The sequence below is a fragment of the Macromonas nakdongensis genome (genome assembly GCF_002837145.1).
GTDB lineage: Bacteria > Pseudomonadota > Gammaproteobacteria > Burkholderiales > Burkholderiaceae_C > Macromonas_B > Macromonas_B nakdongensis.
In genome coordinates, this window is sequence record NZ_NWMV01000004.1 from 1 (window position 1) to 49,960 (window position 49,960).

A 49,960-nucleotide genomic window follows, 5' to 3' on the forward strand; every position below is an offset into this window, starting at 1 on the left:
TCGGGCTGGAGGTGGCAGCGTCCGCCCGCAGCCTGGGCGCCCAGGTCACGGTGCTGGAGGCACAACCGCGCCTGCTGGCCCGGGTGGCCGGGCAGGCCATGTCCGATTTCGTCGCCGACGCCCACCGCGCCGCCGGCGTCGCCTTGCGCACCGGCGCCACCGTCGCCCGCGTGCACTGCGCAGCCGGCCGCATCGTGCAGGTGGAACTGGCCGACGGCACCGCCTTGCCCGCCGACCTGGTGGTCGCGGGCATTGGCATGCTGCCCAACACCGAAGCCGCCCGCGCCGCCGGGCTGGGCAGCGACCAGGGCATCCCGGTGGACGCCTGCTCGGTCACCGCCGACCCGGACATCGTCGCCGCCGGTGACTGCACGGTCCAGCACGTCGCGCTGTACGACCGCGCGCTGCGGCTGGAGTCGGTGCCCAACGCCTTGGAACAGGCCCGCTCGGCCGCGGCCTGGCTGTGCGGCCAGGCCAAACCCAACCAGACCGTGCCCTGGTTCTGGTCGGACCAGTACGACCTGAAGCTGCAACTCGTCGGGCTGTCCCAGGGGCACGACCGTTGCATCGTGCGCGGCCAGCCGGCACAGCGCCACTTCTGCCTGTTTTACCTGCAGGGCCAGCGCCTGCTGGCGGCCGACGCGGTCAACCGACCGGCCGACTTCATGCTGGTGCGGCGCGCCCTGGCCACCACCGGCGGCCTCGGGCTCGACCTCGACGCGCTGGGCGACGAATCGGTCCCCCTCAAAACCGCCCTCGCACCCCGGCCCTGAATCCCAGGGTTTACCCTAGATCACCGCACGAACCACCCCCACAAGTCCCCACGAATCCTATACTTTAGTCCGACTGGTCGGACCTTTTATATCCCCTCGGAACCGCTGCCACCCAGACCTCAAGGGCAACCATGAAAACACTTTTCCCCCGCGAACTGCTGCGCCGTTGTGCACTCAACTACCCCAACAAGCGCGCCTACGTCTGCGGCGCGCGCGCCGCCACCTGGGACGACATGCACCGCCGCTCCGACCGGTTCGCCCGCGCGCTGCAAGACCTGGGCTGCCGCAAGGGCGACACCGTCTCCATCCTCAGCCAGGAAACCATCGAGGTCTACGAACACCTGTTCGCCTGCGCCAAGATCGGGGCGGTGCGCGTCGGCGTCAACACCCTGTACGCCTGGCCCGAGATGCAACACGTGCTGCGCGACAGCGGCACGAAAATCCTGCTGGTGGACGCACGCTGCCAGGCCATCGTCGACGAACACCTGGCCGAACTGCAGGCGCTCGGCATCCGCCTGATCGGCTTCAACGGCCCGCACCGCTACCCCCTGGATTACGAAACCCTGCTGGCCCAAGCCCCAGGCGCGCCAGAACTGCCTCCCCTGCAAGACGACGACCTGCTGCTCTACAGCTACACCTCCGGCACCACCGGCTTCCCCAAGGGGGTGATGATCAAGCAGGTCGGCGTCTCCAACGTCATCCTGCACTGCCTGGCCTCGTTCGGCTTCAGCCCCGACGACGTCTGGTACATGCCCGCGGCATCGGCCTGGGCGGTGGTGATCATGAACCTGTTCGGCCTGGGCAACGGCATGACCACGGTCATCCCCGACGGCGGGTTCCACATCGTGTCCTACCTCAAGGACATCGAAAAATTCCGCGTCACCACCAGCCTGATCGTCCCGACCATGATCCAGCGCGCCCTGGTGGAGAAACAGAACCACCCCTACGATTTGTCCTCGCTGCGCTGCCTGATGTACGGCTCCTCACCGGCCACGCCCAAGCTGATCCGCGAGACCCGCGAGCAACTCGGCGTGGCCATGATGCAGACCTACGGCCAGACCGAAACCAGCGGCGGCTGGCTGACGGTGCTGACCGAAACCGACCACCAACTGGCCCTCTCCACCGAACCCGGCCTGCTGCGCTCGGTGGGCCGCGTCGGTCTGCACTACGAGTGCACCATCCGCGACGAAGCCGGCCAGGCCCTGCCCCCCAACACCAAAGGCGAAATCTGGCTGCGGGGCGAGAGCGTGATGGCCGGCTACCTCAACCTGCCCGAGGCCACGGCCGAGGCGCTGCCCGGCGACGGCTGGTTGCGCACCAACGACATCGGGATGATGGACGAACGCGGCTACCTCTTTTTGCTGGACCGGCAGAAGTTCATGATCATCACCGGCGCGGTCAACGTCTTCCCCACCACGGTGGAGGCGGTGGTCAGCGAGCACCCGGGCATCCAGGAGGTGGCCGTGGTCGGCGTGCCCCACCCCGAGTGGGGCGAGGCGGTGGTGGCCGTGGCGGTGCGCCGCGCCGGCCACGCCGACCTGAACGCGTCAGACGTGATCCGGTTCTGCGACGGCAAGCTCAGCCGCCCCGAAACGCCCAAGCACGTCGTCTTCGTGCCCGAGCTGCTGAAAACCGTCAACGGCAAGCTGCGCAAGAACGAAATCCGCGCCTGGCTGACCGACCCGCAGACCGGCGAAATCCCCTGGGACATGAACGTCCACTGATGCCCGCGCCGGCCGGCGACCCACTGCCGGCCGGCCACCACACCGCCGAATTTGGCCTTGACAAAGTCCGACCGGTCGGACTAATATAAAGACCAGCCAACCACCCGTCAGAGGAGCACAACCCCATGGAAACCCCACCCACCCGCGCCTGGGACCGCTTGATCCGCCAGGAATACGTCCACGGCTCGCTGTACACCGACGAAGCCATCTTCCGCGAGGAACTGGAAAAAATCTGGTACCGCACTTGGGTCTACGTCGGCCACGTCAGCGAGATCCCCCAGCCCAACGACTACGTGCTGAAAACCATCGGGCTGGAAGAAATCATCATGACCCGCGACCGGGACGGCCAGGTCCACCTGCTGCACAACCGCTGCCCGCACCGCGGCAACCGGGTCTGCGTCAAGCACCAGGGCAACGCCCGCTCCTTCACCTGCGCTTACCACGGCTGGAACTTCGGCAACGACGGCCAGCTCAAGGGCTACCCCTACCCCTCCGGTTACCCGGACGACAAACGCAAAGAACTGGGCCTGGGCCAGGTGGCCCGCATGGGCATTTACAACGGCTTTGTGTTCGGCTCGCTGGCCGCGGACGGCCCCACCCTGGAACAACACCTCGGCCCGGCCAAGGCCACCCTGGACAACGTCTGCCGCAACTCGCCCGAAGGCGAAATCCTGCTCAACACCGGCTTCCTGCAGCACAAGGTCAAGGCCAACTGGAAGCTGCTGGTCGAAAACGAGACCGACGGCTACCACCCCCAGGTGACGCACGCCTCCATCTTCGACGTGGCCGACAGCGGCATCGGGGCGCTGTACAACGAGAACGCCGCCTCGGTGACGCGCGCCTTTGGCAACGGCCACTCGGAGCTGGACCTGCGCCCCGAATTCCGCAAGTTCAACGAACCGATGCGCTGGTTCGGCACCACCGCCGACCGCCTGCCGGACTACGTCGCCAAGATGAAGGCCGCCTACGGCGAGGAGCAGGCCCACGAGATCATGGTGGACGGTGTGCGCCACGTCATGATCTTCCCCAACCTGTTCATCGCCGAGATCCAGCTCTTCGTGCTGCAACCCCTGTCGGTCAACGAAACGGTGCAGCACGTCACCGCGCTGCAGTTCAAGGGCGCGCCGGACCTGAACCGCCGCATGCGCCAGCAGACCATGGGCTCGGTCGGTCCGGCCGGCTTCCTGCTGGCCGACGACGCCGAAATGTACGAACGCACCCAGATGGGCGTGCAGCAGCGCAACCCCGAATGGCTCTACCTGGGCCGGGGCAGCCACCGCGAACACACCGAGCCGGACGGCTGCGTCGTCGGCAACGTGACCGACGACATGCCGTCGCGTCACCTGTGGAAACACTACCAATCTTTGATGGAGGCCGCGTGAACACCGACCAATTGCGCCAGCTGATGGAGGTCAGCCAATTCATCTACCACGAAGCGCGGCTGCAGGACGAGCACCGCTACGCCGAATGGGAGCAGTTGTGGACCGAGGACGCGATCTACTGGGTACCGGCCAACGGCGACGACACCGACCCGGAGCAGCAGATGTCCATCATCTACGACAACCGCTCCCGGCTCGGCCTGCGGGTCAAGCAGCTGTACACCGGCAAACGCCACACCCAGTTGCCGCAATCGCGCCTGTGCCGCGTGGTCTCCAACATCGAGGTGGAAGCGCAGGACGGCGAGCACCTCGTCGCGCGCTCCAACGCGCTGATTTTCGAGTCCCACACCCGGGGTGAGGTCCTCTGGGCCGCGAAAAACGAGTATCGCCTGCGCCGGGTGGACGGCGTCTGGCGCATGGCCCGCAAAAAGGTGACGCTGGCCAACAACCACAGCGCGCTCTACACGATGTCGTTCCTCATCTGAGCGCTGGCGGACCGGCCGGTCGGCCCCGGCGCCGCCGCGCCAGCGGGGGCACCGGCTTCAGGCCGGACCGACGGCGCGGAAACCGTTGAGGAACAGGTCCGAAATGTGCTGGGCCAGCTCCGTCGGCTTGAGCGCGCCGGACTTTTTGTACCAGGTGAAGGTCCAGATGATCATGCCGAACAGCAGCAAGGCGTAAGGGGTTTGCACCTCCACCCGGGCCATGCGCTGCGGGTTGATTTCCTGGAGCAGCCCGATCAGCATGGCCACCACCTCCTGCTCCATCGCCAGCATTTCCTTGTGCTTGGCCGGCGGCAGAAAACCCAGCTCGTTGGTCAGCACCAGTTGCTCGTTGCGCGAATCGGCCGCCACCTCCACGAACGCGGCCACAAAGCGCTCGAAGCGCTGCAGGGCCGGGGCAGACTGGCCCTGGATGTGGGAGAGCTTGCTCAGCAACATCGTCGTGTGCTCCTTGACGATGGCGTACAGCAGGTCCTCCTTGGCCGGGAAGTAGTGGTACAGGTGCGATTTCGACGCGTTGCAGGCCTTGGCCACGTCCATCATGGTGGTGATCTCGTAGCCTTTGGCGGCGAACAGCGCCGCCGCCTTGCGCAGGATCAGCTCCTTTTTGTCGTCGTAGTTCTCGGATCTTTCTCGGGTCATGGCTGTGGCCTGAACGGTTGAAAAGCACCCCGACCGCCGCGCCTGACGGCGGTCATGACCGGGCACACAAACCCCAATCATAGTCCGACTGGAAGGTCAAAAACATGAACATTCACACCACCACCCCCCACCGGGCCGGAGGCCCCCTCGCCGGCCTCACCGTGGTCGAAATGGCCGGCCTCGGGCCGGCGCCCTTCACCGGCATGCTGCTGGCCGACCTGGGCGCCACCGTGGTGCGCATCGACCGCCCGGCCGGTCCGCCCTCCGACCACCCGCTCGACACCCTGCTGCGCAACGACGGCATCGTGGACCGAGGGCGGCAGTCGATCGCCCTCAACCTCAAAGACCCGCGCGCCACCGAAGTCGTGCTGCGGCTGGTGGCCCAGGCGGACGTGCTGATCGAAGGCTACCGCCCCGGCGTGATGGAAAAGCTGGGCCTGGGGCCGCAGCCCTGCCTGGCACGCAACCCCCGGCTGGTGTACGGCCGCATGACCGGCTGGGGACAAGACGGCCCGCTGGCCCCGTCGGCCGGCCACGACATCAACTACATTGCCCTGTCCGGGGCGCTGCACGGCATCGGGCCGCGGGAGCGACCGGCGGTGCCGCTGAACCTGATCGGCGACTACGGCGGTGGCGGCATGTTGTTGATGGTGGGCGTGCTGGCGGCCTTGCAACACGCCGCGCGCCACGGCGTCGGCCAGGTCGTGGACGCGGCCATGACGGACGGCTCCGCCCTGTTGCTCGCGGCCCAACACGGCTTCATGGCCAAGGGCCATTGGCACGACCGGCGCGAAAGCAACTTCCTGGACGGGGCCGCACATTTCTACGGCACCTACACCTGCGCCGACGGCAAGCACGTGGCAGTGGGGGCGATTGAACCGGCGTTTTACCGCCAACTGCTGACCCTGGCCGGCCTGGACGATCCGGCCTTCGACGACCAATGGAACGCCGGCGCGTGGCCCCACCTGCGGCAACAACTGGAGCGGGTGTTCCGCCAACGCAGCCGGGACGAATGGGCGGCGCTGTTCGAGGGCAGCGACGCCTGCGTCACCCCCGTGCTGTCGCTGCAAGAGGCCGCGACCCACCCGCACAACCGGGCCCGCGCCACCTTCGTGGGCACGCCCCAAGGGGTGCAGCCGGCGCCGGCCCCCCGGTTCGACCGCACGCCCACCGCGCTGCCCGCCGCCGCCCCCGAGATCGGTTCGGCCACCCTGCCCTGGCTGGCCCAACTGGGCTATGCGGCAGACGACATCCAGGCCCTGCGTGCGGCGCGTGTGGCCTTTGCCCCGTGAAGGGCTGGCTAGGGTTTGCCCGGGTATCGCAGACCCATGGGCTGCCCTAAATTCGATTATGTTAGACCGTCTGGTCGGTCTTTAACAACCCACCCCAACCCAGGAGACACCGCATGACACTTCGCCCCCTGACCTGTGCCCTTTTGCTGTCGGGCAGCGCCACCGCCTTCGCCCAGACGGTGCTGACCGTCTCGAGCTGGCTGCCGCCCACCCACACCGTGAGCGTGAGCCAGCAGAAGTGGTGCGCCGCCCTGGAACAAGAATCCAAGAACAGCCTCAAGTGCAACATCCTGCCCAAAGCCGTGGTGGCGCCACCCGGCACCTTCGACGCGGTGCGCGACGGCCTGGCCGACATCTCCTACACCGTGGACGGCTACACCCCCGGTCGTTTTGTCTTCACCCAGATGGCCGAATTCCCCTTCCTGGGCGACAGCGCCGAAACCACCTCGGTGGCCTACCAGCACATCTACAACAAGTATTTCGCACCGGCCGGTGAGCACCGCGGCGTCAAGGTACTGGGCGTGTTCACCCACGGCCCCGGTGTCATCTTCAACACCAAAAAACCCATCACGTCGACCGCCGACGTGGCCTCGCTCAAGTTCCGCATCGGCGGCGGCAACATCAGCGAGCTCTCCAAAGCCATGGGCTGGAACGTGACGCTCAAACCCGCGACCGAGTCCTACGAACTGCTGTCCACCGGCGTGATGGACGGCACCTTCCTGCCGGACGAGTCCCTGGCCTCGTTCAAGCTGAACATGATCAAGCACGTCACGCGTTTCCCGGGTGGCCTGTACAACAGCTCGTTCGTCTTTTTGATGAATGCGGACAAATACAAGTCGCTCACCGCCGAACAGAAAGCCGTGCTCGACAAACTCTCCGGCGAGTACGTGGCCCGCCTGTTCGGTCAGGGCTGGGACGCGCTGGACAAAGCCTCGCGCGAAGGCGCGCAGGTATCCCAAGGGGTGCAACAGACCGCCGCACCGCAGGCCTTCGTCAACGAGATCAAAGCCAAGCAATCGGCGCTGGAAGACAAGTGGGCCGCCGCCGCCGAGGCCAAGGGCCTCAAGAACGCCAAGGGCGTGCTGGCCGAGTTCCGCGCCGAAATCGCCAAGCTCAAGTAAGCGGCGCCCCGCCCGACGCTTGACCAACCAGTGGTGCCGGCCCAGCCGTCACCACTGGTTTTTCGTTGATGCAACCGGAATTCTCTCCATGACCTCTCTGATGGACCGCCTGCTCAAGTGGACCTGCGGGCTCGTCTCGGCCCTGGCCCTCTTTGGCATCATGTGGCTCATGCTGCTCGATGTGATCGGCCGCAAGTACCTCGACCACGCCATCCCCGGCGCCCTGGAAATCACCGAAATCCTGATGGTGGTGGTGATCTTCGGTGCCCTGCCCCTGGTGTCTTGGCGCAGCGAGCACATCGTCTTCGATTCGCTCGATGGCGTGATGCCACGGGCCCTCAAAGGCCTGCAGCACCGGCTGGTGCACCTGGTCTGTGCCGGCACCTTTGCCTTCCTGGGGCTGCAGCTGATCAAGCGCGCCGAGCGCTTTGCCGAGTACGGCGAGGTCACGGCCCACCTGGGCCTGTCGCTGGCGCCGGTGGCCTGGATCATGGCGGTCTTCCTCGCCACCACCGCCCTGGTGCACCTGTTGTTTGTGGTCCAGCTGCCGCCCGGCGCCCTGGAGCACGTTCCCCACACCCCGGAGTTGCCGGAATGATCGAAGCCCTCTACGGATTCCTGGCCGTCTTTGCGATGGCCTTTTTGCGCGTGCCCCTGGCCGTGGCCATGATGATCGCCGGCGTCGCCGGGATGGGCTTGATGCGGGGCTGGACGCCGGCGCTGGCCGGGGTCAGCCAGGTGGTGTTCGAGACCGGCTTTGCCTACGTGCTGTCGGTGATCCCGCTGTTCGTGCTGATGGGCAATTTCGTGACCCGCGCGGGCATGGCGCGTGAGCTGTACACCGCGGCCAACTCTTTTGTCGGCCACCGCAAGGGCGGTCTGGCCATGGCCAGCATCATCGCCTCGGGCGGCTTCGGGGCGATCTGCGGCTCGTCGATCGCCACCGCCGCCACGATGACCAAGGTGGCCTTCCCGGAGATGCGCAAGCACGGCTACAAGGATTCGCTGGCCACCGGCGCCATCGCCTCCGGCGGCACGCTGGGCATCCTGATCCCGCCTTCGACCATCATGGTGATCTACGGCATCATCACCGAGACGAACATCGGTGAGATGTTTGTGGCCGGCATCCTGCCGGGCATCGTGGCGGTGTTGATGCTGTGTCTGGCGGTGGTGTTCGTGACCTGGCGCGACCCCGAAGCGGGCCCGCCGGCCGAGCGCCACAGCTGGGGGGAGCGGTTCACCGCGCTGCGCAACATCTGGGCGGTGGTGCTGCTGTTTGCGCTGGTGATCGGCGGGATCTACGGGGGGGTCTTCACCGCCACCGAGGGGGCGGGGGTCGGGGCCGCGGGCGCCTTCCTGTTCGCGCTGGTGCGCCGCACGCTGAGCCCGAAGGTGCTGCTGGAGATTCTGGTGGAGAGTTCGCGCACGACGGCGATGCTGTTCACCATCCTGATCGGGGCGATGATCTTCACGAACTTCATCAATTTCACCAGCATGCCGACGGACCTGCGCGATTGGGTGGTGGGCATCAGCCCGAGCCCGATCGTGGTGATCCTGCTGATGATGGCGATCTACCTGGCCCTGGGCATGGTGATGGAGGAGCTGGCCATCGTGCTGCTGACGATTCCGGTGTTCTTCCCCATCGTCACCGGCCTGGGCTTCGATCCGGTCTGGTTCGGCATCCTGATCATCACGGTGGTGGAGATCGGCATGATCTCACCCCCGGTGGGCCTGAACCTGTTCGTGATCAACTCGCTGCTCAAGGACGTGCGCCTCAACACCATCTACCGCGGTGTCTGGCCCTTCGTCATGGCCGACATCCTCCGCCTGGGCATCCTCATCGCCATCCCAGGCCTCTCGCTATGGCTCCCTCAGCTGATGCGCCACTGAACACCATGGCCACTGCCCAGTGGCGCATCCATCATCGCCTCCAGCCTCACGGCTTGGACGGCCGGACCGGTTGCAAAGCGTCCCACCACGACGACGGCGCCTGCGGATCGTCGTCGGTGCAATACGGGTCTTCCACCCCTTCGGGCAGTTGCGACGACACGAAGGCATCGACGTCGGGCCATTCCTGTTCATCCAACAGTGTGCACATGCTTCTTCCCTGAATCATTTTTCGTAAAAATTTAACAGGCTGCGGCCTGCCCCGGCATCCCCTGTTTGGGTGATGACCGGCCGTGCATAGCCCTTCCGACCCCACAGCACCAGGCACAAAAAAGCCACCGCGGGGGTGGCCATCTGGGCGCGGATGAGGCGATCGGCTCACACCGAGGTGGCCGGGGGCATCCAGAAGCGCCGGGTGATTTCGATGACGCGGTGGGCCTGGTGTTGAATGTTCATGGATCTCCTGCCTTTCTTGCTTGTCGGGAACGGTGCATGCCGCGCACCTGCCGTCGCGGCGTGCGCATGTTGCACCACGGGCGTGTCGGTTTGGTGACAGCCCCTGCACCCGCACCGCCGGCTTGACGAATGGCGCTTGTTTGCGCTACATTGGTGAACATTCATTCACCAAAACCATGTCAGACCACAAACACCTCAATGCCCTGCGCGTTTACTGGAAGGCGAACAAAGCGTTCCCGGCCATGGCCAAGCTGGCCGACGTGCTGGGGCTGGCCTCGTCCGGAGGGGTGTTCAAGGTTGTCGGTCGCCTGGTGGACGCCGGCTACCTGGAACGCACCGAAGGGCGCATCGCCCCCACGCCCGCATTTTTCGCCCTGCCGGTGCTGGGCAATGTGCGGGCCGGCCTGCCCCAGCCCGAAGACCAGAGCGCCGGGCTGGAGGCCATCGGCGTCGAAGACTACCTGATCCGCCACCCCGAACGCACCGTGTTTTGCCGGGTGCGCGGCGACTCCATGCGCGACGCGGGCATGCTCGACGGCGACATGGTGGTGGTCGAACGCAACCGCCCCACCAAGCCCGGCGACATCGTCGTGGCGCTGGTGGACCACGAAATGACCGTCAAGCACCTGTTCCCCCAGGCCGGGGGCTGGGTGCTCAAGCCCGCCAACCCCGACTACCCCGACATCGTGGCCCAGGAATCGCTGGAGATCATCGGTGTCGTGGTGGGCGTTTTCCGACGGGTGGGCCGCTGACCCGCGCAGCCCCCACCGGCATCTTCACCCCCGCTGTTCCCCCGAGGCCCACCATGACACTCAAAGCCCTCTTTCGCAAGCTGACCGGCAAAGGCGGCGCACTCAACCGCGCCACCACCATCCGGGAGATCTGTCAACTCAACGTCCAGGCGGCCCGCGCCCGGGTGTCGGTGTACGACCTGGACTGAAGCCCGGTCAAACGGCTGCCCCTCGGACGGCCGCAGCACCGGTCTCACTCGTCGTCGCCCCCCATCAGGCCGCCCAGCAAGCCGCCACCCAACACGGCCCCGCCCAACACCGAGCCTTCTTCACGGGCGCCGCCGCGCTGCGGGGCCGCTGCAAAAATGCGCGAAGCCAGGCGCGAAAACGGCAGGCTCTGGATCCACACGTGGCCGGGGCCGCTCAGTCGGGCCAGGAACAGGCCCTCGCCCCCGAACAGCGCGGTCTTGATCTTGCCCACGTACTGGATGTCGAAGGACACGTCCGGCGTGTGCGCCACCAGGCAGCCCGTGTCCACCATCAGCGTTTCGCCCGGGGCCAGCTGGCGCTCGACGATGGTGCCCCCCGCATGAACGAAGGCCAGCCCGTCGCCCTGCAGCCGCTGCATGATGAAGCCTTCACCGCCGAAAAAGCCCACGCCCAGCTTTTGCTGGAAGTGGATGCCGATGCTCACCCCCTTGGCGGCGCACAGGAAAGCGTCCTTCTGGCAAACCAGGGTGCCGCCCAGGCGGTCCAGCGGCATGGGGATGATCTTGCCGGTGTAAGGGGCGGCAAACGCCAGTTTGCGCTTGCCCGAGCCCTGGTTGCGGTACACCGTGGTGAACAGCGATTCGCCGGTGATGAGGCGCTTGCCCGCCCCCAACAGCTTGCCGAAAAACCCGCCTTCCTGCGCCGACCCGTCACCAAACAACGTGTCCATCTCGATGCCCGACTCCATGTAGAGCATGGAGCCGGCCTCCCCGATGGCGGCCTCGCCCGGGTCCAGCTCGATTTCGACGAGCTGCATGTCATCGCCCATCAGGCGGTAATCGATCACATCCATGGCCATGCTGGCACCCCTTTCTTGGAACAACAGATCCACTGACACCCGCGGCACGGTCGCGCCACGGACCTGACCGGCCCCAGGCCGGCGTTTGCGGCTATTCTCGGCGAATGCACCCCACCCCCGACCACGAAGCCGGCCATGCCCGCACACAGGCCATGCTGCAACGCCTGCACAAGGCGATGCGCGAGATCGAAGCAGAGATCGCCGCCCACCAAGGCGTCTATCCCTACAACCACGGCCGGGTGACGCAGTCGGAACTGTGCCGCCGGGCCGACGTGAAAAAGGCGACGCTGCAGACCCCGCTGCACAAAGACAGCACCCGGGTGGAGGTGCTGCGCTGGCTGGACACGCTGGCCGAGACCCTGACCCACAACCGCGACGCCACGCGCGAACGGGTCACCGCACAAACCGAACGCCTGGCCCTGGAGGTGGAGCGCCTGACCCTGGAGGTGGAGCGCCTGACCCAGGCCCTGGCCGAAGCGCAGGCCCGCATCGAGGCCCTGAGCGCCGACAACCAGCGGCTCCGCGCCGCCTCACGGGCGGTCTGAGGCGCCGGTGTCGGTCCCTGACGCGGGCTCCGCTGCCCCATCCGGGGACGCACACACACGGTTGCGGCCTTGGTGCTTGGCCCGGTACAGCGCGCGGTCGGCCAGCGCCAGCACGTCCTCGGGCCGCCCGCCCGCCGACGGCCGCAGCACGGCCACCCCCACGCTGATCGTAACGAAGCCCCCTCCTGTGTCGTTGGCCTCGTGGGGCAGCGCCAGCGCCTCGACGGCGGACCGCAGGTCCTCGGCCTTGAACAAAGCACCAGCCCGATCGCAGTCGGGCAACAGGCAGACGAACTCCTCGCCACCGTAGCGGGCCACCAGGTCGTGCGAGCGGGCCAGGCCCGCCTGCAAGGCTTGGGCAATCACCTGCAGACAGGCATCGCCGGCCTGGTGCCCGTAGCGGTCGTTGTAGCGTTTGAAATGGTCCACATCGACCATGAGCACCGCCAGGGAGCAGGCTTCGCGCAAACAACGGCGCCACTCGGCATCCAATTGCTCGTCCAGACGGCGGCGGTTGGCCACCCCGGTCAGACCATCGACCAGCGCCAGCGACCGGAGTTGCGCGCTTTGTGCGTGCAACTGGCGGTTGAGCAACTCCAGTTCGGCGTTCTTGCGGTGCAGCAGATCGGCGGCCACGACCGCATCGCGGGCGGCCTGGCTCTGGCGCCGTTGCAGCAGGAACAGCAGCCCCGCACTGCTCACCACGAGCAAAGAGAACAGCACGGCTTTGATCCAGGTTTCGTAACGCCATTGCGCAAACACGGTCCGCACATCCCGGTGCGCCACCACCACCAAGGCGGTGTCCATCTTCACATCGACCGGCTGCACCGAGCGCAGCGCCACCATGCGCGCCCGGGCACCGGGTGCGGCCGGTACCACCGCGAAACCGGCAGACGGTCCCGGCACCAGGTGCCGGGCATACCAGGGGGGCGATGCCACTGCCCGCTCGTCCGGGGCCTTGCCCGGGTGGGGCACCACCATGAAGACCCGACCGTGTCCGTGGTAAATCTCCACCTGCATGTCGGTGGCGTAACGGACCGATTGCAACAGGATCTTGAACTCGTCGGGGTCCAAGGTGGCGGTCACGATGCCATCGAAAGTCTGCGCAGGGGTGCTCACCGTCCGCGCCACGTTCAGGGCAAACACCCCCAAGACCGTGACGTAAGGGGGACCCACACACAAAGTCTCGGGATCGGACAGAGCCGATGCGGTCTGGAAATAGTCGCGGTGCCGAAAATTGCGGCCGGCAATCTCCGCCCGGTTGGAGGCCAGGACGGTGCCTTCGCGGTCCAGAATCGCCAGGGTCCGGACACCCGTCATGGCATCGGAATAGGCCTTCAGCCAGCGGTGGGCATCGCCCAACGTGGGTCCCGACTGGCGCCAGCGGGGCAACTCGTCACGGATGTTGACCAGCGCCCGGTTGATGGTGTCCAGCTGGCGCCCGACGTTGTCGTGCAGCACGTCGGCCACGGCCAGGAGCCGTTCGCGTTCACGGTCGTGGATCTGACGGTGCTCGCGCCACTGGCCGTACACGAGGTAGGCCCCCAACAAGATCAGGCCCGCGACCAGAAACAGCCACTCCATCAGGAACACGTTCAGCCAGCGACTGCGTGCGGCACGGGGAGCGGGGGTGGCCATGTGTGAAACGGTGGTGTTGCGGGCGCGAAGGGCCCAACCGGCGCCATTCAAGCCGCACGTTTGCCCCAACCCACGCCAGTATTTTTGTCAGAATTACATCATAGTCGCCCAGCCTCACAGGCGCGCCAACAGCTTGGCCGCCGGCAAGCGCAGCTTGACCTCGTCGGCGGCCAAGCCCCCCTGGATTTCGTGGGCGGGCTCAGCGGTGTCGCGCAGGGCCGGTTCACCCAGGGGCAAGCCGTGCCGGCCCAAGATGGCGAGCACCAACGGGATGTTGGCACGCCGCCCCCGCCGCACCACCACCGCCACCTCGCCGCTGCCCAAGCGCACATAGCTGCCTGGGATGTGGGCCCCCAGGGTCTTGACGAAAGCCGCCCCCACGGGGCTGGGCTGCCCGTCGGCACCGAGGTAGATGTCGCGCGCGGCGCGCACCGCCGACAGACCAGGGCGGTGCGCGCGCGGGCCAAGGCGTGCCACATAGATGTCGGCCAAACGCAGCAGCTGGATCGGCACGTCCATCCCGGAGCGACCGGCCGGGTAACCGGTGCCCTCGGGGGTTTCGTGGTGGTCGCGCACCGCCCGCAGCCAGAGCGGATCGCGCACGCCCAGCTGTTGCAAGGCGGCCACACCCTGGCTCGGGTGGGCCTGCACCAAGGTGCGCTGGTCGGCGTTCAGGGGGCCGGCCTGCTGCGCCAGGGCGTCGTGCAGGCGCGACATGCCGATGTTCATGGTCAGGGCCGCACGCTGCAGGGCGGTGACGGTGTCGCCATCCAAACCCAGGGTCTGGCCGACCAGGCGGCACAACACCGCACACAACAGGGCGTGGGTGGCGCTGTAGCCCACGGTGCGGTCCTGCAAGAGCTGCACCAGCACAAACAGACTGTCGTCCACCCGGGTCCGGGTGACGGCCAGGATGCGGCGCTCGATCTGCGCCAGGCGCACCTGGAATTCGTGCGCATGAGCGCCCTGGTGGAGCAAGGTGGCCAAGGTGCTGTGCAGGTCTGGCCAGGCCTGGGCGGCCGATTCGGGCACGGCCTCGTCCACCACTTCCAGCCCCATGGGTCGGGTCACCCCGGCAATGCTCTCCAGGCTCTGGTTGCCACGCACCATGCGGTCGATGGCCGCGGTGTAGCGGAAGGACCAGGCCTTGTACTCGGCCTCGTCCACCATCGGCAGGTGCATGTGCAGGCGGTCGCGGTGGCGCTCGTCCTCGATCATCTCGCCCTTGCGCAGCAACAGCACGCCGTGCGGGTCCCAGACGTTGACCGGGACCGGCGACTTCAGCGCGATGTCATCGAGCGGAAAGGGAACGTACATGGTGGGCGTGCGCAATGTGAAGACCAATGTACAACGGGAACGACCGGACGCAAAGTTTGTAGATAATGCAACGGTACTGCGCAGACCAAAGAAAGGGAGCCCATCGCCATGCCGGACACCACCCGCCAGACCTTACCGGTGGCGGAGTTGCGCGTGGGCCTGTACGTGCACCTCGACCTGGGCTGGATGGACCACCCCTTCCCGTTTGGCAGCTTCAAGATCGGCTCGCAACAGCAGATCGACACGATCCGCGGCCTGGGCTTGAGCCGGGTGCGCTGGGACCCGAGCAAAAGCGATGTGCCGACGGCCAACAGCGCCCCGGGCCCCTCGCCGACGCCGCCCCGCACCGTCCCACCCCACGAGCCGGACCCGGCCGAAAGCGAACGGCAACGCCAGCGGCAGGCGGAACTGGCCGCGCAACGGCACGCCCTGCAACAGTGCGAACGCCGCTACGCCGAGGGCTCCCGGGCCTACAAGGCCATCCTCGACCACCTCCCGCTGCAGCCGCAGACCGCCAAGGCGGGCAGTGCCCAGCTGATCAATGGCATGGTGCTGACCCTGCTGGGCGACCAGGAGTCGGCGATCCGCCTGCTGTCGGAGCAGCAGGGCGACCGGGCCTCGCTGCACGCCATGAACGTGACCGTGCTCAGCCTGCTGCTGGGCAAAGCCATGGGCCTGTCCCAGGCCAGCTTGGAAGACCTGGGCCAGGCGGCCCTGCTGCACGACGTGGGCAAGTCGGAGCTGCCCGACCGCGTCCGCCACCGGGACGACAGTTTCACCGCCGCGCACCACAAGCTCTACCAGGAACACGTGGCCCGCAGCGTGGCACAAGGCCAACGCATGGGCCTGTCGCCGCTGGCGCTGCTGACCGTGTCGCAGCACCACGAACTGGCCGACGGCAGCGGCTTCCCGAGCGGCTGCAAAGCGGACAAGCTGGCCCCGACCTCGCGCATCCTGGCCCTGATCAACCGCTACGATGGGCTGTGCAACCCGCCCAACCCGCTCAAGGCACTGACCCCGCACGAGGCGTTGTCGCTGCTCTTCGCCACACAGAAGGAGCGGTTCGAGTCGACCACGCTCAGTGCTTTCATCCGCATGATGGGGGTCTACCCGCCGGGCTCGCTGGTGCAGCTCACCGACGGCCGCTTCGCGCTGGTGGCCTCGGTCAACTCCTCGCGACCGCTCAAGCCGCGGGTGCTGGTCCACGACCGCGGTGTCACCCGCGACGACGCGGTGCTGCTCGACCTGCAGGAGCAGCGCAGCGTGGGCATCCAGCGCAGCCTGCGGGCCGACCAACTGCCCCGCGCGTCCCTGGAATTCCTGGCACCGCGGCAACGCGTCTGCTACTACTTCGAGCGCGCGACCGGCCCCGCCGACCACCCGGAGGCCCTGGCGTGAGCTACCTGCACTGGGCCCCCCTGACCGAAGGCCTGCTGGAAGCCGTGTGGGTGGTCGACCCGGCCACCCGCTGCATCCTGACCGCCAACGGCGCCGCCGCCCGCCTGCAGCAGCTCGACCCCGGCGCGCTCACCGGCGTGCCCGTGGCCGACATGGTGGCCACCCCGGAAGACCGCTTTTTCTGGGAAGGACTGGCGCCCGAGCAGACCGAGGTCCTGCACTCCAACACCCAGCTGCGCCGGGCCGACGGCAGCACGGTCTGGGTGGAGCGCCGCGTGACGCCGGTGCGCACAGAAGACGGCCAGCAGGTCTACCTGGTGGCCATGCAGGACACCACCGCGCAGCGCCAGGCCCAGCAGCAGCTCGAAGAACTGCTCGGCGAGCTGCGCGCCACGCTCGAATCCACCGCCGACGGCATCCTGGTGTGCGACCTGGAGGGCGGCATCCGCGCTTTCAACCACCTGTTTGCCACGATGTGGGACCTGCCGCCCGAACTGCTGTCCCACCGGGAGGATGCGGCGGTGTTCGCCTACATCGCCAACAGCGTGCCCGACCCGGCGCCCTACCTGCAGCGCCTGGGCCAGATCCAGCGCACCCCGCTGGCCGAAGCCAGCGATGTGCTGGTGCTGCGCAACGGCCGCGTGCTGGAACGGATTTCGCGCCCACAACTGGCCCGGGGGCGCCCCATTGGCCGGGTGTACGCCTACCGCGACATCACCGAACGCTCGGCCACCGAAGCCCAGCTGAAGCTGGCGGCCAAGGTCTTCGAGTCCAGCCTGGAGGCGATTTTCGTCACCGACCCGCAGCACCGCATCGAAGTCTGCAACCCGGTGGCCGAACGCATGGCACAGCGCTCCACCCAGGCACTGCAAGGGCAGTCCGCACGCGAACTGTTCTACTCCCCCACCCACCCCGACTGGCTCCTCGACCTGGACGACAAACTCCACAACCGGGGCTACTGGGAAGGCGACATCTGGCTGCGCCTGGCAGATGGTTCGGCCACTGCCCTCCAAGCCTCATGGGTGGTGCTGCGCAATGCCCAGGGCACACCGCTGAACACGGTGTTGTTCGTCAAGGACCTGTCGGAAAAACTGGCCGCGCAGCAGCGCATCGAGCAACTGGCCTACACCGACGCGCTCACCGGCCTGCCGAACCGCCTGATGTTGACCGAGCGCATCACCCACGGCATCCGGCTGGCCGAGCGCAACGGTGCCCGCTTCGCGGTGCTGTTCCTCGACCTCGACCGCTTCAAGAGCATCAACGACTCGCTCGGCCACCTGTTCGGCGACATGGTGCTGATCGAAATCGCTCAACGCCTGAAAAACTGCCTGCGCCAGACCGACACCCTGTGCCGGCTGGGGGGCGACGAGTTCGTCATCCACCTGCACGACGCCGACGCGGCCGGCGCCGAAATTTCGGCGCAACGGATCATCGACGCGGTCATCCGGCCGGTGCAGATCGAGGACATGAGCTTCAACCTGTCGTGCAGCGTGGGCATCGCGATGTACCCCGACGACGGCAAGACATTGGACGAACTGATCCAGCACGCCGACACGGCGATGTACCAGGTCAAGGAACGGGGCAAGGGTCACTACCGCTTCTACCGCCCGCAGATGAACGCGGACCTGCTGTCGCGCATCCAGATGGACCACGCGATGCGCGAAGGCCTCAAGCGCCAGGAATTCGTGCTGCACTACCAGCCCCGCGCCAGCCTGCAGACCGGGGAGATGGGGGCCTGCGAGGCCCTGGTGCGCTGGAACCACCCGGAGCGGGGCATGGTGCCACCGGGCACCTTCATCACGGTGGCCGAAGAGTCGGGCTTCATCGTCGCCCTGGGCGACTGGGTGCTGCAGGAAGCGGTGCGCCAGGCCGCCGCCTGGCTGCACCAGGGCACGCCCTGCCAGGTGGCGGTGAACGTGTCGGCGCTGCAGTTCCAACAGACCCATTTTGTGGCGGTGGTCGCCAGCACCCTGGCCCAGCACGGGCTGCCGGCCCACCTGCTGGAACTGGAGTTGACCGAATCCATCCTGATCCACGACGCCGACGAGGCGCTCGAACGCCTGCAGGCCCTGGCCGACCTGGGCCTGCACCTGGCGCTGGACGATTTTGGCACGGGCTATTCCAGCCTGACCTACCTCAAGCGTTTCCCGCTGCACAAGCTCAAGATCGACCGCAGCTTCATCGTCTCGCTGCACCAGGACGAGACCGACACGGCCATCGTCTCGGCCATCATCCAGATGGGCCACGCCATGAACATGCAGGTGGTGGCCGAGGGGGTGGAATTGCCGGCCCAGCACCGCGTGCTCAGCGCCCTGGGCTGCGACCAGTTCCAGGGCTTCCTGTTCTCACCGGCGGTGCCGCCGGACGATTTCCAGCGGCACCTGGCCGCCGGCTGGCGCGCTCAGGTGGATTGAGCCCAGGCCTGCAGGTCCTCCAGATGGACCTGGCCGATCTTGCGCTGGGCGATCTGCCCGGCGGCATTGAACACCACGGTGAAGGGCAGGCCTCCCGTGGCATTGCCCAACTGGCGGCTCAGTTCGGTACCGCCCAGGCCGGCCAGGCCGACCGGGAAGGCCAGGGGCAGGCGCTGCAGGAACTGCCGCACCGCACTGGGCTGGTCCACCGCCAAACCCAAGACCTGCCAGCCCTGGGCCTGGCGTTCGGCGTAGAAAGCGTTGAGCAGGGGCAGCTCCTCCACGCAGGGCGGGCACCAGGTGGCCCAGAAATTGAGCAGCAGCGGGCGGCCCTGGAAGCGCTGCATGGCCAGGGGCTGACCCGCCGGGGTGTCCCAGGTCTGGGTCCAGAAGCCCGGCAATGCGCCGTCCGCCACCGCCGTCGGCGCCAGCCGCCACCAAGCCAGTCCGGCGCCGGCCAGACCGGCAGCGGCAGCCACGCCGCCCATCAGAAGTCGTCGTTGGTTCATGGTTGATCGGAGTCGCTGGTGTTCAACAAGTTTCGCACGGCCTGGGCGTCACCGCGCGGTTTGCGGCCGGCGTCGTCGGGCAGCAGGCTGCCACGCTCGGCGCGGCCGTCGTTCACCAGCAGGTGCACGCCAACCCAGGTCTGCAGCGCGTCGCAGCGGCTGCGCAGGCTCAGGGCCTCGACTTCGCGGCCGTGCAGCCCGGTCACCGACTGGGCCTCGTACTCCACGCCGCGGTTGATCAGGGTCAGCTCCACCGCCTTGGGGTCGTCGCTGAAGAGCTGCAGGTAAATGTCGCTGAGCTGGGTCGCGGTGCCATGCCAGACGGCGCCACCCAGCAGCGGGCGGAATTCGGCCAGGCGCTCCATCCAGACCAGCGCCAGCTCGCGCAGAGCGCGCAATTCGCCCGGCTGGGTGTCGGCATGGAACAAGGCGATGTGCTCGCGCACCGCCGCCTCCAGCGCGAAGTTGTCGGGCAAGGCGGTGCGCGGCGGCAGACCCAAGGCCTTGAGCGCCCGCTTTTTCGCGGGGCCGTACTCCAGCCCCTCGTCCACCACCAGGGCCGCGGCGGCCATGGCGATTTCCTGTTGCAAAGTGTCCATGGGGCGATTGTCGGCCAAGGCCGAATGCCCCCGGCCGGGCGCGGGTCGGGCGGCGCCGATAATGGCGGCCATGCACATACACATTCTGGGAATTTGCGGCACCTTCATGGGCGGCGTGGCCGCGCTGGCGCGCGAAGCCGGGCACCGGGTCACCGGCTGCGACGCCGGCGTCTACCCCCCCATGAGCGACCAGTTGCGGGCCCTGGGCATCGACCTGATCGAGGGCTTTGGCGCCGACCAACTGGCGCTGCAACCCGACGTGTTCGTGGTGGGCAACGTGGTGTCGCGCGCCCGCCTGCCCGACGGCAACCCCAAGTTCCCGCTGATGGAGGCCATTCTGGACAGCGGCGCCCGCTACACCAGCGGCCCACAGTGGATGAGCGAGCACATCCTGCACGGCCGCCATGTGCTGGCGGTGGCCGGCACCCACGGCAAGACCACCACCACCTCCATGCTGGCCTGGGTGCTGGAACACGCCGGCCAGCAGCCTGGGTTCCTGGTGGGCGGGGTGCCGCTGAACTTCGGCGTCTCGGCCCGGCTGGGCACGGGCGCGCCGTTCGTGATCGAGGCCGACGAGTACGACACCGCCTTTTTCGACAAGCGCAGCAAGTTCGTGCACTACCGCCCGCGCACCGCGGTGCTGAACAACCTGGAGTTCGACCACGCCGACATCTTCGACGACCTGGCCGCCATCGAACGGCAGTTCCACCACCTGGTGCGCACCGTGCCGGGCAGTGGGCGGGTGGTGGTCAACGGCCTGGAGGAAAGCCTGGCGCGGGTGCTGCACCAAGGCTGCTGGAGCGAACAGCGCAGCTTTGGCGCGGCGGTGAGCGACTACACCGCCGACGGCGACGCCAGCGACTTCGCCGTGCTGCACCGGGGCCGCCCGGTGGCCCGGGTGCGCTGGGGCCTGGGCGGGGTGCACAACCAGCTCAACGCGCTGGCGGCCATCGCTGCGGCCGAGCACCTGGGCGTGGCCCCGGCGCTGGCGGCCGAGGCGCTGGGGCGCTTCCAGAACGTCAAGCGGCGCATGGAGTTGCGCGGCCGGGTGGCGCGGCCGGACGGCGACATCGCCGTGTACGACGACTTTGCCCACCACCCCACCGCCATCCGCACCACGGTGGACGGGCTGCGCCGCCAGCTCGACCGCAGCGGCCAGGGCACGGCGCGCATCCTGGCGGTGTTCGAGCCCCGCTCCAACACCATGAAACTGGGCACCATGAAGGCGCAACTGCCCTGGAGCCTGGAGCACGCCGACCTGGCCTTCTGCCACAGCGGCGGGCTGGGCTGGGACGCGGCCGACGCGCTCGCGCCCATGGGCGAACGCGCACAGGTGGCGCCGGACATCGACACCCTGGTGCGCCAGGTGGTGGCTGCCGCGCGCCCGGGCGACCAGCTGCTGTGCATGAGCAACGGCGGATTCGGCGGTGTGCACGACCGCCTGCTCGCGGCCCTGCAAGTGCCGGGCTGAGCGCGGCGCGTCAGTATGAGACGGTCAGCGAGGGCACGTCCACCCGCACCACCGGCTTGACGAGCGTGGCGCTCACCGCCCGGGCGTAGACCATGGCCCAGGGCCGGTGCGCCGGGTCGGTGAAACGACTTTCGCCCACCGCCTGGGCGATCGCCAGCGCCTTGTCGGCCAACAGCACCTTGCCGGTCAGGCGCAGGGGTTCGCACCCCAGTTCGTGGAACTGGTCGTCCAGCCAAGCGCGGGCCATGTCATGCGGCATGGGCTGCACCTCTTCCAAGTCAAAGGTGTGGCGGGACGCATCGCCCCAACTGACGATCACCTGGCTGCGCATGGGTGCGGGCTCCTGTGTGTGGTGTGCAAGCGGATCGGCCCCATTGTGCAGCCGACCCGTCCCGGCATCAAGCCTTGGCCTTGCCGCCCTTGTGCTGGGCGCGGCGGGCGCTGACGGCGTCCGACAGGGTCTGCAGCAACTGCACCGAGTGGTTCCAGTCGATGCAGGCGTCGGTGATGCTCTTGCCGTATTCCAGGGCGCACACGTCGTCCTTGCCGGGCGTGAACTTCTGCGCGCCGGCGTGGATGTGGCTTTCCACCATGACACCGAAGACCTGGCGCGAACCGGCGCGGAGCTGTTCGGCGATGTCGGCGGCCACGTCCATCTGCTTCTGGTGCTGCTTGCTGCTGTTGGCGTGGCTGCAGTCCACCATCAGGGTGGCGGGCAGCTTGGCGGCTTCGAGTTCGGCACAGGCCGCAGCGACGCTGGCGGCGTCGTAGTTCGGGGCCTTGCCGCCGCGCAGGATCACGTGGCAGTCCGGGTTGCCCTTGGTCTGCACGATGGCAACCTGGCCGTTCTTGTGCACCGACAGAAAATGGTGGCCGCGCGAGGCGGCTTGGATGGCGTCGGTGGCGATGCGGATGTTGCCGTCGGTGCCGTTCTTGAAGCCGATGGGCGCGGAAATGCCCGAGGCCAGCTCGCGGTGCACCTGGCTTTCGGTGGTGCGCGCGCCGATGGCGCCCCAGGAGATCAGGTCACCGATGTACTGCGGGCTGATCACGTCGAGGAACTCGCTGCCCGCCGGCAGGCCCAGGCGGTTGATTTCCAGCAGCAGCTGGCGCGCGATGCGCAGGCCTTCGTCGATCTTGAAGCTGCCGTCGAGGTAGGGGTCGTTGATCAGACCCTTCCAACCCACGGTGGTTCGCGGCTTCTCGAAGTACACCCGCATCACGATTTCCAGCGTGTCCTTGTACTGCTCGCGCATGTCCTTGAGGCGGCGGGCGTAGTCCATGGCCGCGGCCGGGTCGTGGATGGAGCACGGCCCGATGACGACCAGCAGCCGGTCGTCCTTGCCCTGCAGGATCTGGTGGATGGTCTTGCGGGTGCTGGCGATGAGTTTTTCCACCTCGGTGCCCTGGATCGGGAAGAAGCGGATGAGGTGTTCGGGCGGAGGCAACACGGTGATGTCCTGGATGCGTTGGTCGTCGGTCTGGCTGGTGCGGTCGGCGGGGTGCGCATACCAGACGTCGGTCGCGGCGGTGGCGGCTTTGCTCATCGTGAGGTCCTGTCCTGAAAAAGTGTCAAAGGGGGTGGGTGTGGGCTAAAAAAAAACCGCCGGGGTGACCGACGGTTTCTGTGAGGCTCTGGTGCTTTTCGGGCCAGCTTCAGCTCTCTCTTCCGTCGGTGACGCGTGAGATCCAAAAGTAGGCAAAGTAAAACCGAGCGGCTTTCATGCGTTTCAATGTATCACAAACTGCGTGACAGCAGGCTGACAAGCGCACGGGCACTGTGGGGCGCACGCCACGGTGGCGGCCTGCGCGGCCGCCTCAGGCGGTGCCGCCCACGGTCAGGCCCTCGATGCGCAGCGTCGGCTGGCCCACGCCCACCGGCACGCTCTGGCCTTCCTTGCCGCAGGTGCCCACGCCGCTGTCCAGCGCCAGGTCGTTGCCGATCATGGTCACTTTCTTGAGCGATTCCGGCCCGCTGCCGACGATGGTGGCGCCCTTGACCGGGTACTGCAGCTGGCCGTTCTCCACCCACCAGGCCTGGCTGGCGCTGAACACGAACTTGCCGCTGGTGATGTCCACCTGCCCGCCACCAAAGTTGCTCGCGTACAGCCCCTTCTTGATGCTGGCGATGATTTCGGCCGGGTCCTTGTCGCCGCCCAGCATGTAGGTGTTGGTCATGCGCGGCATGGGCAGGTGGGCGTAGCTTTCGCGCCGGCCGTTGCCGGTGGGCGCCACGCCCATCAGGCGGGCGTTCAGGCTGTCCTGGATGTAGCCGCGCAGGATGCCGTCCTCGATCAGCACGTTCTTCTGGCTGGCACAGCCTTCGTCGTCCACGTTGAGCGAGCCACGGCGGTCGGCCATGGTGCCGTCGTCCAGCACGGTCACGCCCTTGGCCGCCACGCGCTTGCCGATCATGCCACTGAAGGCGCTGCTGCCCTTGCGGTTGAAGTCGCCCTCCAGGCCGTGGCCCACGGCTTCGTGCAGCAGCACGCCGGGCCAGCCGGGGCCCAGCACCACGGTCATTTCGCCGGCCGGGGCCGGGCGGCTGTCCAGGTTGATGAGGGCGGACTGCACCGCCTCGTCCACGTACTGTTGCAGCAGGGCGTCGTCAAAATGGTCCAGGCCAAAACGGCCGCCGCCGCCGGACGAACCGATTTCGCGGCGCTCTTTCTGCTCGGCGATGACGGTGACCGACAGGCGCACCAGCGGGCGCACGTCGGCGGCCAGGGTGCCGTCGGCGCGGGCCACCAGCACCACGTCGTACTCGCTGGCCAGGCCGGCCATGACCTGCACCACGCGCGGGTCTTTGGCCTTGGCCAGGCGCTCCACTTTTTCCAGCAGCGCCACTTTGGCGCTGCTGTCCAGCGTGGCGATGGGGTCGTGTGCGGGGTAGAGCGAGCGCGATTTGGACACCTTGGTGCGCCCGACCTTGGCCTTCTGGCTCTGGCCCTGGGCGCCGATGGCGCGCACGCTGTGGGCCGCGTCCTGCAGGGCGGCCCAGGACAGGTCGTCGGAGTAGGCGAACGCGGTCTTGTCGCCGCTGACGGCGCGCACGCCCACGCCCTGGTCGATGCTGAAGCTGCCGGTCTTGACGATGCCCTCCTCCAGACTCCAGCCCTCGGCGCGGGTGTACTGGAAATAGAGGTCGGCGTCGTCCACACCGGGCACCAGAATTTCGCCCAGCGCCTTGCGCAAATGGGTGTCGTCCAGCCCGTAGGGCGTGAGCAGGAGGTCGTGGGCGGTGGCCAGACGGGCCAGGGTGGGTTCGCGGGCGATCATGGGGCCATTGTAGAAAGTTGCGTTCAGCTCTGCACCAGCCGCTTGGCGCGGGAGATGGACAGGATCATGCCCAGGTTGGCACCCAGGGTGACCATGGCGGTGCCGCCGTAGCTGATGAACGGCAAGGGCACGCCCACCACCGGCAGGATGCCGCTGACCATGCCCATGTTGACGAAGGCGTAGACGAAGTAGATCAAGGTCAACGCCCCGGCCAGCAAGCGGGAAAACAGCGTGGGCGCCTCCATGGCCACCCGCAGGCCGCGGTAGATCAGGAACAGGAAAGCGGCCAGCAGGGCCAGCACGCCGACGAAGCCGAACTCCTCGGCAAAGGCGGCGAAGATGAAGTCGGTGGTGCGCTCGGGCACGAAATCGAGGTGCGTCTGCGTGCCCTGCATGAAGCCTTTGCCCCAGACGCCCCCCGAACCGATGGCGATCATGCCCTGCAGGATGTGGAAACCCTTGCCCAGCGGGTCCTTCATCGGGTCGAGCAGGGTGCAGACGCGCTGGCGCTGGTACTCGTGCAGCACCACCCAGTCCACGTCGGGCTGGCACCACTGCGGCTCCATCGCGATCAGGGTGACGATGCCGGCCACCCCCAGCAGCACCGGCGGCAGGATGAGCTTCCAACTCAGGCCGGCGAAAAAGATGACGAACAGGCCCGAGGCCGCCACCAGCAGGGTGGTGCCCAGGTCGGGCTGGCGCAGGATGAGGAAGGACGGCACCGCCAGGATGGCCCCGGCCACGACAAAGTCGAGCGCACGCAACTGGCCTTCGCGGCGCTGGAACCACCAGGCCAGCATCAGCGGCATGCCGAGTTTCATGATCTCGCTGGGCTGGATGACGATGCCCACGTTGACCCAGCGTTCCGCCCCCTTTTTGGTGATGCCGAACAGCGCCACCGCCACCAACAGCGCCACCCCGACCGCGTAGACCGGCACTGCCAGCGCCATCAGCCGCTGCGGCGGCACCTGCGCGGCCACGAACATCACGCCCGCGGCGATCGCCATGTTGCGGGCATGGGCCACGAAGCGGCCGTCCACGTCGTAGCCCACCGAATACATCACCACCAGCCCGGTGGCGGCCAAGAGCAGCACCGCCAGCAGGAACGGTCCATCAAACCCCTGGAACACCGGGGCCACGCGTCGCCACAAGGGCGGTTTTTCGATCACGACTGCCATGGGACCGGATTATCCTAGGCCCATGACCCCGCCGCCCAACACCACCACGGTCCACACCACCCACCTGCTGTACCTGCACGGTTTTCGCTCCTCGCCGCGCTCGACCAAGGCGGTGCGCATGGCCGCGCGGGTGCGGCGCGCGCACCCCGGTGTGACCTGGTGGTGCCCGCAGTTGCCGCCCTCGCCGGCCGCGGCGATGGCGCTGATTCGCCAGGGCAGCGCCGATTGGCCGCGCGACCGCATGGCGGTGGTGGGTTCGTCGCTGGGCGGTTTTTACGCCACCCGGCTGGCGCTGGAAACCGGCTGCCGCGCGGTGCTGCTGAACCCGGCGGTGGACCCGGCGCGCGATTTGGCGAAGTACATCGGCGAGCAAACCGCCTGGCACGACCCCGAGGAACGTTTCTTCTTCCGGCCGGAATACGTGGACGAACTGCGCGCGCTGGCGGGCGGCGCCCTGCCCCAGCCCGAACGGGTGTACGCGGTGGTGGCCCAGGGCGACGAGGTGCTGGACTGGCGCGAGATGGTGGGCCGTTACCCCGGCGTGCACCTGAAGCTGCTGGCCGGCAGCGACCACGCTCTGAGCGACTTTGACGACCACATCGACGAAGTGGTGGCCCACTTGCGCCTAGCCTAAGCCAGTCCCCGACCGCGGCACACGGCCGCACCCAGGCGGCTGCTACAGTGACACGCATGGCCAAAGACAAGACCCTGTACGCCTGCAACGAATGCGGCGGCACCACCCCGCGCTGGCTGGGCAAATGCCCGCACTGCAACGCCTGGAACAGCCTGGTGGAAACCGTGGCCGAGGCCCCCAGCGCGAGCAAGAACCGCCTGAGCGCCGGCCCCAAAAGCCTGGCCCCGACCGCCGAGCTGGCGGTGCTCAGCGACATCGAAGCCAGCGACGTGGCGCGCACGCCCACCGGCCTGGGCGAGCTGGACCGGGTGCTGGGCGGCGGCATCGTCGAAGGCGGTGTGGTGCTGATCGGGGGCGACCCGGGCATCGGCAAATCCACCCTGCTGCTGCAGGCCCTGGACGCGCTGCAGCGCGCCGGCCTGGACACGCTGTACGTGACCGGCGAGGAAAGCGGCGCCCAGGTCGCCCTGCGTTCGCGCCGGCTGGGGCTGGACCACAGCCAGGTCAAGGTGCTGGCCGAGATCCAGTTGGAAAAAATCGTCGCCACGCTGGACGCCAAGCAGCCCGGTATCGCCGTCATCGACTCGATCCAGACGCTGTATTCGGACCAGCTCAGTTCGGCCCCCGGTTCGGTGGCGCAGGTGCGCGAATGCGCGGCGCACCTGACGCGTGCGGCCAAGGCCAGCGGCGTGGCCATCGTGTTGGTGGGCCACGTCACCAAGGAAGGCGCGCTGGCCGGCCCGCGCGTGCTGGAGCACATGGTGGACACGGTGCTGTACTTCGAGGGCGACACCCACAGCAACTACCGGCTCATCCGCGCCATCAAGAACCGCTTTGGCGCGGTCAACGAGATCGGCGTGTTCGCCATGACCGAAAAAGGCCTGAAGGGCGTTAGCAACCCGAGCGCCATCTTCCTGTCGCAACATGCGGAACCGGTGCCCGGCAGTTGCGTGCTGGTGACGCTGGAGGGCACCCGGCCCATGCTGGTGGAAATCCAGGCGCTGGTGGACAGCGGCGGCCCCAGCCCGCGGCGCCTGAGCGTGGGCCTGGACCGCGACCGGCTGGCCATGCTGCTGGCGGTGCTGCACCGCCACGCCGGCGTGGCCTGCATGGACCAAGATGTGTTTGTGAACGCCGTGGGCGGCGTGCGCATTGGCGAGCCTGCGGCCGACCTGGCGGTGATGCTGGCCATTGCCAGCAGCCTGCGCGGCAAGGCGCTGCCCAAGGGCTTCATCGCCTTCGGCGAAGTGGGCCTGGCCGGCGAGGTGCGCCCCGCCCCGCGCGGACAGGAACGCCTGAAGGAGGCGGCCAAGCTGGGGTTTTCGGTGGCGGTGGTGCCCAAGGCCAACCTGCCCAAAAAGGGCGACGCCGGCATGGCCAAGGCGCTGGAAGGCATGACCGTCCACGCGGTGGAGCGCATCGAAGACGCGCTGGAAGTGCTGCGCGGATTGTGACCGCGCGCCGGGCCGAACCATGCAGCATCAACTGGCCCTGCAACAACGGTCGATGTGGAACGGCTTTGTCTACGATTTCGTCTCGCCCGCGGGCGTGGCGGTGGGCGAGCTGCGCTTCCCGAACTTCGCCCAGGCCAAAAACGCGCGCCTGCGCTGGCACCCGGAAGGCTCCCCCCACGGCGACGTGCAGCTGCAACTGCACGGCCAGGCGCTGCGGCTGCGCTTCGAGTACACACGCCGCGGCCTCGTCAACGACCTGCGCTACACGCTGGAAACCCCGGCCCAGGCCGTGCTGTGCGCCGCCGACGTGGTGTTTGAAAGCGGGCGCCGCCTGCCCGTGGTGCGGCTGACCGCGCCGCTGCCCGCCGAGCTGCGGCCCTCGACCTCGTTCTGGCTGCGGCGCTTTCCCATCGTCGGCCCCGCAGGCGCTCCCCTGGGGACGGTGGTCGAACCCCACCTCATCAGCCGCCGCTTCGAATACCGCATCGACTGGCCCGGGGCCGCCGCGCCGCTGCAGGCCTTCGTGCTGGCGCTGGCGCTGATGGTGCGCCGGTGAACCGGTGAGGGCCCTAGGCAGCGGGGCCGAGCCCCGTTAAAATACTGGCCTCTGTCCTGCGGGACAGACCGTTTCGATGGGTTCCCTCGCCCCCATCCCCGCTTCAAAAAAAAGGACCTCCTCCATGACCTCCGTCCATGGCGCCGCCGCCACGCGTGCGCGCACCGCGCTGCCGGCGCTCGTCGCGCTGCACATCGCCCTCATCATCGCCAGCAACTACCTAGTGCAACTCCCCTTTGAGCTGTGGGGGGTGCACACCACCTGGGGTTCGTTCACCTTTCCGCTGGTCTTTGTGGCCACCGACCTGACCGTGCGCCTGCTGGGCCAAGCCACCGCGCGGCGCGTGATCTTCCGCGTGATGCTGCCGGCGCTGCTGGCCTCGTACACCGTGTCGGTGCTGTTCTTCGAAGGCGCCTTCAGCGGCTGGGCCGCGCTGGCCACCTTCAACGGTTTCGTGTTCCGTATCGCGCTGGCCAGCTTCGTGGCCTACGTGGCCGGGCAGCTGCTCGACATCGCGGTGTTCGCCCGCTTGCGCCAGGTGAGTGCCTGGTGGGTGGCCCCGGCCGCCTCCACGGTGCTGGGCAGCCTGCTGGACACGGCGCTGTTCTTCGCGGTGGCCTTCCACGCCAGCAGCGACCCCTTCATGGCCCAGCACTGGGTCGAGATCGCCACGGTGGACTATTTCACCAAACTGGCGGTCAGCCTGGCCTGCTTCCTGCCGCTGTACGGCGTGCTGCTGAACGCGCTGGTGAAGCTGGTCCAAGCCGCACCGCCGCCGCTGGCCGCGGGCCGCTGCTGAGCCGGAGGCGCCATGACGACTTCCCTCAAACCCGCGGTGGTCCTCCTCAGCGGCGGGCTGGACTCGACCACCGTGCTGGCCCTGGCCCGCGAACAGGGCTACACCCCCTATGCGCTGAGCTTCCGCTACGGCCAGCGCCACCTGCACGAACTGCAGGCCGCCGAGGCCGCGGCCCAAGCCCTGGGCGCTGCGAAACACGTGGTCGCGCAGATTGACCTGCGCGAATTCGGCGGCTCGGCGCTGACCGCCGACATCGCCGTGCCCAAGGGCCGCTCGGTGGACGACATGGGCCCCGGCATCCCCGTGACCTACGTGCCCGCGCGCAACACCGTGTTCCTGAGCTTCGCACTGGCCTGGGCCGAGACGCTGGGCGCGTCCGACATTTTCATCGGCGTCAACGCGCTGGACTATTCGGGCTACCCCGACTGCCGGCCGGAGTACATCGCCGCCTTCGAGGCGCTGGCCAACCTGGCCACCAAGGCCGGGGTGGAAGGCACCCAGCGGCTCAAGATCCACAGCCCGCTGATGCACCTGAACAAGGCGCAAATCATTGAAGAAGGCTTGCGCCTGGGCGTGGACTACGCCTTGACCAGCAGCTGCTACGACCCCGGCCCCGAGGGCCAGCCCTGCTGCGGCTGCGACGCCTGCCTGCTGCGCGCCAAGGGCTTTGCCGAAGCCGGCCGGCCCGACCCACTGTACCAACGCTTCGGCCTGGCCTGAGCGAAAGGCCCCATGCACACCCTGCACACGACCGAAGCCGGCTTCGAGGCCGCCCGCCACCTCCCCACCCTGCCCGCTGGGCACCCGCAGCAACGCCTGCACGGCCACAGCTTTGTGGCCCGGCTGCGCGCCGCCACCGGCCCCGCTTGGCGCCACTTCCCGGGCAGCGAGGTGTCGCAGCTGCGCGAGCACCTGGCCGCCCAGGTGCAGGCGCTGGACCACCGCCTACTCAACGACACGCTGGACACCCCGACCGACACCCAGCTGGCGCTGTGGCTGCGCGAGCGCCTGCAAGCCGACGGCCTGACCCAGGCCCGGGTGGACGTGCAGAGCACTGCACGCGGCGGCGTGGAACTGGACCCCCAGGGCCACCCCCACCTGTGGCGGCGCCACGTGCTGTACGCCGCCCACCAGTTGCCGAACGTGCCCGCTGGCCACAAATGCGGCCGGCTGCACGGCCACGGCTTCGAGGTGCTGCTGCACGCCCGGCAGAACGCCCAGGGCACGGTCACGGCCGAGCGGCTGGATGCGCTGTGGGCCCCGCTGCACCGCCAACTTGACCACGCCTGCCTGAACGACCTCCCCGGCCTGGAAAACCCCACCAGCGAAGTCCTGTCCGGCTGGCTCTGGCGGCAACTGGCGCCGCAACTGCCCGAGCTCAGCGCCGTCACCGTGTACGAGACCGCTTCCTGCGGCGCCCGCCACGACGGCACTGACTACCGGATCTGGAAGGAACTGACGCTGGACAGCGCACTGCAGCTGCGCCACGCGCCGGACGGCAGCCCGCTGCGGCGCATCCACGGCCACACCTACACCCTGCGGCTGCACCTGTGCGCCCCGCTGGACGCGGTGATGGGCTGGACCGTGGACTTTGGCGACGTCAAACGCCTGTTCGACCCCCTCTTCAAAGCCCTGGACCACCAGCCGCTGCACCAGCTGCCCGGCCTGGCCGACTGCGATGCCGCCACCCTGGCCACCTGGGTGCTGGAGCGCGCCCGCGCCGAACTGCCCGCGCTGGACCGGGTCGATCTGTACGAAACCCCGGGCTGCGGCGCGGTGGTGGCGTGGAACGAAGCCGCCGCGCTGGCGCTCTGAACATGGCTTACAGCGTCAAGGAAATTTTCTACACCCTGCAGGGCGAAGGCGGCCAGGCCGGGCGCGCGGCGGTGTTCTGCCGCTTTGCCGGCTGCAACCTGTGGAGCGGGCGCGAGGCCGACCGCGCGCAGGCCGCCTGCCGGTTTTGCGACACCGATTTCGTCGGCACCGACGGCCAGGGGGGCGGCAAATTCGCCACCGCCCAGGCGCTGGCCGCCGCGGTCCGTACCCAGTGGCCCGCCACGGCCGGCGGCACCCCGCTGGTGGTGTGCACCGGCGGCGAGCCGTTGTTGCAGTTGGACGCACCGCTGATCGACGCGCTGCACGCGCAAGGCTTCGAGATCGCCGTGGAAACCAACGGCACCCTGCCCCTGCCCGACGGCCTGGACTGGGTCTGCGTCAGCCCCAAGGGCGCAGCCCCGCTGCAGGCCACCCGGGGCGACGAACTGAAACTGGTCTTCCCCCAAGCCGACGCGCCGCCCGAACGCTTCGAGCCGCTGGACTTTCGCCACTTTTTCCTGCAGCCCATGGACGGGCCGCAGCGCGAAAGGCACACCCAACAGGCCGTGGCGCACTGCCTGGCGCACCCGCGCTGGCGCCTGTCCCTGCAGACGCACAAGCTGCTGGGCATTCCCTGAGCACCAGGACCTGGGCCGGCGCGGCGGCTTGCCGCACCCCGGCCCACCGCCGGTAAACTTGGGCCTCAGACGACCGCCTGCGGGTGCTCGCCCTGGCTCCCCTGCTCCACCCCGAAAGCCCCCTACGTGTTTGCACTGTTCGATGAAGCCGGCAAGTTCCTGACCGGCCGCGTGATGTCCGAAGCCGAAAGCTCGCTGCAGATCGAGCTGGAAACGGGCAAGCGCGTCAAGGTCAAGGCGGCCAACGTGCTGCTGAAGTTCGACAAGCCCGCCCCGGCCGCGCTGATGGCCAGCGCGCAAGCCCTGGCCCCAGACATCGAGCTCGACCTGGCCTGGGAATTCGCCCCGGACGAGGAATTTGGCTACGCCGACTTGGCTAAAGACTACTTCAGCGCACAAGCCACGCTGGAACAGCAGGTGGCCGCCCTGCTGCGCCTGACCGACGCACCGCACTACTTCCGCCGCGCCGGCAAAGGCCGCTTCAAGAAGGCCCCGCCCGAAATCCTGCAACAGGCCCTGGCCGCGATCGAAAAGAAAAAGCAGCTCCAGGAACAGATCGACGGCTGGACCGCCGATCTGGCCGCCGGCAGCTGCCCGGAACCGATCCGCCAGCAGCTCTACAAAATCCTGTTCAAGCCGGACAAGAACGCCGCCGAATACAAGGCCGTGGTGCACGCCGCGCGCGAAACGCATCTGGCGCCGCTGGCCCTGCTGCAAAAAGCCGGCGCCATCCGCAACGCCTACCAGTTCCACTGGCAGCGCTTTTTGTTCGAGCACTTCCCCAAGGGCACGGGCTTCCCGGCCCTGCAAGCCGCGCCGGTGGCCGACGAGCTGCCGTTGGCCAACGTACAAGCCTTTTCGGTGGACGACTCCAGCACCACCGAAATCGACGACGCGCTGAGCGTGCAAGGCCTGGGCACCGGCACCGTGGTGGTCGGCATCCACATCGCGGCCCCGGGCTTGGCGATTACGCCCGACAGCCCGATCGACCAGGTCGCGCGCCAGCGCCTGAGCACGGTGTACATGCCGGGCCACAAAATCACCATGCTGCCCGACGCCGTGGTGCAGACCTACACGCTGGAAGCCGGCGCCCCGCGCCCGGCCCTGTCGCTGTACCTCACCTTCGACGAGGCCGAGCTGAACCTCCAGGCCAGCACCACCCGGCTGGAGCGGGTGCCGATTGCCCACAACCTGCGCCACGACCAGCTGGACCAGGCCATCACCGCCGATTGGCTGCAGGACCCGACGGCCCCGACCGGCGCACCGCTGGCCGACGACATCGCCGCCTTGCGACCCGAGCTGTCCTTCCTGTTCCGCCTGGCACAGGTCTGCAAAGCGCGGCGCGAGGTGGTGCGTGGCAAACCCGAAACCTTCAACCGCCCGGACTACACCTTCAAGCTCGAAGGCGTGCAGGGCGACGAACCGCACGGCGACGAAACCGTGGTCATCGGTACCCGCTCGCGCGGCGCCCCGCTGGACCTGATGGTGGCCGAGGCCATGATCCTGGCCAACAGCACCTGGGGCCAACTGCTGGCCGACAGCGGCGTGCCCGGCATCTACCGCAGCCAGGCCAGCCTGGCGCCGGGCATGAAGGTGCGCATGGGCGCCAAGGCCTTGCCGCACGCCGGCATCGGTGTCAAGTGCTACGCCTGGAGCACCTCGCCCCTGCGCCGCTACACCGATCTGGTCAACCAGTGGCAGATCATCGCCTGCGTGCGCCACGGCCAGACCGCCGCGCTGGCAGCGCCGTTCAAGCCCAAGGACGCCGGCCTGTTCGCCGTCATCAGCGGTTTCGACGCCGCCTACACCGCCTACAACCAGTTCCAGAACGGCATGGAGCGCTACTGGACGCTGCATTACCTGCAGCAGCACGGCCTCACGGAACTGACCGCCACCGTCATCAAGGACGGGCTGGTGCGCGCCGACGAACTGCCCTTGGTGCTCAGCGTGCTGGGCGCCGATGGCCTGCCGCGCGGCGCCCAGGTGCGCGTGCGGCTGGGGCAGATCGACGACATCTCGCTCGACGTGGGCGGCACCGTGATCGAGCGCCTGGACAGCCCGGCCCTGTCGGCCGAAGCGCTGGACGACGAGGCCGAGGACGCCGCCGAACTGGCCGCGCCGCTGGCCATCGCCATGGACCTGGACGAAGCCCAACCGGGCGACACCGCCCCCCCAGGGGCCTCGCCCGCCGCCTGACACCGACCCTGTGAAACGCTTGCGCACCCTCTCCACCCTGCAGCTGGCGCTGGCGGCGTCGGTGCTGGTGCACGCCGGGCTGCTGACCGTGCGCTTCGTGGACCCCGAACGCTTCAACCGGGTGTTCCAGGACACGCCGCTGGAGGTGGTGCTGGTCAACACCCGCAGCGATGCGCCGCCCGACAAGGCGCAGGCCATCGCCCAGGCCAACCTGGCGGGCGGCGGCGACGCCGAACGCGGCCGCGCCACCTCGCCCCTGCCGCCGGCGCCGCAGGCCCGGCTGGGCGAGTCGCTGGAGGAGGAAGAGCGCCGCATCGAAGCCATGAAAGAGCAGCAGAACCGCCTGCTGGCGCAACTGCGGCAGCAGCTGGCCAGCCTGCCGGTGCCCGACCTGCGCCGCGACGCCAGCCCCGAAGCCCTGGAACGCGAACAGAAGCGCCAGGCGCTGGTCAAGATCCTGGCCGAGATCGAAAAGCGCATCAACGAAGAAAACGCCCGGCCGCGCAAGCGCTACATCAGCCCGGCCACGCGCGAGGCCGTGTACGCCATCTACTACGACGAACTGCGCCGCAAGATCGAAGACCGCGGCACCAGCAACTTCCCCGAAGCGGGCGGGCGCAAGCTCTACGGCGAACTCACCATGGTCATCACCGTGAACCACAACGGCCAGGTGCTGGACACCGAGGTGGTGCAGGGCTCGGGGCAGGCGGTGCTGGACACGCGCGCGCAGGCCATCGTGCGCAGCCTGGCCTTTGGGCGCTTCAACCCCGAGATGCGGCGCCGGGCCGACCAGATCGTGGTGGTCTCGCGCTTCCGCTTCACCCGCGACGAAACCCTGCAAACCCAATTGAGCGCGCAATGATGACGAAATTCTGGCGGCACTTCGGACGCTGGTTGGGCTGGTGCGTGGTCGCCGGGCTGGCGCTGCAGGTATTTTTTGTGGGCCGCATCGCGCTGATGGCGGTGCTGGACCCGCAAAGCACCGCCTTCCAGCGCTCCGAAGCCTGGCGCGTGGCCACCGAGGCCCCGAAGTGGACCTGGTCGCAGACCTGGGTGCCGTACGAGCAGCTCTCGCCCACCATCAAACGCGCGGTCATCGCCTCCGAAGACGGCAGCTTCACCGACCACGATGGGGTGGATTGGGACGCGCTGGAATCGGCCTGGGACAAGAACGAACAGCGCGCGCAGCAGGCCGAGAAGCGCGCCGCCCGCGCCAAAGACCCGAGCCAGGTGAAACCGCCCAAGGTGGTGGGCGGCTCCACCATCACCCAGCAACTGGCGAAAAACCTGCTGCTCTCGGGCGAGCGCAGCCTGCTGCGCAAGGGCCAGGAGCTGCTGCTGACACTGGCACTGGAAACCTTCCTGAGCAAGCGCCGCATCCTGGAGATCTACCTCAACAGCGTGGAATGGGGCGAAGGCGTGTTCGGCGCCGAGGCCGCGGCGCGGCGCTACTTCGGCAAATCGGCGCGCCAGCTGAGTGCCTTCGAGGCCGCGCGCCTGGCGGTGATGCTGCCGGCCCCCAAACGCTTCGAGAAGCGCCCCAACTCCGGCTACCTGGCGGGCCGGGCCGGTACCATCGCCGCCCGCATGGGCGGGGTGCAACTGCCATGAAATGGCGGGCGTGACGGTGCGCATCCTCGGCATCGACCCGGGCCTGCAGGCCACTGGCTTCGGTGTGATCGACACCGACGGCCCGCGCATGGCCTACGTGGCCAGCGGCACCATCCGCACCAGTCCGGCCGACGGCGCCCTGCTGCCGCAGCGGCTGGGAGTGATTTTCGAGGGCATTTCCGAGGTGGTGCAGCGCTACCAGCCCACGGTGGCGGTGTGCGAGATCGTGTTCGTGAACGTCAACCCCCAGGCCACGCTGATGCTGGGCCAGGCGCGCGGCTGCTGCCTGACGGCGCTGGTGGCCAATGGCCTGACGGTGGCCGAGTACACCGCGCTGCAACTGAAGAAAGCCGTGACCGGACACGGCAAGGCGCACAAAGACCAGGTACAGGAAATGGTGCGCCGCCTGCTGGACCTGCCCGGCCTGCCCGGCAAGGACGCCGCCGACGCGCTCGGCCTGTGCATCACCCACGCCCAGGTGGCACGCACCAGCGCCGCCATCAACCAGGTAAGCAAACTGCAGGCACGCACCCACGCCGCGTACAAGGCCGGGCGCAGCTACTGAGCGCCGCTCAGGCCACCCGGCCCAAGATCAAGACGCCGAAAAACACCAGCGCGGACACCACCGTCCACTTCAGGATCACCAGTCCCCAGCGGCGGAAATGCGGCTGCCCGGTGCCGATGTAGAAAGCAAAGCTCAACACCGAGGCCCCGAGCAAAGCCAACACCAGGAAGCGGAAAATCAGCATGCCTGCCGCCCGGGTTCGGGGTTCACCAGGCCATGGCCAGTTGCGCAAAGCCCTGGGGCGCGCGGCTGTCCTGTTCGAAGGTGACGATGTCGTGGCTGTCGGGCTGCGCCAGCAAGGCGCGCAACAGCTGGTTGTTCATGGCGTGGCCGCTGCGGTAAGCGCTGTAGGCGGCCAGCAGCGGTTTGCCAACGATGTAGAGGTCGCCCATGGCGTCGAGGATCTTGTGCTTGGCGAATTCGTCGGCGTAGCGCAGACCGTCGGCGTTGAGCACCTTCACGTCGTCGAGCACGATGGCGTTGTCCAAGCCGCCGCCCAGCGCCAGGCCGTTCGAACGCATCATCTCCACGTCGCGGGTGAAGCCGAAGGTGCGGGCGCGGGCGATTTCCCGGGCGTACTGTCCGGTGCCCAGATCAAACTCCACCCGCTGACCGGTGGCGTTGACCGCGGGGTGGTCGAACTCGATCTCGAAACTGAGCTTGTAGCCGTGGTACGGCTCCAGCCGCGCCCATTTGAGGCTGCGCCCCTCGCCCTCGCGCACCTCCACCGGCTTGAGCAGGCGGATGAAACGCTTGGGCACCCGCTGCAGTTCGATGCCGGCGCTTTGCAGCAGGTAGACGAAGGAGGCGGCCGAGCCGTCGAGGATGGGCACCTCCTCGGCGGTGATATCGACAATCAGGTTGTCGATGCCCAGGCCGGCGCAGGCGCTCATCAGGTGCTCAATGGTATGCACCTTGGCGCCGCCGTTGGCGATGGTGGAGGCCAGCCGGGTGTCGGACACGGCGGCGGCGTTCACCGGGATGTCGACCGGCTCGGGCAGGTCGACGCGGCGGAAGACGATGCCGGTGTCGGGCGCGGCCGGGCGCAGCGTCAGTTCGACCCGTTGGCCGCTGTGCAGGCCCACGCCCACGGCCTTGGTCAGGGTTTTGAGGGTGCGTTGCGCGATCATGCCGCCGATTTTAATTTTTCGGGCACGGCCGCGCCGCGCATTCTCTCAATCACCCCGATGCAATCCGGCGATCAGTCGGCCTGCTTGCGCAGGAAGGCCGGGATCTCGAAGTCGTCCATGCCGCCGGAAGACAACGCGTCCACCTTGGCCGCGGCCGAGGTGCGGTCGCGGGGCTTGAGCCACACGCGCGGCACAGCGAGGGAATCGGCCGCGCTGCCCGTCACCCCCATGCCCACCGCCTGGGCCAAGCCCGAACCACCCACAGCCTGGTTCAGGGTGGGGATGAAGGGCATGTTGTCGGTGCCGGTGCGCTTGAACTGCTCGGTCTGCACCACGGTCAGCGGCTGGCGCGCGCCCTGGCGGTTCAGGCCGGTGGCCACCACGGTGACGCGGATGGCGTCGCCCAGCGACTCGTCGTAGGCGGTGCCGTAGATCACGTGGGCATCGGGCGCGGCAAAGGCACGGATGGTGTTCATCGCCAGCTTGGACTCGTTCAGCTTGAGCGAACCCTTGGCGGCGCTGATCAGCACCAGCACGCCCTTGGCGCCGCGCATGTCCACGCCTTCCAGCAGCGGGCAGGCCACGGCCTGTTCGGCGGCGATGCGGGCGCGGTCCGGGCCGCTGGCCACGGCGGTGCCCATCATGGCCTTGCCGGGCTCGCCCATCACGGTGCGCACGTCTTCAAAGTCCACGTTCACCAGCGCTTCGACGTTGATGATCTCGGCGATGCCGCCGACGGCGTTCTTCAGCACGTCGTTGGCTTCGGCGAAGGCTTCGTCCTGGGTGATGTCGTCACCCAGCACCTCCAGCAGCTTGTCGTTGAGCACCACGATCAGCGAGTCGACGTTCTGCTCCAGCTCGGCCAGGCCGGCGTCGGCGTTGCTCATGCGGCGGCCACCTTCGAAATCGAAGGGCTTGGTGACCACGCCCACGGTGAGGATGCCCATCTCCTTGGCCACCTTGGCGATCACCGGCGCGGCGCCGGTGCCGGTGCCGCCGCCCATGCCGGCTGTGATGAAGAGCATGTGCGCGCCGTCGATGGCTTCGCGGATGTCGGCCTCGGCCATTTCGGCGGCGGCACGGCCCTTTTCGGGCTTGCTGCCGGCGCCCAGGCCGGTCTGGCCGAGCTGGATGACGCGGTGCGCCGTCGAGCTGGCCAGCGCCTGCGCATCGGTGTTGGCGCAGATGAATTCCACGCCTTGCACATGGCTCTGGATCATGTGGCCCACGGCGTTGCTGCCGCCGCCGCCCACGCCGATCACCTTGATCTGGGTGCCGCGATTGAATTCCTCAACTTCAATCATTTCGATGCTCATTTGGATGCTCCTGGTAAATCTTGAAAACCTGAAAAATGGTGTGACTGGGCAAAACGGAATGGTGGTTCAGCCGGGCGGCCCGGTGGCGCCGTGCCGTCGTCGGGCATGGGCCTCGCGCGGGCGGGCGGTGGGGCGGTGGCGGCGGGCGGGTGTGTGCATCAGAAATTCCCCACGAACCAGTCTTTGATGCGGCCCAGGGCGCTGCCCATGGAGCCGGCCTTTTGCGCCACCTTGTGGCCACGCAGGCGCGCCAGCCGCGCCTCTTCCAGCAGGCCCATGACGGTGGCGGCGCGCGGTTGCGCCACCATGTCGCTGAGCGCGCTGGCGTACTTCGGCACGCCGCGGCGCACCGGCTTCAGAAAAATGTCCTCGCCCAGTTCGATCATGCCGGGCATGACCGCGCTGCCGCCGGTGAGCACGATGCCGCTGGACAGCAACTCCTCGTGACCCGACTCGCGGATCACCTGCTGCACCAGGGCAAAAATCTCTTCCACGCGCGGCTCGATCACGCCGGCCAGCGCCTGGCGGCTGAGCATGCGCGGGCCGCGGTCGCCCAGGCCGGGGACCTCGACCTGCTGGTCCGGGTCGGCCAGCAACTGCTTGGCGCAACCGCTTTCCACCTTGATGTCTTCCGCGTCCTTGGTCGGGGTGCGCAGCGCCATCGCGATGTCGTTGGTGATCAGGTCGCCCGCGATCGGGATGGCCGCGGTGTGGCGGATGGCCCCGCCCTGGAAAATGGCCACGTCGGTGGTGCCGGCGCCGATGTCCACCAGCGCCACGCCCAATTCCTTTTCGTCGTCGGTCAGCACCGCCTGGCTGGTGGCCAGGGGGTTGAGCATGAGCTGGTCCACCTCCAGCCCGCAGCGGCGCACGCATTTGATGATGTTTTCCGCCGCACTCTGCGCGCCGGTGACGATGTGCACCTTGGCCTCCAGCCGGATGCCGCTCATGCCGATCGGCTCCTTGACTTCCTGGCCGTCGATGATGAATTCCTGCGGCTCGACCAGCAGCAGGCGCTGGTCGGTGGAGATGTTGATGGCCTTGGCGGTCTCGATCACGCGGGCCACGTCGGTGGGCGTGACTTCGCGGTCCTTGATGGCCACCATGCCGCTGGAATTGATGCCCCGGATGTGGCTGCCGGTGATGCCGGTGTAGACGCGGCCGATGTGGCAGTCGGCCATCAGCTCGGCCTCTTTCAAGGCCTGCTGGATGCTGGCCACGGTGGCGTCGATGTTGACGACCACGCCGCGCTTGAGGCCGTTGCTCGGCGCCACGCCCAGCCCCGCGAGCTTGAGCTCGCCATTGCCCATGACTTCGGCCACCACCGCCATGATCTTGGCGGTGCCGATGTCGAGTCCGACGACGATGTCTTTGTATTCCTTGGCCATGGTGTGCGTCGTTGTGTTGCTTAAGGTTTCGGTTTGCCGGGGACGGGGTCTTCCAGGGTGCTCACCCCGCGCAGGCGCAGGGCGTAACCGTTGGGGTAGCGCAGGTCGGCCGATTCGATGTCGCGCCCGCCGTAGCGCTGGCGCAGGGTGGTGACGGTGGCGACAAAAGCTTCGGTGCGCGGCAGCAGGTCGGCCGGCTCGCCGCGCCCCAGGTCGATGCGGGCACCGCCGTCCAGGGTGACTTTCCAGTTGCCCCGGTTGCTGAGCTCCAGGCGGGCCACGTCCTGGTCCATGCGGGCGAACACCGGCCGCAGCGCCTGGAACAGGGCGTACACCCGGCCCGACTGGCCTTCGGGGCCGAGCAGCTCGCTCCACTGGTCGGCCTGGGGGTCGTCCGGGTTGGCCTCGAACACCTCGCCCTGGGTGTTGAGCAACTGGCCGCCGCCGGCCTCGCCCCACCAGGCCACGGCCTGGTGTTCCTCCAGGGTCACGCGCAGGCGGTTCGGGAATTCGCGCTGCACCACCGCCCGGCGCACCCAGGGCACGCCTTCGAACAGGCGCTGGATCTCCTGCAGGTCGAGCGTGAGGAAGCTGCCCTGCAGGCGCGAGGACAGCTGGGCCCGGAAGGTGACGGCGTTCTGGTGCGTCACATCGCCGCGCACGCTGATGCCCCCCAGCGACCAGGCCGGGTGGCGCGCGGCCCACAGCCCCACACTGCCCAGGCCCAGGACGGCAAACACCACGAACAGGGCGTGCGCCACCCAGCCCATGAGCTTGACGTCAAGGGGGAGTGCGGGGGTCTGCACCATCTCAGGCCTTCGCCCCCGGTGCCGCGGGCAGGGGGTTGTCCAGGGCGGCGCTGGCCAGCACGCGCAGGCACAGCGTTTCGTAGTCGATGCCCACGGCGCGTGCAGACATCGGCACCAACGAGTGCCCGGTCATGCCAGGCGAGGTGTTGATCTCCAGCAGATAGGGCCGGCGGGTCTTGGCGTCGACCATCACGTCGGCCCGCGCCCAGCCGCGGCAGCCCAGGGTGCGGAAGGCCTTGAGCACCAGCGCCTGGATGGCGGCCTCCTCGCCGGCCGGCAGGTCGCAGGGCACGATGTACTGGGTGTCGTCGGTGAAGTACTTGTGCTCGTAGTCGTAGTTGCCGCCAGGCGCCACGATGTGGATGACCGGCAACGCGCGCGCCTCGGCGCCGGTGCCCAGCACCGGACAGGTCACCTCGTCGCCGCTGACGAACTGCTCGCACAGCACCTCGGGGTCGTGCCGGGCGGCCAGGCGGTAGGCCTCGGCACACTGGGCGGCGTCGGTCACCTTGGTCAGGCCCAGGCTGGAGCCCTCGCGCGCGGGTTTCACGACCATGGGTGCCCCCAGCGCCTGGAACGCGGCCACGGTGTCCTCGACGCTGGCCACCTGGCGCCAGTCGGGGGTGGACAAGCCTTCGGCGCGCCAGATGCGCTTGGTCATGACCTTGTCCATGGCCACGCTGGAAGCCAGCACGCCCGGGCCGGTGTAGGGAATGCCCATCAGTTCCAGCGCGCCCTGCACCGTGCCGTCCTCGCCGAAACGGCCGTGCAAGGTGATGAAGGCGCGCGCAAAGCCTTCGCGCTTCAGGTCACCCAGGTCGCGTTGCGACGGGTCGAAGGCGTGGGCGTCCACCCCGCGGCGGCGCAGCGCCTCCAACACGCCGGTGCCCGACATCAGCGAGACCTCGCGTTCGGCGGAATGCCCGCCCATCAACACCGCCACCTTGCCCAGGCGGGCGGGATCCATCGTCACATCGGCGCTCATGCGCTCACCTCTTTTTCTGCGCCAGTCTGTGCCAGCGCGATCACCTGCCCCGCCACCGCGCCGATGGAACCTGCGCCCATGCACAGCACCACGTCGCCGTCGCGGGCGTTGTCCAGAATGGCCTGCGGCAGGGCCGCAACCTCGTCCACGAACACCGGCTCGACCTTGCCGGCCACGCGCAGGGCGCGCGTGAGCGCCCGGCCGTCGGCAGCCACGATGGGCGCTTCGCCGGCGGCGTAGACCTCGGACAGCAGCACCGCGTCGGCCTGGCCGATCACTTTCACAAAATCCTCGAAACAGTCGCGGGTGCGGGTGTAACGGTGCGGCTGGAAGGCCAGCACCAAGCGGCGGCCCGGGAAGGCCCCGCGCGCGGCGGCCAGCGTGGCGGCCATTTCCACCGGGTGGTGGCCGTAGTCGTCCACCAGGGTGGCGCTGCCGCCGCTGGGCAGCGCGGCCTCGCCGTAACGCTGGAAACGCCGGCCCACACCCTTGAAGTTCGCCAAGGCCTCCAGCACGGCCGCGTCGGGCACGTTCAGTTCCACCGCCACCGCGATGGCGGCCAGGGCGTTGAGCACGTTGTGGTGGCCCGGCAGGTTGAGCACCACGTCCAGGTCGGGCAGCTGGATGCCATTGCGGCGCTGCACCCGGAAATGCATCTGGCCATCGGCGGCGCGGATGTCGAGGGCGCGCACCTGGGCGTCCTCGCTGACGCCGTAGCTGGTGATGGGGCGCTGGATCTCGCCCAGCAGGCCGCGGATGTTCGGGTCGTCCACGCAGAGGACGGCCGCGCCGTAGAACGGCATGTGGTGCAGGAATTCGACGAAGGCCTGCTTGAGCCGGCCGAAATCGTGGCCGTAGGTGTCCATGTGGTCGGCATCGATGTTGGTGACGACGGCCATGACCGGCAGCAGGTTCAGGAAGGAGGCGTCGGACTCGTCGGCCTCGACCACGATGTACTCGCCCGAGCCCAATCGGGCGTTGGCGCCGGCGCTGTTGAGCCGGCCGCCGATGACGAAGGTCGGGTCCAGGTCGGCCGCGGCGAGCACGCTGGCCACCAGGCTGGTGGTGGTGGTCTTCCCGTGGGTGCCGGCGATGGCGATGCCTTTTTTCATGCGCATCAGCTCGGCCAGCATGATGGCGCGCGGCACCACCGGCAGCAGTTTGGCGTGGGCGGCCACGACCTCGGGGTTGTCGGCCTTGACCGCGGTGGAGGTGACGATGCAATCGGCCCCGGCGATGTGGGCCGCGTCGTGGCCGACGTGGATGCGGGCGCCGAGCTGCTGCAGGCGGCGGGTGGTGGCGCTGTCGCCCAGATCACTGCCGGAAATGGCGTAACCCTGGTTGAGCAGCACCTCGGCGATGCCGCTCATGCCGGCGCCGCCGATGCCGACGAAATGGATGTGACGGATGGCGTGTTTCATGCGTGGCCTCCGGATGAGGCAGGGGAAAATCGGGCCAAGGTGCGGCAGGCCTGGACCATGGCCGGGACGGCCTGGGTCTGCGCCTGGACACGGGCTTTTTCGGCACGGGCTTGCAGGTCGCTGCGGGTCAGGCCCCGCAGCAGATCGGCCAAGCCCTGGGCGCTGAGTTCGGTTTGCGGCAGCAACCAGGCGGCACCGGCGTCCACCAGAAAGCGGGCGTTGTGGGTCTGGTGGTCGTCCACCGCGTGTGGGAAAGGCACGAAGATGGCCGCCGCACCCACCGCCGCCAGTTCGGTGACGGTGCTGGCGCCGGCGCGGGCAATGACGACATCGGCCTCGGCAAACGCCGCCGCCGTGTCCTGAATGAAAGGGGTGAGCGTGGCCACCACGCCGGCCTGGGCGTAAGCGGCCTGGAGCGCCTCGATCTGTTTTTCGCCGCTCTGGTGGGTCACCACCGGGCGTTGCTCGGCCGGGATCAGCGCCAGGGCCTGCGGCACGGTGTCGTTCAAGGCCTTGGCGCCCAGGCTGCCGCCCACCACCAGCACCTTCAGCGGGCCGCTGCGGCCGGCGAAGCGTTCGGCCGGGCCGGGTTGCCGCAGGAACTCGGCGCGCAAGGGGTTGCCGATCCATTCGCCCTTGGCCAGTGCGTTGGGGTAAGCGGTGTACACCTTGTCGGCCACGCCGGCCAGCACCTTGTTCGCCATGCCGGCCACCGAATTCTGCTCGTGCAGCACCAGCGGCTTGCCGGCCAACACGGCCATCATCCCACCGGGGAAGGTGATGTAGCCGCCCAGGCCCAGCACCACGTCGGGCTGGACCCGGCGCACCACGGCCAGGCTCTGCCAGAAAGCGCGCAACAGGCGCAGCGGCAACAGGGCCAGCGTGAGGAGGCCCTTGCCACGCACGCCGCCAAAGGCCACCGGCTCGAAAGCAAAGCCGCGCGGCGGCACCAGGCGCGCTTCCATGCTGCCAGGCGCGCCCAGCCAGTGCACGCGCCAACCTTCGGCACGCAAGGCTTCGGCCACGGCCAGGCCGGGGAAGATGTGGCCGCCGGTACCACCGGCCATCACCAGGGCGCAGGGGGTCTTGCTCATACCCGGCCTCCGTGCATCAACTTCCGGTTCTCGTGGTCGATGCGCAGAACCACCGCCAGCGCCACCAAGTTCATCAAAATGGCCGAACCGCCGTAGCTCATGAAAGGCAAGGTCAGGCCCTTGGTGGGCAAGGCCCCCAGGTTCACGCCGATGTTGATGAAGGCCTGGAAGCCGAACCACAGGCCCACGCCCTGCGCCACCAGGCCGGCGAAGATCTGGTCCAGCGCGATGGCCTGGCGGCCGATGTACATGATGCGGCGCGTCAGCCACAGGAACAGCGCGATCAGCACCAGCACGCCCACCAGCCCGAATTCTTCGCCGATGACGGCGAGCAGGAAGTCGGTGTGCGCCTCGGGCAGCCAGTGCAACTTTTCCACGCTGCCGCCCAGGCCGACGCCGAACACCTCGCCACGGCCGAAGGCGATGAGCGAGTGCGACAACTGGTAGCCCTTGCCCAGGGCGTGGTCCTCGCTGAAGGGGTCGAGGTAGGCGAACACCCGTTCGCGCCGCCACGGCGAGCTGGCGATCATCAGCCCGAAGAGCGCCACCAGCAGGCCGGCGATGACGAAGAACATGCGCGCGTTGACCCCGCCCAGGAACAGGATGCCCATGGCGATGACGGCGATGACGATGAAGGCCCCCATGTCGGGCTGGAGCAGCAGCAGCACGCCCACCACCGTCACCGCGATCCCCATCGGGATCACGGCACGGAAGAAACGCTCCTTCACCTCCATGCGGCGCACCATGTAGCCGGCGGCGTACATCAGCACCGCGAACTTGGCCAGTTCGGAGGGCTGGAAGTTCATGACACCGAGCGGGATCCAGCGCTGCGCGCCGTTGACGCCCCGGCCCACCACCAGCACCACCATCAGGCTCAGCACGGCCGCGCCGAACAAGCCGGGCGACCATTTCTCCCAGCGGCTCATCGGAATCTGGAAGGCCAGCAGCGCCCCCACGGCCCCGATCAGCATGGCCACGGCGTGGCGCAGCAGGAAGTGGGTGCTCTCGTAATTGCGGAAACGGGGGTTGTCGGGCAGGGCGATGGAGGCCGAGTACACCATCACCAGGCCCCAGCACAACAGGGCCACCACTACCCACAACAGGGGTTGGTCGAAGCCCATTTCCCGCACCACCGCGGTCCGGCCGCGGGCGTAGTCGCGGCTGCTCAGGCGGATGGGCAGCTCGCCCACCAGCTCGCGCGCGGCACCGCCGGCAGCACGCGCACCGCCGCCGAGCCAGCGCGTGAAGCGGCCGAGTCCGTGGAACACCTGGGTGTTGCTCATGTGGGCGTGCCCGCTTCCTGCTGCAGTTGCAGCACGGTGTCCACGAAGACCTGGGCCCGATGGGCGTAGTCCTTGAACATGTCCAGGCTGGCGCAGGCCGGCGACAGCAGCACGGCGTCACCCGGCTGCGCCTGGTCGGCGCACCAGTGCACCGCTTCGGGCAGCGTGGCCGCGTCGTGCAGGGGCACGCCGGTGTCGGCCAGGGCGGCGCGGATCGTCGGTGCGTCGCGGCCGATCAGGGCCACCGCGCGCACGTGCCGGGCCACGGCCGGCGCCAGCGGCGCGAAGTCCTGGCCCTTGCCGTCGCCGCCCAGCACCACCACCAGCCGGCGTTCGGCCCCCAGGCCCTTGAGCGCGGCCAGGGTGGCACCGACGTTGGTGCCCTTGCTGTCGTCGAAGTATTCGACCTCGTTGACGATGGCCACCGGCTCGACCCGGTGCGGCTCGCCGCAGTAGTCGCGCAAGCCATGCAGCAGCGGGGCCAGCGGGGCGCCCGCGGCGGTGGCCAGGGCCAGGGCCGCCAGGGCATTGCTGGCGTTGTGGTGGCCGCGGATGCGCAGGGCCTCGGCCGGCATCAGGCGCTGCAGGTAGACCGGTTCGTCTTCGGCCTTGCCTTTGCGGCGGGTGTCGTCCTCGGCCTGGGCGCGCACCAGCCAGGTCATGCCGTTGACGGCCTCCAGGCCCCAGTCGCCGGCACGGTGCGGCAGTTCGGTGCCGAACGTCGCGTGGGCGCGGGCGGGCACGGTCTTGGCGCGGCCGCCTTCGCGCACGGTCTGCGGCTGCGGGCGCCAGGCCATCACGGTGGCGTCGTCGCGGTTGAGCAGCATCAGCCCGCGCTGGCCGAAGATGCGCGCCTTGGCCGCGGCGTAGGCGGCCATGTCACCGTGCCAATCCAGGTGGTCCTGGGTGACGTTGAGCACGGTGGCGGCGGTGGGCTCGAAGCCCTCCACGCCTTCGAGCTGGAAGCTGGACAGCTCCAGCACCCAGGCCTGCGGCCGTTCGGCGCTGGCCAGCGCCAGCCGCTCGCGCAGCACGTCGAGCAGGGTCGGGCCGATGTTGCCAGCCACCGCCACGTTCCAACCTGCATCGCGCAGCAGGTGGGCGGTGAGTGAGGTGGTGGTGGTCTTGCCGTTGGTGCCGGTGATGGCCAGCACCTTGGGGGCGTAATGTGCCTCGCCTTCGGCGGTGGCCAGGGCGTTCAGGGCCTGTGCGAACAGGCCCAGTTCGCCCACCACCGGCACACCCACGGCGCGCGCGGCGGCCTCCAGCCCAGCCATCTGCGCGGGGGCGATGCCGGGGCTGCGGCAGACCAGGGCCCAGGGCTCGCGCTGGAACAGGGCGGCATCGAACGGCGCCTGCAGCAGGGCCACACCCGGCAGCTCGGCGGCCAGGGTGGCGGCGTTGGGTGGGGCGGCGCGGGTGTCGGCCACGGTCACGCGGGCGCCGGCCAGCGCACACCAGCGCGCCAGCGCCAGGCCGGACGCGCCCAGGCCCAGCACCAGCACCGGGCGGTCTTGCACGCGCGGCAGGGCCAGCGCCCGCCAGTCGGCGGGGGCAGCGGCGGCGCCGTCGTGCGCCTGGGTCGGGTCCGGGCCGTTCATCGCAGTTTCAGGGTGGACAGGCCGATCAGGCACAGCAGCATGGTGACGATCCAGAAGCGCACGACCACCTGGGTTTCGCGCCAGCCGGATTTTTCGAAGTGGTGGTGCAGCGGCGCCATCTTGAACAGGCGCCGACCTTCGCCATGGCGGCGTTTGGTGTACTTGAACCAGCTGACCTGCAGCATCACCGACAGGGCTTCCACCACGAAAATGCCGCCCATGATGGCCAGCACGATTTCCTGGCGCACGATGACCGCGATGGTGCCCAGCGCCCCGCCCAGCGCCAGCGCGCCCACGTCGCCCATGAACACCTGGGCCGGGTAGGCATTGAACCAGAGAAAGGCCAGGCCGGCGCCGGCCATGGCGGCGCAGAAGATCAACACCTCGCCGGTGCCAGGGATGTGCGGCAGCAGCAGGTATTTGGCGAAGACCGCGTTGCCGGTCACATAAGCGAAGATGCCCAGCGCCGAGCCCACCATCACCACCGGCATGATGGCCAGACCGTCCAGGCCGTCGGTCAGGTTGACCGCGTTGCTGGCGCCCACGATGACCAGGTAGGTCAGGATGACGAAGCCCAGCACCCCGAGCGGGTAGCTCACTTCCTTGAAGAACGGCACCATCAGCCCCGCCTGTTCAGGCAGGTCCAAGGTGAAGCCCGAGGCCACCCAGTTGAAAAACAGTTCGAACACGCGCTGGTTCGAACCTTCGGAAATGGCAAAGGCCAGGTAGAACGCGGCCACCACGCCGATGAGCGATTGCCAAAAGTACTTTTCGCGCGAACGCATGCCCTCCGGGTCTTTGTGCACCACCTTGCGCCAGTCGTCCACCCAGCCGATGGCGCCGTAGCCCAGGGTCACCAGCAGCACGATCCAGACGAAGCGGTTGCTCCAGTCGAACCACAGCAGGGTGGACAGCGCGATCGCGAACAGGATCAGCACGCCGCCCATGGTGGGCGTGCCACTCTTGCTCAGGTGGCTCTGCATCGCGTACTCGCGGATCGGCTGGCCGATCTTGAGTTCGGTGAGCCGGCGGATGAAGTACGGGCCGGCGGCCACGCCGAACAGCAGCGCGGTCATCGCCGACATGACGGCGCGGAAGGTCAGGTACTGGAACACCCGCAGAAAACCGAATTCAGGGCCCAGGCCCTGCAGCCACAAGGCCAGACTAGGCAGCATGGGCGCCCTCCTTCGTTGTTGTGTCAGGCAGGGCCTGCAGCGCCTGCACCACCCGCTCCATGCGCATGAAGCGCGAGCCCTTGACCAGCACGCTGCCCAAGCCGGGCGCGAGTGCGGTGGCCCTCGCGGTCAGTGCGGGGGTGTCGTTGAAGTACTCCAGGCGTGCGCCGCCGGTGGCCGGCAAGGCGGCCACGGCCTGCGCCATCCAGTCGCCGCTGACCAGCACGTGCTCGATGCCGCTGGCCAGCGCGTGGCGCAGCACCTCGTCGTGAAAGGCCAGGCCCTGGTCGCCGACCTCGCCCATGTCGCCCAGCGCCAGCAGACGCGGGCCGGGCAGTTCGGCCAGCACGTCAATGGCGGCGCGCACCGAGTCGGGGTTGGCGTTGTAGCTGTCGTCCACCAGGGTGATGGCACGGCCCGCCAGTTGCAGGGCGAGCGCGCGCGAACGGCCGGTGACCGGCTCGAAGGTGCTCAGCCCCTGGGCGATGGCGTCCAGCGGCACACCCGCGGCCAGCGCACAGGCGGTGGCCGCCAAGGCGTTGCGCACGTTGTGGCGGCCGGCGATGTGCAACACCGCCTCCAGGCTGCCGGCGGGGGTGTGGATGAGCGCCATCCAGGCGCCCTGGGCCCAGGTGGCGCTGCCGCGCACGTCGGCGCTGGCGCCGTCACCAAAGGTCAGCACCGGGCGGCCGGCGGCCAACTCGCGCCACAAGGGGGTGTAAGCGTCGTCGGCCGGGAACACCGCGGTGCCGTCTGCAGGCAGCGCGGCGAACACCGCCGCGTTTTCGCGCGCCACCGCTTCCACCGTGGCCATGAATTCCTGGTGTTCGCGCTGGGCGTTGTTCACCAGCGCCACCGTGGGCTGGGCGACGGCGGCCAGCCCGGCGATCTCGCCCGGGTGGTTCATGCCCAGCTCCACCACGGCCAGGCGGTGTTCGGGGCGCAGGCGCAGCACCGTCAGCGGCACGCCGATGTCGTTGTTCAGGTTGCCCTGGGTGGCCAGCGCGGCCTCGCCCGCCGCCGCCCGCAGGATGGCCGCGAGCATCTGCGTCACCGTGGTCTTGCCGTTGCTGCCGGTCACGGCGATCAGCGGCAGGGCGAACTGCGCGCGCCAGCGGGCGGCGAGCTGACCCAGGGCGACGCGGCTGTCGGGCACTTCCACGCCGGGCAGGCCGGCGCTGTCCAGGCCGCGCTCGGCCAAGGCGGCCACGGCACCGGCGGCGCGCGCGGCAGCCAGGTAGTCGTGGGCGTCGAAACGCTCGCCGCGCAGGGCCACGAACAGGTCGCCCGGGCGCAGGGTGCGGGTGTCGGTGTGCACGCGCCGCACGTCGGCGCGCTCGGGGGCGCCCACCGCGCGGACGCCCGGCAGTTCGTGCAGCAGCTGGGCCAAGGTGTTCATGCGGAGGCTCCAGTGGCCAGGCCGTGGCGGGCTTGCAGGGCGCGCCGGCCCTCGGTCAAATCGGAGAAGGCGCGCCGGACGCCGGCCACCTCCTGGTAGTCCTCGTGGCCCTTGCCGGCCAGCAGCACCAGGTCGCGGGCGTCGGCCAGGCGCACGGCCAGGGCAA

48 protein-coding genes and 1 pseudogene are annotated in these 49,960 nt (G+C 68.5%); 25 read left to right on the plus strand and 24 right to left on the minus strand.

Annotated elements, in window-relative coordinates:
* The 4 genes from CON77_RS00705 to CON77_RS00720 form a co-directional block, all read left to right on the plus strand.
* A partial coding sequence (locus CON77_RS00705; protein ID WP_198552232.1) for an NAD(P)/FAD-dependent oxidoreductase occupies positions 1 to 773 on the plus strand: 773 nt, incomplete at its 5' end.
* 131 nt (positions 774 to 904) lie between these two features.
* Positions 905 to 2,497 carry a class I adenylate-forming enzyme family protein gene (locus tag CON77_RS00710; protein ID WP_101046823.1) on the plus strand — a complete coding sequence of 531 codons (1,593 nt, stop codon included), beginning with the start codon at positions 905 to 907 and terminating at the stop codon, positions 2,495 to 2,497.
* A 125-nt stretch (positions 2,498 to 2,622) separates the two neighbouring features.
* The gene (locus CON77_RS00715; protein ID WP_101046825.1) at positions 2,623 to 3,879 is read left to right on the plus strand and encodes an aromatic ring-hydroxylating oxygenase subunit alpha; all 1,257 of its coding nucleotides are present in this window, start codon (positions 2,623 to 2,625) and stop codon (positions 3,877 to 3,879) included.
* Complete coding sequence (locus CON77_RS00720; protein WP_232788354.1) at positions 3,876 to 4,361, plus strand: aromatic-ring-hydroxylating dioxygenase subunit beta; 486 nt, start codon at positions 3,876 to 3,878, stop codon at positions 4,359 to 4,361. The genes CON77_RS00715 and CON77_RS00720 overlap by 4 nt, the downstream gene beginning before the upstream one ends.
* A gap of 57 nt (positions 4,362 to 4,418) precedes the next feature.
* On the opposite strand, the gene CON77_RS00725 is transcribed toward CON77_RS00720, so the two are convergent.
* The gene (locus CON77_RS00725) at positions 4,419 to 5,021 is read right to left on the minus strand and encodes a TetR/AcrR family transcriptional regulator (protein ID WP_198552233.1); all 603 of its coding nucleotides are present in this window, start codon (positions 5,019 to 5,021) and stop codon (positions 4,419 to 4,421) included.
* Positions 5,022 to 5,125: 104 nt separating this feature from the next.
* Between CON77_RS00725 and CON77_RS00730 the strand changes: the two genes are divergently transcribed.
* From CON77_RS00730 to CON77_RS00745, 4 genes are all read left to right on the plus strand, one after another.
* Positions 5,126 to 6,313: a CaiB/BaiF CoA transferase family protein gene (locus tag CON77_RS00730; protein ID WP_101046829.1), complete on the plus strand. Its 1,188-nt coding sequence runs from the start codon at positions 5,126 to 5,128 to the stop codon at positions 6,311 to 6,313.
* A gap of 113 nt (positions 6,314 to 6,426) precedes the next feature.
* Complete coding sequence (locus CON77_RS00735; RefSeq protein WP_101046831.1) at positions 6,427 to 7,434, plus strand: TRAP transporter substrate-binding protein; 1,008 nt, start codon at positions 6,427 to 6,429, stop codon at positions 7,432 to 7,434.
* Between the two features lie 88 nt (positions 7,435 to 7,522).
* Positions 7,523 to 8,032: a TRAP transporter small permease gene (locus CON77_RS00740; protein ID WP_101046833.1), complete on the plus strand. Its 510-nt coding sequence runs from the start codon at positions 7,523 to 7,525 to the stop codon at positions 8,030 to 8,032.
* Positions 8,029 to 9,324, plus strand: coding sequence for a TRAP transporter large permease (locus tag CON77_RS00745; protein ID WP_101046835.1), 1,296 nt, complete (start codon positions 8,029 to 8,031; stop codon positions 9,322 to 9,324). Before CON77_RS00740 ends, CON77_RS00745 begins: the two co-directional genes overlap by 4 nt.
* A gap of 46 nt (positions 9,325 to 9,370) precedes the next feature.
* Here CON77_RS00745 and CON77_RS15055 read toward each other — a convergent pair whose 3' ends face one another.
* Positions 9,371 to 9,532: a hypothetical protein gene (locus CON77_RS15055; RefSeq protein ID WP_157826814.1), complete on the minus strand. Its 162-nt coding sequence runs from the start codon at positions 9,530 to 9,532 to the stop codon at positions 9,371 to 9,373.
* Between the two features lie 421 nt (positions 9,533 to 9,953).
* Between CON77_RS15055 and CON77_RS00750 the strand changes: the two genes are divergently transcribed.
* Together CON77_RS00750 and CON77_RS15685 are read left to right on the plus strand one after the other, a co-directional pair.
* Positions 9,954 to 10,529: a LexA family protein gene (locus tag CON77_RS00750; RefSeq protein WP_101046900.1), complete on the plus strand. Its 576-nt coding sequence runs from the start codon at positions 9,954 to 9,956 to the stop codon at positions 10,527 to 10,529.
* A gap of 53 nt (positions 10,530 to 10,582) precedes the next feature.
* Positions 10,583 to 10,717 (plus strand): hypothetical protein, encoded by a 135-nt coding sequence (locus tag CON77_RS15685; RefSeq protein ID WP_255408156.1) that lies wholly within the window; start codon positions 10,583 to 10,585, stop codon positions 10,715 to 10,717.
* Between the two features lie 44 nt (positions 10,718 to 10,761).
* Here the strand turns inward: CON77_RS15685 and CON77_RS00755 are convergent, their stop codons facing one another.
* Positions 10,762 to 11,577 carry a TIGR00266 family protein gene (locus tag CON77_RS00755; RefSeq protein ID WP_101046837.1) on the minus strand — a complete coding sequence of 272 codons (816 nt, stop codon included), beginning with the start codon at positions 11,575 to 11,577 and terminating at the stop codon, positions 10,762 to 10,764.
* Positions 11,578 to 11,681: 104 nt separating this feature from the next.
* On the opposite strand from CON77_RS00755, the gene CON77_RS00760 reads away from it, so the two are divergent.
* Positions 11,682 to 12,122, plus strand: coding sequence for a hypothetical protein (locus tag CON77_RS00760; RefSeq protein WP_101046839.1), 441 nt, complete (start codon positions 11,682 to 11,684; stop codon positions 12,120 to 12,122).
* Here CON77_RS00760 and CON77_RS00765 read toward each other — a convergent pair.
* Positions 12,108 to 13,760, minus strand: a complete 1,653-nt coding sequence (locus CON77_RS00765) for a diguanylate cyclase (RefSeq protein ID WP_101046841.1) — start codon at positions 13,758 to 13,760, stop codon at positions 12,108 to 12,110. The two genes, CON77_RS00760 and CON77_RS00765, sit on opposite strands and share 15 nt — an antisense overlap.
* Positions 13,761 to 13,874: 114 nt before the next feature.
* Positions 13,875 to 15,077, minus strand: a complete 1,203-nt coding sequence (locus CON77_RS00770; RefSeq protein WP_101046843.1) for an HD-GYP domain-containing protein — start codon at positions 15,075 to 15,077, stop codon at positions 13,875 to 13,877.
* A gap of 108 nt (positions 15,078 to 15,185) precedes the next feature.
* Here CON77_RS00770 and CON77_RS00775 point away from each other — a divergent pair, with 108 nt between their 5' ends.
* Positions 15,186 to 16,475 carry a cyclic di-GMP phosphodiesterase gene (locus CON77_RS00775; RefSeq protein ID WP_101046845.1) on the plus strand — a complete coding sequence of 430 codons (1,290 nt, stop codon included), beginning with the start codon at positions 15,186 to 15,188 and terminating at the stop codon, positions 16,473 to 16,475.
* Positions 16,472 to 18,889 carry a bifunctional diguanylate cyclase/phosphodiesterase gene (locus tag CON77_RS00780; protein ID WP_232788355.1) on the plus strand — a complete coding sequence of 806 codons (2,418 nt, stop codon included), beginning with the start codon at positions 16,472 to 16,474 and terminating at the stop codon, positions 18,887 to 18,889. Before CON77_RS00775 ends, CON77_RS00780 begins: the two co-directional genes overlap by 4 nt.
* Here the strand turns inward: CON77_RS00780 and CON77_RS00785 are convergent.
* Positions 18,877 to 19,398 (minus strand): TlpA disulfide reductase family protein, encoded by a 522-nt coding sequence (locus tag CON77_RS00785; RefSeq protein ID WP_101046847.1) that lies wholly within the window; start codon positions 19,396 to 19,398, stop codon positions 18,877 to 18,879. The two genes, CON77_RS00780 and CON77_RS00785, sit on opposite strands and share 13 nt — an antisense overlap.
* Entirely contained in the window at positions 19,395 to 19,997 is a 603-nt protein-coding gene (locus CON77_RS00790; protein WP_101046904.1) for a hypothetical protein, read from the minus strand. The genes CON77_RS00785 and CON77_RS00790 overlap by 4 nt, the downstream gene beginning before the upstream one ends.
* A gap of 70 nt (positions 19,998 to 20,067) precedes the next feature.
* On the opposite strand from CON77_RS00790, the gene mpl reads away from it, so the two are divergent.
* Positions 20,068 to 21,468 carry a UDP-N-acetylmuramate:L-alanyl-gamma-D-glutamyl-meso-diaminopimelate ligase gene (gene mpl, locus CON77_RS00795; protein WP_101046906.1) on the plus strand — a complete coding sequence of 467 codons (1,401 nt, stop codon included), beginning with the start codon at positions 20,068 to 20,070 and terminating at the stop codon, positions 21,466 to 21,468.
* A gap of 10 nt (positions 21,469 to 21,478) precedes the next feature.
* Here mpl and CON77_RS00800 read toward each other — a convergent pair whose 3' ends face one another.
* The 4 genes from CON77_RS00800 to rodA form a co-directional block, all read right to left on the minus strand.
* Complete coding sequence (locus CON77_RS00800; RefSeq protein WP_101046849.1) at positions 21,479 to 21,799, minus strand: hypothetical protein; 321 nt, start codon at positions 21,797 to 21,799, stop codon at positions 21,479 to 21,481.
* 67 nt (positions 21,800 to 21,866) lie between these two features.
* Positions 21,867 to 23,015 (minus strand): 3-deoxy-7-phosphoheptulonate synthase, encoded by a 1,149-nt coding sequence (locus tag CON77_RS00805; protein WP_101046851.1) that lies wholly within the window; start codon positions 23,013 to 23,015, stop codon positions 21,867 to 21,869.
* A gap of 271 nt (positions 23,016 to 23,286) precedes the next feature.
* Positions 23,287 to 24,747 (minus strand): metalloprotease TldD, encoded by a 1,461-nt coding sequence (gene tldD, locus CON77_RS00810; RefSeq protein WP_101046853.1) that lies wholly within the window; start codon positions 24,745 to 24,747, stop codon positions 23,287 to 23,289.
* 23 nt (positions 24,748 to 24,770) lie between these two features.
* Complete coding sequence (rodA, locus tag CON77_RS00815; protein ID WP_101046855.1) at positions 24,771 to 25,925, minus strand: rod shape-determining protein RodA; 1,155 nt, start codon at positions 25,923 to 25,925, stop codon at positions 24,771 to 24,773.
* 22 nt (positions 25,926 to 25,947) lie between these two features.
* Here rodA and CON77_RS00820 point away from each other — a divergent pair, with 22 nt between their 5' ends.
* The 11 genes from CON77_RS00820 (at position 25,948) to ruvC (ending at position 36,193) form a co-directional block, all read left to right on the plus strand.
* Positions 25,948 to 26,559, plus strand: coding sequence for a YqiA/YcfP family alpha/beta fold hydrolase (locus tag CON77_RS00820; RefSeq protein ID WP_101046857.1), 612 nt, complete (start codon positions 25,948 to 25,950; stop codon positions 26,557 to 26,559).
* Between the two features lie 56 nt (positions 26,560 to 26,615).
* Positions 26,616 to 28,013 (plus strand): DNA repair protein RadA, encoded by a 1,398-nt coding sequence (gene radA / locus CON77_RS00825; protein ID WP_101046859.1) that lies wholly within the window; start codon positions 26,616 to 26,618, stop codon positions 28,011 to 28,013.
* A 19-nt stretch (positions 28,014 to 28,032) separates the two neighbouring features.
* Positions 28,033 to 28,569, plus strand: a complete 537-nt coding sequence (locus tag CON77_RS00830) for a hypothetical protein (RefSeq protein WP_101046861.1) — start codon at positions 28,033 to 28,035, stop codon at positions 28,567 to 28,569.
* Positions 28,570 to 28,693: 124 nt separating this feature from the next.
* A complete protein-coding gene (locus CON77_RS00835; RefSeq protein WP_101046863.1) occupies positions 28,694 to 29,368 on the plus strand; it encodes a 7-cyano-7-deazaguanine/7-aminomethyl-7-deazaguanine transporter in 675 nt (224 codons plus the stop codon).
* Positions 29,369 to 29,380: 12 nt separating this feature from the next.
* Complete coding sequence (gene queC, locus CON77_RS00840; protein WP_101046865.1) at positions 29,381 to 30,088, plus strand: 7-cyano-7-deazaguanine synthase QueC; 708 nt, start codon at positions 29,381 to 29,383, stop codon at positions 30,086 to 30,088.
* A 12-nt stretch (positions 30,089 to 30,100) separates the two neighbouring features.
* Positions 30,101 to 31,183 (plus strand): 6-carboxytetrahydropterin synthase, encoded by a 1,083-nt coding sequence (locus CON77_RS15810; protein ID WP_101046867.1) that lies wholly within the window; start codon positions 30,101 to 30,103, stop codon positions 31,181 to 31,183.
* Positions 31,184 to 31,185: 2 nt separating this feature from the next.
* Positions 31,186 to 31,821 carry a 7-carboxy-7-deazaguanine synthase gene (gene queE, locus CON77_RS00850; RefSeq protein WP_101046869.1) on the plus strand — a complete coding sequence of 212 codons (636 nt, stop codon included), beginning with the start codon at positions 31,186 to 31,188 and terminating at the stop codon, positions 31,819 to 31,821.
* Positions 31,822 to 31,947: 126 nt separating this feature from the next.
* Positions 31,948 to 34,017 (plus strand): ribonuclease catalytic domain-containing protein, encoded by a 2,070-nt coding sequence (locus CON77_RS00855; protein ID WP_101046871.1) that lies wholly within the window; start codon positions 31,948 to 31,950, stop codon positions 34,015 to 34,017.
* 19 nt (positions 34,018 to 34,036) lie between these two features.
* Positions 34,037 to 34,879 carry an energy transducer TonB gene (locus tag CON77_RS00860; protein WP_101046873.1) on the plus strand — a complete coding sequence of 281 codons (843 nt, stop codon included), beginning with the start codon at positions 34,037 to 34,039 and terminating at the stop codon, positions 34,877 to 34,879.
* Complete coding sequence (gene mtgA / locus CON77_RS00865) at positions 34,876 to 35,628, plus strand: monofunctional biosynthetic peptidoglycan transglycosylase (RefSeq protein WP_232788356.1); 753 nt, start codon at positions 34,876 to 34,878, stop codon at positions 35,626 to 35,628. The genes CON77_RS00860 and mtgA overlap by 4 nt, the downstream gene beginning before the upstream one ends.
* 16 nt (positions 35,629 to 35,644) lie before the next feature.
* The gene (gene ruvC, locus CON77_RS00870; RefSeq protein ID WP_101046908.1) at positions 35,645 to 36,193 is read left to right on the plus strand and encodes a crossover junction endodeoxyribonuclease RuvC; all 549 of its coding nucleotides are present in this window, start codon (positions 35,645 to 35,647) and stop codon (positions 36,191 to 36,193) included.
* Between the two features lie 7 nt (positions 36,194 to 36,200).
* Here the strand turns inward: ruvC and CON77_RS15315 are convergent, their stop codons facing one another.
* The 13 genes and pseudogenes from CON77_RS15315 to CON77_RS00930 form a co-directional block, all read right to left on the minus strand.
* Positions 36,201 to 36,377 carry a hypothetical protein gene (locus CON77_RS15315; protein ID WP_198552234.1) on the minus strand — a complete coding sequence of 59 codons (177 nt, stop codon included), beginning with the start codon at positions 36,375 to 36,377 and terminating at the stop codon, positions 36,201 to 36,203.
* Between the two features lie 22 nt (positions 36,378 to 36,399).
* Positions 36,400 to 37,323, minus strand: a complete 924-nt coding sequence (gene lpxC, locus CON77_RS00875) for a UDP-3-O-acyl-N-acetylglucosamine deacetylase (RefSeq protein WP_101046877.1) — start codon at positions 37,321 to 37,323, stop codon at positions 36,400 to 36,402.
* A 71-nt stretch (positions 37,324 to 37,394) separates the two neighbouring features.
* Positions 37,395 to 38,639, minus strand: coding sequence for a cell division protein FtsZ (ftsZ, locus tag CON77_RS00880; protein ID WP_101046879.1), 1,245 nt, complete (start codon positions 38,637 to 38,639; stop codon positions 37,395 to 37,397).
* Positions 38,640 to 38,797: 158 nt separating this feature from the next.
* Positions 38,798 to 40,027 (minus strand): cell division protein FtsA, encoded by a 1,230-nt coding sequence (ftsA, locus tag CON77_RS00885; RefSeq protein ID WP_101046881.1) that lies wholly within the window; start codon positions 40,025 to 40,027, stop codon positions 38,798 to 38,800.
* 20 nt (positions 40,028 to 40,047) lie between these two features.
* Complete coding sequence (locus tag CON77_RS00890) at positions 40,048 to 40,836, minus strand: cell division protein FtsQ/DivIB (RefSeq protein ID WP_101046882.1); 789 nt, start codon at positions 40,834 to 40,836, stop codon at positions 40,048 to 40,050.
* Between the two features lies 1 nt (position 40,837).
* Positions 40,838 to 41,821: a D-alanine--D-alanine ligase gene (locus tag CON77_RS00895; protein ID WP_101046884.1), complete on the minus strand. Its 984-nt coding sequence runs from the start codon at positions 41,819 to 41,821 to the stop codon at positions 40,838 to 40,840.
* Positions 41,818 to 43,242 (minus strand): UDP-N-acetylmuramate--L-alanine ligase, encoded by a 1,425-nt coding sequence (murC, locus tag CON77_RS00900; RefSeq protein ID WP_101046886.1) that lies wholly within the window; start codon positions 43,240 to 43,242, stop codon positions 41,818 to 41,820. The genes CON77_RS00895 and murC overlap by 4 nt, the downstream gene beginning before the upstream one ends.
* A complete protein-coding gene (murG, locus tag CON77_RS00905; RefSeq protein ID WP_101046888.1) occupies positions 43,239 to 44,336 on the minus strand; it encodes an undecaprenyldiphospho-muramoylpentapeptide beta-N-acetylglucosaminyltransferase in 1,098 nt (365 codons plus the stop codon). Before murG ends, murC begins: the two co-directional genes overlap by 4 nt.
* Positions 44,333 to 45,619, minus strand: a complete 1,287-nt coding sequence (gene ftsW, locus CON77_RS00910) for a putative lipid II flippase FtsW (protein ID WP_101046890.1) — start codon at positions 45,617 to 45,619, stop codon at positions 44,333 to 44,335. Before ftsW ends, murG begins: the two co-directional genes overlap by 4 nt.
* Positions 45,616 to 47,220: a UDP-N-acetylmuramoyl-L-alanine--D-glutamate ligase gene (murD, locus tag CON77_RS00915; protein ID WP_101046892.1), complete on the minus strand. Its 1,605-nt coding sequence runs from the start codon at positions 47,218 to 47,220 to the stop codon at positions 45,616 to 45,618. Before murD ends, ftsW begins: the two co-directional genes overlap by 4 nt.
* Positions 47,217 to 48,395, minus strand: a complete 1,179-nt coding sequence (gene mraY, locus CON77_RS00920; protein WP_101046894.1) for a phospho-N-acetylmuramoyl-pentapeptide-transferase — start codon at positions 48,393 to 48,395, stop codon at positions 47,217 to 47,219. The genes murD and mraY overlap by 4 nt, the downstream gene beginning before the upstream one ends.
* On the minus strand, positions 48,385 to 49,794 hold the full coding sequence (locus CON77_RS00925) for a UDP-N-acetylmuramoyl-tripeptide--D-alanyl-D-alanine ligase (protein WP_101046896.1): 1,410 nt from the start codon (positions 49,792 to 49,794) through the stop codon (positions 48,385 to 48,387). Before CON77_RS00925 ends, mraY begins: the two co-directional genes overlap by 11 nt.
* Positions 49,791 to 49,960, minus strand: a pseudogene (locus CON77_RS00930) (UDP-N-acetylmuramoyl-L-alanyl-D-glutamate--2,6-diaminopimelate ligase); the annotation flags it as partial. The gene CON77_RS00925 and the pseudogene CON77_RS00930, both read right to left, overlap by 4 nt.

What these genes read in the sequence shown, in the direction of transcription:
- CON77_RS00710 (WP_101046823.1), top strand. Translation starts at nt 905, where the DNA reads ATGAAAACACTTTTCCCCCGCGAACTGCTGCGCCGTTGTGCACTCAAC.
- CON77_RS00715 (WP_101046825.1), top strand. Translation starts at nt 2,623, where the DNA reads ATGGAAACCCCACCCACCCGCGCCTGGGACCGCTTGATCCGCCAGGAA.
- CON77_RS00725 (WP_198552233.1), bottom strand. Translation starts at nt 5,021, where the DNA reads ATGACCCGAGAAAGATCCGAGAACTACGACGACAAAAAGGAGCTGATC.
- CON77_RS00730 (WP_101046829.1), top strand. Translation starts at nt 5,126, where the DNA reads ATGAACATTCACACCACCACCCCCCACCGGGCCGGAGGCCCCCTCGCC.
- CON77_RS00735 (WP_101046831.1), top strand. Translation starts at nt 6,427, where the DNA reads ATGACACTTCGCCCCCTGACCTGTGCCCTTTTGCTGTCGGGCAGCGCC.
- CON77_RS00740 (WP_101046833.1), top strand. Translation starts at nt 7,523, where the DNA reads ATGACCTCTCTGATGGACCGCCTGCTCAAGTGGACCTGCGGGCTCGTC.
- CON77_RS00745 (WP_101046835.1), top strand. Translation starts at nt 8,029, where the DNA reads ATGATCGAAGCCCTCTACGGATTCCTGGCCGTCTTTGCGATGGCCTTT.
- CON77_RS15055 (WP_157826814.1), bottom strand. Translation starts at nt 9,532, where the DNA reads ATGTGCACACTGTTGGATGAACAGGAATGGCCCGACGTCGATGCCTTC.
- CON77_RS00750 (WP_101046900.1), top strand. Translation starts at nt 9,954, where the DNA reads ATGTCAGACCACAAACACCTCAATGCCCTGCGCGTTTACTGGAAGGCG.
- CON77_RS15685 (WP_255408156.1), top strand. Translation starts at nt 10,583, where the DNA reads ATGACACTCAAAGCCCTCTTTCGCAAGCTGACCGGCAAAGGCGGCGCA.
- CON77_RS00755 (WP_101046837.1), bottom strand. Translation starts at nt 11,577, where the DNA reads ATGGCCATGGATGTGATCGATTACCGCCTGATGGGCGATGACATGCAG.
- CON77_RS00760 (WP_101046839.1), top strand. Translation starts at nt 11,682, where the DNA reads ATGCACCCCACCCCCGACCACGAAGCCGGCCATGCCCGCACACAGGCC.
- CON77_RS00765 (WP_101046841.1), bottom strand. Translation starts at nt 13,760, where the DNA reads ATGGCCACCCCCGCTCCCCGTGCCGCACGCAGTCGCTGGCTGAACGTG.
- CON77_RS00770 (WP_101046843.1), bottom strand. Translation starts at nt 15,077, where the DNA reads ATGTACGTTCCCTTTCCGCTCGATGACATCGCGCTGAAGTCGCCGGTC.
- CON77_RS00775 (WP_101046845.1), top strand. Translation starts at nt 15,186, where the DNA reads ATGCCGGACACCACCCGCCAGACCTTACCGGTGGCGGAGTTGCGCGTG.
- CON77_RS00785 (WP_101046847.1), bottom strand. Translation starts at nt 19,398, where the DNA reads ATGAACCAACGACGACTTCTGATGGGCGGCGTGGCTGCCGCTGCCGGT.
- CON77_RS00790 (WP_101046904.1), bottom strand. Translation starts at nt 19,997, where the DNA reads ATGGACACTTTGCAACAGGAAATCGCCATGGCCGCCGCGGCCCTGGTG.
- mpl (WP_101046906.1), top strand. Translation starts at nt 20,068, where the DNA reads ATGCACATACACATTCTGGGAATTTGCGGCACCTTCATGGGCGGCGTG.
- CON77_RS00800 (WP_101046849.1), bottom strand. Translation starts at nt 21,799, where the DNA reads ATGCGCAGCCAGGTGATCGTCAGTTGGGGCGATGCGTCCCGCCACACC.
- CON77_RS00805 (WP_101046851.1), bottom strand. Translation starts at nt 23,015, where the DNA reads ATGAGCAAAGCCGCCACCGCCGCGACCGACGTCTGGTATGCGCACCCC.
- tldD (WP_101046853.1), bottom strand. Translation starts at nt 24,747, where the DNA reads ATGATCGCCCGCGAACCCACCCTGGCCCGTCTGGCCACCGCCCACGAC.
- rodA (WP_101046855.1), bottom strand. Translation starts at nt 25,925, where the DNA reads ATGGCAGTCGTGATCGAAAAACCGCCCTTGTGGCGACGCGTGGCCCCG.
- CON77_RS00820 (WP_101046857.1), top strand. Translation starts at nt 25,948, where the DNA reads ATGACCCCGCCGCCCAACACCACCACGGTCCACACCACCCACCTGCTG.
- radA (WP_101046859.1), top strand. Translation starts at nt 26,616, where the DNA reads ATGGCCAAAGACAAGACCCTGTACGCCTGCAACGAATGCGGCGGCACC.
- CON77_RS00830 (WP_101046861.1), top strand. Translation starts at nt 28,033, where the DNA reads ATGCAGCATCAACTGGCCCTGCAACAACGGTCGATGTGGAACGGCTTT.
- CON77_RS00835 (WP_101046863.1), top strand. Translation starts at nt 28,694, where the DNA reads ATGACCTCCGTCCATGGCGCCGCCGCCACGCGTGCGCGCACCGCGCTG.
- queC (WP_101046865.1), top strand. Translation starts at nt 29,381, where the DNA reads ATGACGACTTCCCTCAAACCCGCGGTGGTCCTCCTCAGCGGCGGGCTG.
- CON77_RS15810 (WP_101046867.1), top strand. Translation starts at nt 30,101, where the DNA reads ATGCACACCCTGCACACGACCGAAGCCGGCTTCGAGGCCGCCCGCCAC.
- queE (WP_101046869.1), top strand. Translation starts at nt 31,186, where the DNA reads ATGGCTTACAGCGTCAAGGAAATTTTCTACACCCTGCAGGGCGAAGGC.
- mtgA (WP_232788356.1), top strand. Translation starts at nt 34,876, where the DNA reads ATGATGACGAAATTCTGGCGGCACTTCGGACGCTGGTTGGGCTGGTGC.
- CON77_RS15315 (WP_198552234.1), bottom strand. Translation starts at nt 36,377, where the DNA reads ATGCTGATTTTCCGCTTCCTGGTGTTGGCTTTGCTCGGGGCCTCGGTG.
- lpxC (WP_101046877.1), bottom strand. Translation starts at nt 37,323, where the DNA reads ATGATCGCGCAACGCACCCTCAAAACCCTGACCAAGGCCGTGGGCGTG.
- ftsZ (WP_101046879.1), bottom strand. Translation starts at nt 38,639, where the DNA reads ATGAGCATCGAAATGATTGAAGTTGAGGAATTCAATCGCGGCACCCAG.
- ftsA (WP_101046881.1), bottom strand. Translation starts at nt 40,027, where the DNA reads ATGGCCAAGGAATACAAAGACATCGTCGTCGGACTCGACATCGGCACC.
- CON77_RS00890 (WP_101046882.1), bottom strand. Translation starts at nt 40,836, where the DNA reads ATGGTGCAGACCCCCGCACTCCCCCTTGACGTCAAGCTCATGGGCTGG.
- CON77_RS00895 (WP_101046884.1), bottom strand. Translation starts at nt 41,821, where the DNA reads ATGAGCGCCGATGTGACGATGGATCCCGCCCGCCTGGGCAAGGTGGCG.
- murC (WP_101046886.1), bottom strand. Translation starts at nt 43,242, where the DNA reads ATGAAACACGCCATCCGTCACATCCATTTCGTCGGCATCGGCGGCGCC.
- murG (WP_101046888.1), bottom strand. Translation starts at nt 44,336, where the DNA reads ATGAGCAAGACCCCCTGCGCCCTGGTGATGGCCGGTGGTACCGGCGGC.
- ftsW (WP_101046890.1), bottom strand. Translation starts at nt 45,619, where the DNA reads ATGAGCAACACCCAGGTGTTCCACGGACTCGGCCGCTTCACGCGCTGG.
- murD (WP_101046892.1), bottom strand. Translation starts at nt 47,220, where the DNA reads ATGAACGGCCCGGACCCGACCCAGGCGCACGACGGCGCCGCCGCTGCC.
- mraY (WP_101046894.1), bottom strand. Translation starts at nt 48,395, where the DNA reads ATGCTGCCTAGTCTGGCCTTGTGGCTGCAGGGCCTGGGCCCTGAATTC.
- CON77_RS00925 (WP_101046896.1), bottom strand. Translation starts at nt 49,794, where the DNA reads ATGAACACCTTGGCCCAGCTGCTGCACGAACTGCCGGGCGTCCGCGCG.